General features: G+C 65.1%; 52 protein-coding genes and 1 pseudogene. 27 read left to right on the top strand and 26 right to left on the bottom strand.

Features of this window, described 5'->3' with window-relative positions:
• Positions 1–85: 85 nt before the first annotated feature.
• The 3 genes from rpoD to rpsU all read right to left on the bottom strand — a co-directional run bounded on the left by rpoD (position 86) and on the right by rpsU (position 4,379).
• On the bottom strand, positions 86–1,933 hold the full coding sequence (gene rpoD / locus AB5S05_RS07250; RefSeq protein ID WP_369286831.1) for an RNA polymerase sigma factor RpoD: 1,848 nt from the start codon (positions 1,931–1,933) through the stop codon (positions 86–88).
• 67 nt (positions 1,934–2,000) lie between these two features.
• On the bottom strand, positions 2,001–3,986 hold the full coding sequence (gene dnaG / locus AB5S05_RS07245) for a DNA primase (protein WP_369286830.1): 1,986 nt from the start codon (positions 3,984–3,986) through the stop codon (positions 2,001–2,003).
• A 177-nt stretch (positions 3,987–4,163) separates the two neighbouring features.
• Positions 4,164–4,379 (bottom strand): 30S ribosomal protein S21, encoded by a 216-nt coding sequence (gene rpsU, locus AB5S05_RS07240; RefSeq protein ID WP_058068915.1) that lies wholly within the window; start codon positions 4,377–4,379, stop codon positions 4,164–4,166.
• 209 nt (positions 4,380–4,588) lie between these two features.
• Between rpsU and tsaD the strand changes: the two genes are divergently transcribed.
• Complete coding sequence (gene tsaD, locus AB5S05_RS07235) at positions 4,589–5,620, top strand: tRNA (adenosine(37)-N6)-threonylcarbamoyltransferase complex transferase subunit TsaD (protein WP_369286829.1); 1,032 nt, start codon at positions 4,589–4,591, stop codon at positions 5,618–5,620.
• A gap of 30 nt (positions 5,621–5,650) precedes the next feature.
• Here the strand turns inward: tsaD and plsY are convergent, their stop codons facing one another.
• Positions 5,651–6,220, bottom strand: coding sequence for a glycerol-3-phosphate 1-O-acyltransferase PlsY (gene plsY / locus AB5S05_RS07230; protein ID WP_369286828.1), 570 nt, complete (start codon positions 6,218–6,220; stop codon positions 5,651–5,653).
• A 75-nt stretch (positions 6,221–6,295) separates the two neighbouring features.
• On the opposite strand from plsY, the gene folB reads away from it, so the two are divergent.
• Positions 6,296–6,652: a dihydroneopterin aldolase gene (gene folB, locus AB5S05_RS07225; RefSeq protein ID WP_369286827.1), complete on the top strand. Its 357-nt coding sequence runs from the start codon at positions 6,296–6,298 to the stop codon at positions 6,650–6,652.
• Positions 6,643–7,182: a 2-amino-4-hydroxy-6-hydroxymethyldihydropteridine diphosphokinase gene (gene folK, locus AB5S05_RS07220; protein WP_369286826.1), complete on the top strand. Its 540-nt coding sequence runs from the start codon at positions 6,643–6,645 to the stop codon at positions 7,180–7,182. Before folB ends, folK begins: the two co-directional genes overlap by 10 nt.
• On the opposite strand, the gene AB5S05_RS07215 is transcribed toward folK, so the two are convergent.
• The 11 genes from AB5S05_RS07215 to AB5S05_RS07165 form a co-directional block, all read right to left on the bottom strand.
• A complete protein-coding gene (locus AB5S05_RS07215) occupies positions 7,176–8,423 on the bottom strand; it encodes a multifunctional CCA addition/repair protein (protein WP_369286825.1) in 1,248 nt (415 codons plus the stop codon). The genes folK and AB5S05_RS07215 overlap by 7 nt on opposite strands.
• A 145-nt stretch (positions 8,424–8,568) precedes the next feature.
• The gene (locus AB5S05_RS07210; RefSeq protein ID WP_369286824.1) at positions 8,569–10,149 is read right to left on the bottom strand and encodes a SpoVR family protein; all 1,581 of its coding nucleotides are present in this window, start codon (positions 10,147–10,149) and stop codon (positions 8,569–8,571) included.
• Complete coding sequence (locus AB5S05_RS07205; RefSeq protein WP_369286823.1) at positions 10,146–11,417, bottom strand: YeaH/YhbH family protein; 1,272 nt, start codon at positions 11,415–11,417, stop codon at positions 10,146–10,148. The genes AB5S05_RS07210 and AB5S05_RS07205 overlap by 4 nt, the downstream gene beginning before the upstream one ends.
• 74 nt (positions 11,418–11,491) lie before the next feature.
• A complete protein-coding gene (locus tag AB5S05_RS07200) occupies positions 11,492–13,414 on the bottom strand; it encodes a PrkA family serine protein kinase (RefSeq protein ID WP_369286822.1) in 1,923 nt (640 codons plus the stop codon).
• A 285-nt stretch (positions 13,415–13,699) separates the two neighbouring features.
• A complete protein-coding gene (gene glpE / locus AB5S05_RS07195) occupies positions 13,700–14,029 on the bottom strand; it encodes a thiosulfate sulfurtransferase GlpE (protein ID WP_369286821.1) in 330 nt (109 codons plus the stop codon).
• On the bottom strand, positions 14,026–14,850 hold the full coding sequence (locus AB5S05_RS07190; RefSeq protein WP_369286820.1) for a symmetrical bis(5'-nucleosyl)-tetraphosphatase: 825 nt from the start codon (positions 14,848–14,850) through the stop codon (positions 14,026–14,028). Before AB5S05_RS07190 ends, glpE begins: the two co-directional genes overlap by 4 nt.
• Positions 14,850–15,230 carry a Co2+/Mg2+ efflux facilitator ApaG/CorD gene (apaG, locus tag AB5S05_RS07185; protein ID WP_369286819.1) on the bottom strand — a complete coding sequence of 127 codons (381 nt, stop codon included), beginning with the start codon at positions 15,228–15,230 and terminating at the stop codon, positions 14,850–14,852. Before apaG ends, AB5S05_RS07190 begins: the two co-directional genes overlap by 1 nt.
• 31 nt (positions 15,231–15,261) lie before the next feature.
• Complete coding sequence (gene rsmA / locus AB5S05_RS07180; protein WP_369286818.1) at positions 15,262–16,077, bottom strand: 16S rRNA (adenine(1518)-N(6)/adenine(1519)-N(6))-dimethyltransferase RsmA; 816 nt, start codon at positions 16,075–16,077, stop codon at positions 15,262–15,264.
• A 126-nt stretch (positions 16,078–16,203) separates the two neighbouring features.
• Positions 16,204–17,196, bottom strand: coding sequence for a 4-hydroxythreonine-4-phosphate dehydrogenase PdxA (pdxA, locus tag AB5S05_RS07175; protein ID WP_369286817.1), 993 nt, complete (start codon positions 17,194–17,196; stop codon positions 16,204–16,206).
• 137 nt (positions 17,197–17,333) lie between these two features.
• Positions 17,334–18,626 (bottom strand): peptidylprolyl isomerase, encoded by a 1,293-nt coding sequence (locus AB5S05_RS07170; RefSeq protein WP_369286816.1) that lies wholly within the window; start codon positions 18,624–18,626, stop codon positions 17,334–17,336.
• Positions 18,607–21,375 carry an LPS-assembly protein LptD gene (locus tag AB5S05_RS07165; RefSeq protein WP_369286815.1) on the bottom strand — a complete coding sequence of 923 codons (2,769 nt, stop codon included), beginning with the start codon at positions 21,373–21,375 and terminating at the stop codon, positions 18,607–18,609. Before AB5S05_RS07165 ends, AB5S05_RS07170 begins: the two co-directional genes overlap by 20 nt.
• Positions 21,376–21,500: 125 nt before the next feature.
• On the opposite strand from AB5S05_RS07165, the gene AB5S05_RS07160 reads away from it, so the two are divergent.
• Genes AB5S05_RS07160 through AB5S05_RS07150 form a run of 3 tightly spaced genes read left to right on the top strand, consistent with a single transcriptional unit; the run spans position 21,501 to position 23,957 of the window.
• On the top strand, positions 21,501–22,526 hold the full coding sequence (locus AB5S05_RS07160; protein ID WP_369286814.1) for an aminoglycoside phosphotransferase family protein: 1,026 nt from the start codon (positions 21,501–21,503) through the stop codon (positions 22,524–22,526).
• A complete protein-coding gene (gene murU, locus AB5S05_RS07155; protein ID WP_369286813.1) occupies positions 22,523–23,194 on the top strand; it encodes an N-acetylmuramate alpha-1-phosphate uridylyltransferase MurU in 672 nt (223 codons plus the stop codon). The genes AB5S05_RS07160 and murU overlap by 4 nt, the downstream gene beginning before the upstream one ends.
• Before the next feature lies 1 nt (position 23,195).
• Entirely contained in the window at positions 23,196–23,957 is a 762-nt protein-coding gene (locus tag AB5S05_RS07150) for a TerB family tellurite resistance protein (RefSeq protein WP_369286812.1), read from the top strand.
• Positions 23,958–23,976: 19 nt separating this feature from the next.
• On the opposite strand, the gene AB5S05_RS07145 is transcribed toward AB5S05_RS07150, so the two are convergent.
• Positions 23,977–24,972, bottom strand: a complete 996-nt coding sequence (locus AB5S05_RS07145; protein WP_369286811.1) for a DUF3530 family protein — start codon at positions 24,970–24,972, stop codon at positions 23,977–23,979.
• Positions 24,973–25,136: 164 nt separating this feature from the next.
• Between AB5S05_RS07145 and AB5S05_RS07140 the strand changes: the two genes are divergently transcribed.
• From AB5S05_RS07140 to trpC, 14 genes are all read left to right on the top strand, one after another.
• Entirely contained in the window at positions 25,137–27,545 is a 2,409-nt protein-coding gene (locus AB5S05_RS07140) for a PAS domain-containing sensor histidine kinase (RefSeq protein ID WP_369286810.1), read from the top strand.
• 8 nt (positions 27,546–27,553) lie between these two features.
• The gene (locus tag AB5S05_RS07135; protein ID WP_369287026.1) at positions 27,554–28,171 is read left to right on the top strand and encodes a response regulator; all 618 of its coding nucleotides are present in this window, start codon (positions 27,554–27,556) and stop codon (positions 28,169–28,171) included.
• 163 nt (positions 28,172–28,334) lie between these two features.
• Entirely contained in the window at positions 28,335–29,447 is a 1,113-nt protein-coding gene (locus AB5S05_RS07130; protein WP_369286809.1) for an ABC transporter ATP-binding protein, read from the top strand.
• Between the two features lie 40 nt (positions 29,448–29,487).
• Positions 29,488–30,522, top strand: coding sequence for an ABC transporter substrate-binding protein (locus tag AB5S05_RS07125; RefSeq protein WP_369286808.1), 1,035 nt, complete (start codon positions 29,488–29,490; stop codon positions 30,520–30,522).
• A 69-nt stretch (positions 30,523–30,591) separates the two neighbouring features.
• On the top strand, positions 30,592–31,839 hold the full coding sequence (locus AB5S05_RS07120) for an ABC transporter permease (protein WP_369286807.1): 1,248 nt from the start codon (positions 30,592–30,594) through the stop codon (positions 31,837–31,839).
• A 15-nt stretch (positions 31,840–31,854) separates the two neighbouring features.
• Positions 31,855–32,682 (top strand): ABC transporter permease, encoded by an 828-nt coding sequence (locus AB5S05_RS07115; RefSeq protein ID WP_369286806.1) that lies wholly within the window; start codon positions 31,855–31,857, stop codon positions 32,680–32,682.
• 29 nt (positions 32,683–32,711) lie between these two features.
• Complete coding sequence (gabD, locus tag AB5S05_RS07110) at positions 32,712–34,163, top strand: NADP-dependent succinate-semialdehyde dehydrogenase (protein WP_369287025.1); 1,452 nt, start codon at positions 32,712–32,714, stop codon at positions 34,161–34,163.
• A gap of 120 nt (positions 34,164–34,283) precedes the next feature.
• Positions 34,284–35,564, top strand: coding sequence for a 4-aminobutyrate--2-oxoglutarate transaminase (gene gabT / locus AB5S05_RS07105; protein WP_369286805.1), 1,281 nt, complete (start codon positions 34,284–34,286; stop codon positions 35,562–35,564).
• 140 nt (positions 35,565–35,704) lie between these two features.
• Entirely contained in the window at positions 35,705–36,379 is a 675-nt protein-coding gene (gene rpe, locus AB5S05_RS07100) for a ribulose-phosphate 3-epimerase (RefSeq protein ID WP_369286804.1), read from the top strand.
• Positions 36,376–37,068, top strand: coding sequence for a phosphoglycolate phosphatase (locus AB5S05_RS07095; RefSeq protein WP_369286803.1), 693 nt, complete (start codon positions 36,376–36,378; stop codon positions 37,066–37,068). Before rpe ends, AB5S05_RS07095 begins: the two co-directional genes overlap by 4 nt.
• 241 nt (positions 37,069–37,309) lie before the next feature.
• A complete protein-coding gene (trpE, locus tag AB5S05_RS07090) occupies positions 37,310–38,788 on the top strand; it encodes an anthranilate synthase component I (RefSeq protein ID WP_369286802.1) in 1,479 nt (492 codons plus the stop codon).
• Positions 38,789–38,800: 12 nt separating this feature from the next.
• Positions 38,801–39,397: an aminodeoxychorismate/anthranilate synthase component II gene (locus AB5S05_RS07085; RefSeq protein WP_369286801.1), complete on the top strand. Its 597-nt coding sequence runs from the start codon at positions 38,801–38,803 to the stop codon at positions 39,395–39,397.
• Positions 39,394–40,440, top strand: coding sequence for an anthranilate phosphoribosyltransferase (gene trpD, locus AB5S05_RS07080; protein ID WP_369286800.1), 1,047 nt, complete (start codon positions 39,394–39,396; stop codon positions 40,438–40,440). Before AB5S05_RS07085 ends, trpD begins: the two co-directional genes overlap by 4 nt.
• Positions 40,437–41,273: an indole-3-glycerol phosphate synthase TrpC gene (gene trpC / locus AB5S05_RS07075; protein ID WP_369286799.1), complete on the top strand. Its 837-nt coding sequence runs from the start codon at positions 40,437–40,439 to the stop codon at positions 41,271–41,273. The genes trpD and trpC overlap by 4 nt, the downstream gene beginning before the upstream one ends.
• Before the next feature lie 56 nt (positions 41,274–41,329).
• Here the strand turns inward: trpC and crp are convergent, their stop codons facing one another.
• The gene (crp, locus tag AB5S05_RS07070; protein ID WP_369286798.1) at positions 41,330–41,974 is read right to left on the bottom strand and encodes a cAMP-activated global transcriptional regulator CRP; all 645 of its coding nucleotides are present in this window, start codon (positions 41,972–41,974) and stop codon (positions 41,330–41,332) included.
• Between the two features lie 235 nt (positions 41,975–42,209).
• Here crp and AB5S05_RS07065 point away from each other — a divergent pair, with 235 nt between their 5' ends.
• Positions 42,210–42,632, top strand: coding sequence for an OsmC family protein (locus tag AB5S05_RS07065; RefSeq protein WP_369286797.1), 423 nt, complete (start codon positions 42,210–42,212; stop codon positions 42,630–42,632).
• A 70-nt stretch (positions 42,633–42,702) separates the two neighbouring features.
• Here AB5S05_RS07065 and coq7 read toward each other — a convergent pair whose 3' ends face one another.
• Both coq7 and AB5S05_RS07055 read right to left on the bottom strand, forming a co-directional pair.
• The gene (gene coq7, locus AB5S05_RS07060; RefSeq protein ID WP_369286796.1) at positions 42,703–43,350 is read right to left on the bottom strand and encodes a 2-polyprenyl-3-methyl-6-methoxy-1,4-benzoquinone monooxygenase; all 648 of its coding nucleotides are present in this window, start codon (positions 43,348–43,350) and stop codon (positions 42,703–42,705) included.
• Between the two features lie 89 nt (positions 43,351–43,439).
• Complete coding sequence (locus AB5S05_RS07055) at positions 43,440–43,778, bottom strand: histidine triad nucleotide-binding protein (protein WP_369286795.1); 339 nt, start codon at positions 43,776–43,778, stop codon at positions 43,440–43,442.
• 79 nt (positions 43,779–43,857) lie between these two features.
• Here AB5S05_RS07055 and AB5S05_RS07050 point away from each other — a divergent pair, with 79 nt between their 5' ends.
• Entirely contained in the window at positions 43,858–45,339 is a 1,482-nt protein-coding gene (locus tag AB5S05_RS07050) for an AAA family ATPase (RefSeq protein ID WP_369286794.1), read from the top strand.
• Between the two features lie 12 nt (positions 45,340–45,351).
• Here the strand turns inward: AB5S05_RS07050 and AB5S05_RS07045 are convergent, their stop codons facing one another.
• From AB5S05_RS07045 to hemJ, 4 genes are all read right to left on the bottom strand, one after another.
• Positions 45,352–46,143, bottom strand: a complete 792-nt coding sequence (locus tag AB5S05_RS07045) for an SDR family NAD(P)-dependent oxidoreductase (protein WP_369286793.1) — start codon at positions 46,141–46,143, stop codon at positions 45,352–45,354.
• 57 nt (positions 46,144–46,200) lie between these two features.
• The gene (locus AB5S05_RS07040) at positions 46,201–47,169 is read right to left on the bottom strand and encodes a DUF805 domain-containing protein (protein ID WP_369286792.1); all 969 of its coding nucleotides are present in this window, start codon (positions 47,167–47,169) and stop codon (positions 46,201–46,203) included.
• Between the two features lie 163 nt (positions 47,170–47,332).
• Entirely contained in the window at positions 47,333–48,295 is a 963-nt protein-coding gene (locus AB5S05_RS07035) for an NAD(P)H-dependent flavin oxidoreductase (protein ID WP_369286791.1), read from the bottom strand.
• 26 nt (positions 48,296–48,321) lie between these two features.
• Positions 48,322–48,750, bottom strand: coding sequence for a protoporphyrinogen oxidase HemJ (gene hemJ / locus AB5S05_RS07030; protein WP_369286790.1), 429 nt, complete (start codon positions 48,748–48,750; stop codon positions 48,322–48,324).
• Positions 48,751–48,884: 134 nt separating this feature from the next.
• Here hemJ and argC point away from each other — a divergent pair, with 134 nt between their 5' ends.
• The 4 genes from argC (at position 48,885) to erpA (ending at position 51,506) form a co-directional block, all read left to right on the top strand.
• The gene (argC, locus tag AB5S05_RS07025) at positions 48,885–49,919 is read left to right on the top strand and encodes an N-acetyl-gamma-glutamyl-phosphate reductase (protein ID WP_369286789.1); all 1,035 of its coding nucleotides are present in this window, start codon (positions 48,885–48,887) and stop codon (positions 49,917–49,919) included.
• 167 nt (positions 49,920–50,086) lie between these two features.
• Positions 50,087–50,650, top strand: a complete 564-nt coding sequence (locus tag AB5S05_RS07020) for a DUF6776 family protein (RefSeq protein ID WP_369286788.1) — start codon at positions 50,087–50,089, stop codon at positions 50,648–50,650.
• Positions 50,651–50,659: 9 nt separating this feature from the next.
• A complete protein-coding gene (locus AB5S05_RS07015) occupies positions 50,660–51,082 on the top strand; it encodes a bactofilin family protein (protein WP_369286787.1) in 423 nt (140 codons plus the stop codon).
• Between the two features lie 73 nt (positions 51,083–51,155).
• Complete coding sequence (erpA, locus tag AB5S05_RS07010) at positions 51,156–51,506, top strand: iron-sulfur cluster insertion protein ErpA (protein ID WP_369286786.1); 351 nt, start codon at positions 51,156–51,158, stop codon at positions 51,504–51,506.
• A gap of 75 nt (positions 51,507–51,581) precedes the next feature.
• On the opposite strand, the gene AB5S05_RS07005 is transcribed toward erpA, so the two are convergent.
• Together AB5S05_RS07005 and AB5S05_RS07000 are read right to left on the bottom strand one after the other, a co-directional pair.
• A complete protein-coding gene (locus tag AB5S05_RS07005) occupies positions 51,582–52,673 on the bottom strand; it encodes an anhydro-N-acetylmuramic acid kinase (RefSeq protein WP_369286785.1) in 1,092 nt (363 codons plus the stop codon).
• A gap of 5 nt (positions 52,674–52,678) precedes the next feature.
• Positions 52,679–54,103, bottom strand: coding sequence for a peptidoglycan DD-metalloendopeptidase family protein (locus AB5S05_RS07000; protein WP_369286784.1), 1,425 nt, complete (start codon positions 54,101–54,103; stop codon positions 52,679–52,681).
• A 199-nt stretch (positions 54,104–54,302) separates the two neighbouring features.
• Between AB5S05_RS07000 and tyrS the strand changes: the two genes are divergently transcribed.
• Positions 54,303–55,502, top strand: a complete 1,200-nt coding sequence (gene tyrS / locus AB5S05_RS06995; RefSeq protein WP_369286783.1) for a tyrosine--tRNA ligase — start codon at positions 54,303–54,305, stop codon at positions 55,500–55,502.
• Here the strand turns inward: tyrS and AB5S05_RS06990 are convergent.
• A pseudogene (locus AB5S05_RS06990) lies at positions 55,483–55,756 on the bottom strand (hypothetical protein); the annotation flags it as partial. The gene tyrS and the pseudogene AB5S05_RS06990 sit on opposite strands and share 20 nt — an antisense overlap.

The raw sequence follows: 55,756 nt of genomic DNA, 5'->3' as shown, positions 1-55,756 counted from the left end.
CGGGGGCACAGTCCGAGTGTAGCCGGCGTTTATCGCTTCGATGGTGGCAAAGCAAAACCCCCGGTTTGGGCCGGGGGTTGTGTTGTCATTCGTCGAGGAATGAGCGCATGTGCTCGCTTCGCGTCGGGTGGCGCAGCTTGCGCAGCGCCTTGGCTTCGATCTGGCGAATCCGCTCGCGCGTCACATCGAACTGCTTGCCGACCTCCTCGAGGGTATGGTCGGTATTCATGTCGATGCCGAAGCGCATCCGCAGTACCTTGGCTTCACGTGCGGTGAGGCCTGCGAGTACTTCGCGGGTGGCTTCCTTGAGGCTTTCCACGGTCGCCACGTCGATCGGCGATTGCATGGTGGAGTCCTCGATGAAGTCGCCCAGGTGCGAGTCTTCGTCGTCGCCGATCGGCGTTTCCATGGAGATCGGCTCTTTGGCGATCTTCAATACCTTGCGGATCTTGTCCTCGGGCATTTCCATGCGCTCGCCCAGCTCTTCCGGGGTCGGTTCGCGACCCATTTCCTGGAGCATCTGCCGGGAAATGCGGTTGAGCTTGTTGATCGTCTCGATCATGTGCACCGGAATCCGGATGGTGCGCGCCTGGTCGGCGATCGAGCGGGTGATCGCCTGGCGAATCCACCAGGTGGCGTAGGTCGAGAACTTGTAGCCGCGGCGGTATTCGAACTTGTCCACCGCCTTCATCAGGCCGATGTTGCCTTCCTGGATCAGGTCGAGGAACTGCAGGCCGCGGTTGGTGTACTTCTTGGCGATGGAGATCACCAGGCGCAGGTTGGCCTCGACCATTTCCTTCTTCGCCCGACGTGCCTTGGCTTCGCCGATCGACATGCGCCGGTTGATGTCCTTGATCTCGGCCAGGGTCAGGTCGCACTCGGCTTCCAGGTCGGCCAGTTTCTGCTGGCAACGCTGGATCTCCGCCTGCAGGTTGCCGATGGCTTCGGCATACTTGGCCTTGCCCTTGGCCAGATCCACGGCCCAGTTGGGGTCGATCTCATTGCCGGGGAACAGGCGCAGGAAGTCGGCACGCGGCATGCGCGCATCCCGTACGCACAGCTGCATGATGGCCCGTTCCTGGGCGCGCAGGCGCTCCAGCGCGGCGCGTACATGCACCACCAGGGCGTCATACTGCTTGGGCACCAGCTTGATGGGCATGAACAGCACGGCCAGGTCGTTCAGTTCGGCGATGGCCTGTTTGCTGGAGCGGCCGTGCTTCTTCAGGGCCTTCTTGGCGGCTTCAAGTTGTTCGGCGATGGCGGTGAAGCGGCGCAGCGCTTCTTCCGGGTCGGGACCGCCGTCGCCTTCTTCCTCTTCGTCGTCGCTGTCGTCCTCGTCCTCGTCGTCGCTGTCGTCAGCGGCGGCGGCGCCATCCTTGGTCGGGACCGGCGCGGCGGCCTCGGCGGGCACGCTGCCGTCGTCCGGGTCGATATAGCCGTTGAGGACTTCGACCAGGCGGCCACCTTCGGTGGTGACGCGGTTGTATTCGGCGAGGATGCTGTCGACGGTACCGGGGAAGTGGGCGATGGCGCCCATGACTTCACGAATGCCTTCCTCGATGCGCTTGGCGATTTCGATCTCGCCTTCGCGGGTCAGCAGTTCCACCGTGCCCATTTCGCGCATGTACATGCGCACCGGGTCAGTGGTGCGGCCGATATCGGTTTCAACGGCGGCGAGTGCAGCGGCAGCTTCTTCGGCGGCGGCTTCGTCGGTGTCGGCTTCGGCCAACAACAGGGCGTCCGCATCCGGAGCACTCTCGAATACGTTGATCCCCATGTCGTTGATCATGCGGATGATGTCTTCCACCTGTTCCGGGTCGGAAATATCCTCCGGCAGGTGGTCATTGACCTCCGCGTAAGTCAGGTAACCCTGCTCACGACCACGGCTGATCAATTCTTTCAAACGAGACTGCTGTTGCGCTTTTCCGGACATAACACCCTATCCACTGAAGGTCTTGGCGGGCTAAAAACAAGCCGAGGATTATACCTCAGGTTAGCTTTCAGGCGCCAGTTGAGCTCTTGTCGCTCGGGGAGGAGGGGAGGCTGTAGTGCTCTCTCAATAGAGCCTTTTCCTCGGCGGTTAGTTCGCTTGGGCTCTTGTGCAGGATGCTACGCAGTGCCTGTTCACGTCGCCTTTGTGACTGGTTGTCTGCAAGTGTAGTAATGGTGTCGAAAAACTGCCGTTCAAGGTTGGTTTGATCGATCAGCCATTCCTTTTCCGCCAGGGCCCGCAGCAGGCGCCCCTGTTCGGTGCCGTGCCAGCGTGCGATCAGCTGCAGGGAGCGCAGTTTGGGATTCTTCTGCAGGGCGCCGAGCAGGGCGACCAGCAGCTGTGCGTAGGTATCGTCTTCGGCGGCGAAGTGACTGACGTCTTCGACTTTCTGTGCCAGTTCCGGGTGATGCAGCAGGCTGCGCAAGGCGCTCAGGTGCGGCGATTCGACGCTGACGGCGGTGCGAGGCGGGAAGTCGTCGCGATCGCGCTTGCTCCATTTGCCGCCTTCTTTCTTCCAGGCGCCCTTGCCCTTCGCCTTGTGCTTGCCGCTCGCCTCGAAGTGCTGTGGTGGGGCGGGCTGCGGGTAAACCTCGTAATGGGGGGCGGCTTCATAGTAGGCGCTGTCGGGAATGTCGTGATAATCCGGCAGTTCGCTCGCCGTGCTGGCGGATGGCGGTGCGCTGGGTCTGCTGGCGGCGGCCTGGGCTGGTGTTTCGCTGTTGAGGCCGGTGATTTCGCCGAGGCGCTGGTGCATCAGGGTGCGCAAGTTGGTGCCGGGGATCTTGTCGATCAAGGGAGCGGCCAGGGTCATCAAGTGGGCCTTGCCTTCCAGTGAGCGCGGGTCGGCTTCCTCGCTGAGTTGCTGGAAGAAATAGTCGGCCAATGGCTGTGCCTGCTGAACGATACGGGCGCGGAAGGCCTCGGTGCCTTCGCTGCGCACCAGGCTGTCCGGGTCTTCGCCGTCCGGCAGGAACAGGAAGCGGGCGCGGCGTCCGTCCTGCAGGCTGGGCAGGGTTGCCTCCAGTGCGCGCCAAGCGGCGTTGCGCCCGGCGGCATCGCCATCGAAGCAGAACAGTACGCTGGGCACGATGCGAAACAGGCGCTTGAGGTGTTCTTCGCTGGTGGCGGTGCCGAGGGTGGCGACAGCATTGCGCAGGCCCTGCTGGGCCAGGGCGATAACGTCCATGTAGCCCTCGACCACCATGATTTCTTCGAGGTCGCGGTTGTGCTTGCGGGCCTCGAACAGGCCATAAAGCTCCTGGCCCTTGTGGAAAACCGGGGTCTCCGGGGAGTTCAGGTATTTCGGCTTGTCGTCGCCGAGTACTCGGCCGCCGAAGGCGATTACCCGGCCGCGGCTGTCGCGGATCGGGAAGATCACCCGGTCGCGGAAGCGGTCATAGCGCTTGCCGCTGTCGGTATTCTCGACCAGCAATCCGGCGTCGATCATCGCTTTCAGTTGCAGGCTGTCACCGGCCAGGTGCTTGAGCAGGTTATCCCAGCCTGGCGGGGCGAAGCCGAGGCCGAAGTCGCGGGCGATTTCCCCGGACAGGCCGCGGCCTTTCAGGTAGTCCACCGCGGCTCTGCGTTGCGGGTGGCTCTTCAGGGCCTGGCGGTAGAACTCGGCGGCGGCGCTCAGCAGTGGGTACAGCGGCGAGTCCGTGGGCTGGCGCGGTTTGCTGCTGCGGCCACCCTCTTCGCGTGGCACCTCCATGCCGGCGCGCTTGGCCAGGTCTTCGACCGCCTGGGGGAAATCCAGTTGGTCGTGGTCCATGACGAAGCCCAGGGCGTTGCCGCCGGCGCCGCAGCCGAAGCAGTAATAGAACTGCTTGTCGGGGCTGACGCTGAAGGAGGGGGTCTTTTCTTTGTGGAAGGGGCAGCAGGCGGTGTAGTTCTTGCCGGCCTTTTTCAGCTGGATGCGCGAGGCGACCACGTCGACGATGTCGGTGCGGTTGAGCAGGTCATCGATAAAGGACTGCGGGATCAGGCCGGCCATAGGCGTTCACAATACTGCCGTGCGGAGCGGCTTGGTAGCGGCGCGCGGAAACGAGAGAACTCCGAACATTCGCCGAGCGAGCGAAGCGGAGTGGTGGTGGTTGCCGAGAGCGGGCTGTAACAACAACGCCCGGCGAGGGCCGGGCGCTGTTTGCTGCGGCGAAGCAGTCGGTACTTGTTAGTACAGACGCACGCTGCGGCGCTGTTCGCGCTGAACTTTCTTGGCGTGGCGCTTAACTGCAGCTGCTGCTTTGCGCTTGCGCTCGGCAGTCGGCTTTTCGTAGAACTCACGGCTACGAACTTCGGCCAGAATACCGGCCTTTTCACAGGAGCGCTTGAAGCGACGCAGGGCTACGTCGAAGGGTTCGTTCTCTTTAACTTTGACGGCTGGCATCCAGGGCGTACCTTCGTTTAATACGGGGTGGTAACGTACTCCCGGCAAATGGCGCTGGAGAACGTAGGTTTTTAAGGGTTGCGGATGTTACCGTTTCGCCGCGCGGAATGCAAAGCCTCTGATCGAAAAGCGCTGGTCTGTGCATGTCGGCGCCTATTATCATGCGCGCCTTCGAGACACGCCCCCCCCTTTGATCAAGGCGCTACCCCATGTTGGTACTGGGACTGGAAACCTCCTGCGACGAAACCGGCGTCGCACTCTACCACAGCGAGCGCGGCCTGCTGGCCGATGCGCTGTTCAGCCAGATCGATCTGCACTGGGTCTACGGCGGGGTGGTGCCCGAGTTGGCCTCGCGTGATCACGTCAAGCGCATGCTGCCACTGATTCGCCAGGTGCTGGCACAGGCCGGCTGCGTGCCCACCGATATCGAGGCGATTGCCTATACCGCCGGTCCCGGGCTGGTCGGTGCGCTGCTGGTCGGTGCGTCCTGCGCCCAGGCGCTGGCCTTTGCCTGGGGGATTCCGGCCCTGGGCGTGCACCATATGGAAGGTCACTTACTGGCGCCGATGTTGGAGGCGCAGCCGCCGTCTTTTCCTTTCGTCGCCCTGCTGGTCTCCGGTGGCCATACCCAGTTGGTTCGGGTCGATGGCATCGGCCGCTATCAGCTGCTCGGCGAGTCGCTCGACGATGCTGCGGGCGAGGCCTTCGACAAGACCGCCAAGCTGATGGGGCTGAGATACCCGGGCGGCCCGGAAATCGCCCGCCTGGCAGAAAAGGGTGTCCCGGGGCGCTTCACCTTCCCGCGGCCAATGACCGATCGTCCGGGCCTGGATTTCAGTTTCAGCGGGCTGAAGACCTTCACCCTCAATACCTGGCAGCAATGCCAGGCCGCTGGCGATGACAGCGAGCAGACAAAATGCGACATCGCCCTGGCATTTCAGCAGGCGGTGGTCGATACCCTGACGATAAAGTGCCGCCGGGCGCTCAAGCAGACCGGCTTGAACAGCCTGGTGATCGCCGGTGGGGTCAGTGCCAACAAGGCCTTGCGCGAGTCGCTGGAGCACATGCTCGGCAGCGTGCAGGGGCGAGTGTTCTATGCGCGTCCGGCCTTCTGCACCGACAATGGCGCAATGATCGCCTACGCTGGTTGCCAGCGGTTGCTGGCGGGCCAGCACGAGGGCTTGAGCATTGCCGTGCAGGCGCGCTGGTCCATGGAGACCTTGCCGGCGTTGCGGGGCTGAGCCTCGGGACCTGGCGTCTGCAAGATTTAGTTAGAAGTGACGTTCACGACCAGCGGAAAGATCGCGTAAATTGCCGCGATGGCGCCAGGCGATGAGACCTGTCAGCACGCTCATCGGTAGCAGGGCGGCAGGTTGTTGCCAGGCCAGCAGCGGCAGGGTCAGGGGCGTGGCGATCAGCGCTGCCAGGGAGCTGGTGCGGGTCATGCTGAAGGTCAGCAGCCAAGCGCCGAGTGCCAGCAGTGCCGCTGGCGGATAGACGCCCAGGAGCATGCCGGCGGCGGTGGCGACACCCTTGCCGCCGCGCAGGCGGAAGTATAGTGGGTAGAGGTGGCCGACGACGGCGGCCAGGCCGACCCAGGCTTGCTCTTGCAGGCTGAGGCCGCTCAGCTGGGCGATCAGCACCGGCAGCAGGCCCTTGAGTAGGTCGCCGAGCAGGGTGAGTATGGCCAGGCGCCTGCCGGCGACCCGCAGCATATTGGTTGCCCCCGGGTTGCCCGAGCCGCTGATGCGTGGATCGGGGCCTCCGGCCAGGCGGCTAAGCAGGATGGCGAAGGACAACGAGCCGAGCAGGTAAGCGAGGAGCGCCAGCAGCCAAAACATGGTATCCATTCCTGGACGGGGGATGCCTCGATTCTAACTAGGTGCGGCAGCCTTGTCGTGCCGTGGAGAGCGTGCTTGGACACAGTCTTTATCGAAGGTCTGGAAGTCGATACGGTAATTGGCGCCTACGACTGGGAGCGCACCATTCGTCAGTGCTTGCGCCTGGACCTTTGGCTGGGCTGGGACATTCGCCCGGCCGCGGCGGGCGACGACCTGAGCAAGGCGCTCGACTACGCCGCGGTAGCGGCCCGGGTCCAGAACTTCGCTGGCGAGTCGCAATTCATCCTGGTGGAGACCTTTGCCGAGCGCCTGGCCGAGGTGTTGATGGGCGAGTTCCAGATTCCCTGGCTGCGCCTCAAGCTGACCAAGCCCGGCGCAGTGCCGGCCGCCATCGGTGGCGTCGGTGTGGAGATCGAGCGCGGATGTCGCTAACGCCGGTTGTGCTGGGGCTGGGCAGCAATGTCGAGCGTGAGGACCATTTGCGCGCCGGGCTCGAGGCGTTGGCCGCGATCCTCCAGGATATGCGCTGCTCGCCGGTGGTGGAGAGCCGGGCAGTGGGTATCAAGAGTGGTCCCTTTCTCAATCTGGTGGTGGCCGGGTTTACCGCGCTGCCGCTGGGCGAGCTGGATCGCCGGCTGAAGTTCATCGAAGCGGACAACGGCCGCTATGCACCTGACCGCAAGGGGCTGCCGCTGGATATCGACGTGCTGCTGTTCGATGACTTGGTAGGTAACTTCGACGGGCTGGTGCTGCCACGCGCCGAAATCCTGAAAAATGCCTTCGTCCTGTGGCCATTGGCTCAGCTGCTGCCGGACAGTCTGCACCCGCTCGAGCGCCGTCGCTTCGCCGAACTCTGGCACGATGCGCGGATCGACCAGCAGTTGTGGCCGGTGGCTTTCCAGTGGCGTGGCGTCGAGCTGACCCCGGTCGAGTTGATCCAGCGCTCGCCGGATCTTCAGTGACCGGGTGACACCGCTGCTGCGGCGTTGGCCTTGTAGGCCTTGAGCGCTGCGAGGCGTTCTCGCTTGAGTGCTTCGCCCAGTTCTGCCCCGCTGAACCCCTGCTCCAGCAACGGCTGCACCGCGACTGCGCGGGCTGCCGCGAGGGCGCCGCGCAGGTAGTCGGCCTGGGGGTAGGTGCGTTGCTCCAGGCCCTCGCGGCCGCGGGCATCCATTTCGCAGGCCGCGATGAATTCCTCGAAGCGCTGTGGGCGCCGGTAGGCGTCGAGGCTTTGCAGCAGGTCGAGCAGGGTGGAGGCCTTCAGTTCCAGGGCGCGATGCCCGTGGGTGTGGTACTCGCCGACCAGCAGAGCCAGCTCCTGGCAATCCCGGGGGGGCTTGCAGCGCTGGTTCACCGCGCGTATCAGTTTCAGACCACGACGTTCGTGAGCGATATGTCTGGGCCAATCACCCGGGTCGGTCAGGCCTTTGCCAAGGTCATGCAGCAGGCAGGCCCAGCGTACCGGCAGCGGCTGCCGATGTTCGGCGCATTGGCGCAACACGCCGAGGATGTGCGCACCGGTATCGATTTCCGGGTGGTGGGCTGGCGGTTGCGGTACGCCGAACAAGGCATCGACTTCCGGCAGCAGGGCGGCAAGCGCGCCGCAGTCGCGCAGCACCTGGATGAAAACGTCGGGACGTGGCTCCAGCAGCGCCCTGGAAATTTCCTTCCAGCTGCGTTCGGGGCTCAGAGCGTCCAGCTCGCCAGACGCACTGAGCTGGCTCATCAGCGCCAGGGTCTCGCTGGCCACGCTAAAGCCCAGCGGCGCATAACGGGCTGCGAAGCGGGCGACCCGCAGCACCCGCAGCGGGTCTTCGGCGAAGGCCGGGGAAATGTGGCGCAGGATCCTGGCCTGCAAGTCACGCTGGCCGCCATAGGGATCGATCAGCTGGCCCTCGGCGTCTTCGGCCATGGCATTGACCGTCAGGTCGCGACGGATCAGGTCCTGCTCGAGGGTGACGTCCGGGCTGGCGTAGAAGGTAAAGCCGCCGTAGCCGCGGCCGCTCTTGCGCTCCGTGCGCGCCAGGGCATACTCCTCGCCGGTCTGCGGGTGGAGAAAGACCGGGAAGTCTGCCCCCACCGGACGATAGCCCAGCGCTTGCATCTGTTCGGCCGTGGCCCCGACCACGACCCAGTCGACTTCATTGACCGGTTGCCCCAACAAGCGGTCGCGCACGGCGCCGCCCACTTTGAAAATCTGCATGACTACCTCCGTTGCCGCAGAGGATAGCGGTTGCGGGGCGCGGGGGGAAAAGCCTTGTCGTGGAAATGAGCCGGTGCGCCGCAATGGGCGTGCAGCCGCCGCCCGTTGCTCCGGGCGGTGGCGCTGTACCTAGGGCGTCAGTCGCTCAGATGGGCGGAATCACCAGGTCGAGTCGAGGGTAGTCGCCGTCGGGGTCGGTATCGCTCCTGGGCGGTACGTGCTGGGTATCGATCAGCTTGTCGCCCTGCATGGTCTCGAGGTGGATGTCGAAACCCCAGAGCCGATGCAGGTGTTTCATCACCTCTTCGGTAGAACTGCCCAGCGGTTTGCGGTCATGCTGCTGGTGGCGCAGGGTCAGCGAGCGGTCGCCGCGACGGTCGATGCTCCAGATCTGCACATTGGGCTCGCGGTTGCCGAGGTTGTACTGTGCGGCGAGGTTCTCGCGGATCACGCGGTAGCCTGCTTCGTCGTGGATGGCGGGCACCAGCAGCTCGTCCTTCTGATCGTCGTCGAGGATGCTGAACAGCTTGAGGTCGCGGATCACCTTGGGCGAGAGGTACTGCAGGATGAAGCTCTCGTCCTTGAAGCTGTTCATCGCGAACTTCAGCGTACTCAACCAGTCGCTGCCGGCGATATCGGGGAACCAGCGTCGGTCCTCCTCGGTGGGCTCCTCGCAGATCCGGCGGATATCGCGGTACATGGCGAACCCCAGGGTGTAGGGGTTGATACCGCTGTAGTAGGGGCTGTCGAAGGGCGGTTGGTAGATCACGCTGGTGTGGGACTGGAGAAACTCCATCATGAAGCCGTCGGTGACCAGGCCCTCGTCGTAGAGGTCGTTCATCAGCGTGTAGTGCCAGAAACAGGCCCAGCCCTCGTTCATCACCTGGGTCTGGCGCTGCGGGTAGAAGTACTGGGCGATCTTGCGCACGATGCGGATCACCTCGCGCTGCCAGGGCTCGAGCAGCGGCGCGTGTTTTTCCAGAAAGTACAGGATGTTCTCCTGGGGCTCCGACGGGAAGCGCTTGTCGTCCTGGTCGCCGCGTTTGCCGCTGCTCTTGGGGATGGTTCGCCAGAGATCGTTGATCTGCCGCTGCAGGTGTTCTTCGCGCTCCTTCTGCCGGCGCCGCTCTTCCTCCGCGGAGATCGGATAGGGGCGCTTGTAGCGGTCTACCCCGTAGTTCATCAGCGCATGGCAGGAGTCCAGCAGATCCTCCACGGCATCGATACCGTGACGCTCCTCGCACTGGGTGATGTACTGCTTGGCGAATACCAGGTAGTCGATGATCGAGCTGGCATCGGTCCAGGTGCGGAACAGGTAGTTGCCCTTGAAGAAGCTGTTGTGGCCGTAGCAGGCGTGGGCCACCACCAATGCCTGCATGCACATGGTGTTCTCTTCCATCAGGTAGGCGATGCAGGGATCGGAGTTGATCACGATCTCGTAGGCCAGGCCCATCTGTCCGCGCTTGTAGCCCTTCTCGGTACTGAGGAAGTGCTTACCATAGGACCAGTGGTGATAGCCCAGGGGCATGCCGACCGAGGCATAGGCGTCCATCATCTGCTCGGCGGTGATCACCTCGATCTGGTTCGGGTAGGTATCCAGGGCATAGCGCTCGGCAATCCGGGCGATCTCGCGGTCGTAGGCGCGGATCAGCTCGAAGGTCCATTCCGAGCCGGTGGACAGCGGTTGGCGCTTCTTCTCGCTGCTGGCGTCGTCATAAGGCGTCATGTCGATAGCCTCCGCTGGAACAGTTCGCGGAATACCGGGTAGATGTCCGCCGCCGAGACCAGCTGTTGCTGGGCGAAGGTGTCGGCGAACGTCTCGCAGACCTGCTCATACTCGTACCACAGTGCCTGATGTTCGCGCGGGGTAATCTCCACGTAGGTGAAGTACTGCACGTAGGGCATGATCTGCTTGATCAATATATCCCGGCAGATCGGCGAATCGTCATTCCAGTTGTCGCCATCCGACGCCTGGGCGGCATAGATATTCCATTCGTTGATCGGGTAGCGCTCGGCCATGATCTCCTGCATCAGCTTGAGCGCGCTGGAGACGATGGTGCCGCCGGTCTCGCGGGAATAGAAGAACTCTTCCTCGTCCACCTCCTTGGCGCTGGTATGGTGGCGGATGAATACCACGTCGATCTTGTCGTAGTTCCGCTTGAGGAACAGGTACAGGAGGATGAAGAAGCGCTTGGCGATATCCTTGGTGGCCTGGGTCATGGACCCCGAGACGTCCATCAGGCAGAACATCACCGCCTTGGAGCTGGGGTTGGGTTGCTTGACCAGCAGGTTGTACTTGAGATCGAAGGTGTCGAGGAAGGGCACCCGGTGAATGCGCGCATGCAGCTTGTCGATTTCCTCCTCCAGCCGCTGTATGTCTCCGAAATTATCCGGCTCCTCGCGCTTGAGACGCTCCAGTTCGAGCTTCGCCTCTTTCAGCTTGGCCCGGCTGCTGCCGGACAGGGCGATGCGCCGTGCGTGGGCCGAACGCAGGGTGCGAACGATATTGATGCGTGACGGGTTGCCTTCGTTGCTGATCCCGGCGCGTACCGTCTTGAAGGTGTCGGCGCCGGTCAGGTGACGCTTGACCAGGTTCGGCAGTTCGAGGTCCTCGAACATGAAGTCGAGAAATTCTTCCTGGGTGATCTGGAAGACGAACTCGTCCATGCCCTCGCCGGTATTGCTGGCCTTGCCAGCGCCGCGACCGGCTCCGCCGCCCTGGGGGCGCGGGATGCGCTCGCCGGCGGTGAATTCCTTGTTGCCTGGGTGGACGATGGTCTGCCGACCGCCGCGGCCGTGATGAAGAACCGGCTCGTCGATGTCGCGGCCGGGGATGCTGATCTGTTCGCCATGCTCCATGTCGGTGATGGAGCGCCGGCTCACGGCTTCCTCCACCGCCTTCTTGATGTGCTCACGGTAACGCCGCAAGAAGCGCTGGCGGTTGACCGTGCTCTTGTTCTTGCCATTCAGACGTCGATCGATCACATAACTCATACGCGCCCTCCGGGCTCGGCGGGAGACCTCGGCGGGCGGCGGCGCCGCCCACTGCATGCCTCGGCCTGCTCAGCTTACTGCGACTTCCTGACCCGCAGATACCACTCGGACAGCAGGCGTACCTGCTTCTCGGTATAACCACGCTCGACCATGCGCTTGACGAAGTCGTTGTGCTTCTGCTGATCCTCCTTGCTGCCTTTGGCGTTGAAACTGATGACCGGAAGCAGGTCTTCGGTGTTGGAGAACATCTTCTTCTCGATCACCACGCGCAGCTTCTCGTAGCTGAGCCAGGTCGGATTCTTGCCGTTGTTGTTGGCCCGGGCGCGCAGGACGAAGTTGACGATCTCGTTGCGGAAATCCTTCGGGTTGCTGATCCCGGCCGGTTTCTCGATCTTCTCCAGTTCCTCGTTGAGGGCCACGCGGTTGAGGATCTCGCCGGTTTCCGGGTCGCGGTATTCCTGATCCTGAATCCAGAAGTCGGCGTACAGCACATAGCGGTCGAAGATGTTCTGGCCGTACTCGCTGTAGGACTCCAGGTAGGCGGTCTGGATTTCCTTGCCGATGAACTCGATGTAGCGCGGCGCCAGGTATTCCTTGATGAAGCGCAGGTAGCGCTCGCGCGCTTCGCTGGGGAATTGTTCCTGCTCGATCTGCTGCTCCAGCACATAGAGCAGGTGAACCGGGTTGGCGGCGACTTCGTGGGGGTCGAAGTTGAACACCTTGGAGAGGATCTTGAAGGCGAAGCGCGTCGATAGGCCGTTCATGCCTTCGTCCACCCCGGCGTTGTCGCGGTATTCCTGAATCGACTTGGCCTTGGGGTCGGTGTCCTTGAGGTTCTCGCCATCGTAGACCCGCATCTTCGAGTAGATGTTCGAGTTTTCCGGCTCCTTCAGGCGGCTGAGCACGGAGAACTGGGCCAGCATCTTCAGCGTGTCTGGTGCGCAATGGGCGTTGGCGAGCGAGCTGTTGGCGAGGAGCTTCTCGTAGATCTTGATCTCGTCGGTGACGCGCACGCAGTAAGGCACCTTGACGATATAGATGCGGTCGATGAACGCCTCGTTGTTCTTGTTGTTGCGGAAGTTGTGCCATTCCGACTCGTTGGAGTGGGCCAGCAGAATGCCGCTGTAGGGAATCGCGCCGAGTCCCTCGGTGCTGTTGTAGTTGCCTTCTTGGGTCGCGGTCAGCAACGGGTGCAGCACCTTGATGGGGGCCTTGAACATCTCGACGAATTCCATCAGACCCTGGTTGGCGCGGCACAGGGCGCCGGAGTAGCTGTAGGCGTCGGCGTCGTTCTGCGGAAACTCCTCCAGCTTGCGAATATCGACCTTGCCGACCAGGGAGGAAATGTCCTGGTTGTTCTCATCGCCCGGTTCGGTCTTGGCGATACCGATCTGATTGAGGATCGAGGGGTAGAGCTTGACCACGCGGAACTGGCTGATATCGCCGCCGAATTCGGCCAGGCGCTTGGTCGCCCAGGGCGACATGATGCTGTTCAGGTAGCGCAGCGGGATGCCGTATTCCTCCTCGAGGATCGCGCCGTCCTCGGCGGCGTTGAACAGGCCGAGCGGCGACTCGAAGACCGGCGAGCCCTTGATGGCATAGAAGGGGACCTTTTCCATCAGTTGCTTGAGCTTTTCCGCCAGTGACGACTTGCCGCCACCGACCGGGCCCAGCAGGTAGAGGATCTGCTTTTTCTCTTCCAGGCCCTGGGCGGCGTGGCGGAAGTAGGAGACGATCTGGTCGATGCACTCTTCCATGCCGTGGAAGTCGGCAAAGGCCGGATAGCGACGAATCACCTTGTTGGAGAAGATTCGCGACAGCCGAGGGTTGGTCGAGGTGTCGAGCAGTTCCGGTTCACCGATCGCCAACAGCAGGCGCTCTGAGGCGCTGGCATAGGCGCTACGATCCTGCTTGCACAGCTCAAGGTACTCCTGGAGGGAGAGTTCCTCCTGGCGGGTCGCCTCGAACCTTTGTTGGAAGTGACTGAAAATACTCATTGGCTGCACCTCGCTCGCTGCTTGGAGCCGGCAGGGCATCGGTCGTGCGGGTGCTGGTGATCGGCTGACATGTCAGCCAAGGAAACGTCCCCCAGAACACCTAAAGGTCTTACCGATGGCCCGGACGCCGGCTGGCCGGCTTTACCCTTAATTTTGGATGGCCTGAGCTAAAGGATAGTTCGGAATCGGCAACGTCAAGGAGCGGTGAACGATAACAGGATATTACCGCTCACTAGGGCAGGCTGGCAGGCCAGGCCTGCTGCGGCCTGGCAACCAATCGAAATTTTATTCGGCCGGCGTTTGCGCGGTTTCGTCCGGGAAGGTGGTGCGCCACAGCTCGAAACCGCCGTTCAGGCTGTAGACCTCGGAAAAGCCCTGGCCGACCAGGTAGGCGGCCGCGCCCTGGCTGGAATTGCCATGGTAGCAGGTGACGATCAGTGGCTGGTCGAGGTCGGCACGGGCGATGAAATCATGCAGCGAGTGGTTGTCCAGGTGCTGCGAGCCGCTGATATGGCCGGCGGCGAAGCTCTGCGGGTCGCGGATATCGACCACGACGGCGCCGCGAGTGCGCAGTGTCTGTGCCTGTTCGGGGGAAATGCGTTGGAAGTCGCTCATGCGGGGGCCTCGTTGCAGTCGCAGCGGTGGTACTCGCCACTGTCGATGTTCAATAGGGTCATTTCGCCGCCCCACACGCAGCCGGTATCCAGGGCGTGCAGTCCGGGCTCTTCACAGTGGCCCTGCAGCGCCGCCCAATGGCCGAAAATGATCTTCTGCCCGCGGGTCTTGCGCTGACTGTGGCTGAACCAGGGCGCATAACCGGGGGGAGCGCTGCCCAGGCCTTCCTTGCTTTTCAGGTCGAGCGTGCCGTCGGCAGTGCAAAAGCGCAGGCGGGTGAGGTAGTTGGTGATCACGCGCAGGCGCGGGATGCCGTGCAGGTTTTCGTCCCACCTAGCCGGTTCGTTGCCGTACATGCCGTCGAGGAACAGCGGCAGGCGCGTGTCGTCGAGCAGTACTTGCTCGACCTCGGCAGCGTAGCCGAGCGCCTTGTCCAGCGACCACTGCGGTGGGATGCCCGCGTGCACCATGGCGATGTCGCGCTCGGCGTCATGGTGCAGCAGCTTTTGCCGGCGCAGCCAGTCGAGCAGCTCGTCGCGGTCCGGAGCCTGAAGAATCTCCATCAGGGTATCGGATTTCTTCAGGCGCTCGATGTTGTGGGCAACGGCCAGCAGGTGCAGGTCATGGTTGCCCAGCACGCAGGTCACCGCATCGCGCATGCCATAGAGCAGGCGCAGGGTGCCCAGGGAGTCGGGTCCTCGGTTGACCAGGTCGCCGACCAGCCACAGGCGGTCCCTGCTCGGGTCGAAAGCGACCCGCCGCAGCAGGCACTGCAGGGGCGCCAGGCAGCCTTGCAGGTCGCCAACAGCATAGGTGGCCATCAGTGCAAGGCGCCAGGAACGGCCAGGCGAAAGGGCGCGATGACGGCATCGAAGTGCTCGCCGTCATCGGCCAGCATCTCGTAGCTGCCTTGCATGGTGCCGACCTGGGTGGCCATGAGGGTGCCGCTGCTGTAGGTGTGACTGGCACCGGGTTCGATCAGTGGCTGCTGGCCGACCACGCCGGCGCCGCGGACCTCCTGGACGCGGCCGTTGCCGTCGGTGATCAACCAGTGCCGCGAGAGCAGCTTGGCCGGCAACTGGCCGTTGTTGACGATGGTCACGGTGTAGGCGAAGGCGAAGCGGTCCTGCTCCGGCTGCGACTGCTCCGGTAGGTAGCGGGTGGCGACGCTGACGTCGACCTGGTAGCGAGAATCGGACATGCACACACACTCGGTAAGCTGAGGAACCAGTCTAGCTGGTGGCCGTTGCGCTGGCTTGCTCGGCGAGCCGATCGGCCAGGCGGACGAATGCCGCGAGGTCCAGCTGTTCGGGGCGCAGGCTGCCGTCGACCCCGGCGGCCTCGATGGCCGCAGCCGGCAGCAGGGCCTTGAGGGTGTTGCGCAGGGTCTTGCGTCGCTGGTTGAAGGCCTCGCGAACCACTTGCTCCAGCAGCCGATGATCCTTGGCCGGGTGGGGCAGCACCTCGTGCGGCACCAGGCGCACGATGGCCGAGTCGACCTTGGGTGGCGGATTGAACGCGCCGGGACCGACATTGAACAGGTGCTCCACCCGGCAGTGGTACTGCACCATGATCGACAGTCGGCCCCAGTCGCCGCCCCCGGGGCCGGCCGCCAGGCGCTCGACCACTTCCTTCTGCAGCATGAAGTGCATGTCGCGGATCAGCGCCGCGTTGTCCAGCAGGTGGAATATCAGTGGCGTGGAGATGTTGTAGGGCAGGTTGCCCACCACCCGCAGGCTGTGGGGCGCGGCGTCCAGGCGCTTGAAGTCGAACTTCAGGGCATCGCCCTGATTCAGGCGGAACTGTGCTCGGCTGCCGAATTTGGCCTGCAGGATGGGGATCAGGTCGTGATCGAGCTCAATCACGTCAAGGCGTGCGCCGCTGTCGAGCAAGCCCTCGGTCAGGGCGCCCTGGCCCGGGCCGATTTCCAGCAGGTGCTCGCCTTCGCGGGGGTGGATGGCGCGCAGGATGCGGTGGATGACCCCGGCGTCGTGCAGGAAGTTCTGGCCGAAACGCTTGCGCGCGCGGTGCTGATAATGGTCGGACATGCTGACGGCTCCAGGCTTCAAGCCGCAAGCTTAAAGCGAATACAAAGAACGCCAGTTTAACAGCGAAGCAGCCTCGGCCCTCAAGACTTGGCTGCCGAATGCCGCTGTGCCGGCGGTCGGGTTGCTTCAGCGGCGGCTGTCCGCCATCTGGTAGGCGGTCACCAGCGCCACTTGCAGGCTGCCGCAGTCGATCCTGCCGCTGCCGGCGAGGTCCAGGGCGGTGCCGTGATCCACCGAGGTGCGGATGATCGGCAGGCCCAGGGTGACGTTGACGGCGGCGCCGAAGCCCTTGAACTTGAGCACCGGCAGGCCCTGGTCGTGGTACATGGCCAGTACCGCATCGCAGTGCTCGAGGTATTTGGGCGTGAACAGGGTGTCGGCCGGCAGCGGCCCGATCAGCTCGAGGCCTTCGCCGCGCAGCTGTTCGAGTGTCGGTTCGATCACCTCGATCTCCTCGCGGCCGAGGTGGCCGCCCTCGCCGGCGTGCGGGTTGAGGCCGCAGACCAGGATGCGCGGCCGGGCGATGCCGAACTTGCTGCGTAGGTCATGATCGAGGATGCGGGTGACGCGGGCCAGGCGCTCGGCGGTGATGGCGGTGGCGACGTCCTTGAGTGGCAGGTGGGTGGTCACCAGGGCGACGCGCAGGCCGTGGGTGGCGAGCATCATCACCACCTGCTCGGTGTGCGTCAGGTCGGCGAGAAATTCGGTGTGCCCGGAGAACGCGATACCGGCCTGGTTGATCACGCCCTTGTGCACCGGGGCGGTGATCATCCCGGCGAAATGGCCGTCGAGGCAGCCCTGGCCGGCGCGTTTCAGGGTTTCCAGGACGTAGCCGGCGTTGGCCGGATCGAGCTGGCCGCTGACGACCGGCGCGGCCAGCGGCGTATCCCAGACGTACAGGCTGCCGGCCGGGGCGGGGGCGCTTGGCCACAGGTCTGGCTCCGCGTCGATCAGCTGGATATCCAGGCTCAGTTGCCGGGCGCGCTCGGCCAGCAGCGCGCGGCTGGCGATGGCGATCAGCGGGTACGGCTGGGCCTGGCGGGCGAGCAGCAGGCACAGGTCCGGGCCGATGCCGGCGGGCTCTCCGGCAGTGAGGGCGAAAAGCGGTTGTGCGGTCATGGGCGGATTCTCGGTTGGGCCCGGCGGGCGGTTAGCGAGACCAGGGCAGGGCGCCATCTTACGCTGCCCCCGGCCCTGAACGGAAAAGCCCGGCGCTACGAGTCGCAGCGCCGGGCTTTGGCGTTGAGGCGGTTGCCTTACAGCTTGATTTCGACGTAGGCCTCGTCGCGGATCTGACGCAGCCAGGCCTGCAGCTCTTCGTCGTACTTGCGGTTGCGCAGCAGGTTCAGCGCCTGTTGTTCGCGGAACTCGGCGCTGCTGTCGGTGGCGCGGCGGCCCATGACCTGCAGTACGTGCCAGCCATAGGGGCTCTTGAACGGCTTGGACACTTCGCCACTGGCGGTATTGGCCATCACCTCGCGGAACTCCGGCACCAGCACGCCCGGGTCGATCCAGTCGAGGCTGCCGCCATTGAGCGCCGAGCCCGGGTCTTCCGAGAAGCTCTTGGCCAGTTCGGCGAAATCCTCGCCGGCCTGGATGCGCTGGTAGAGGCGTTCGGCCAGTCGCTTGCTGTCGGCTTCGCTGCGAATTTCGCTGGGCTTGATCAGGATATGGCGGACGTTCACCTCTTCGCGTACCTGGCTGCCACCGCCCCGCTTGTCCAGCAGCTTGAGCATGATGAAGCCGCCAGGGGTGCGCATGGGCTCGGTGATCTCACCGACGGACAGGGCGCCGACCATGGCGTCGAACGGCGGCGGCAGCTGGGCCGCCTTGCGCCAGCCCATCTCGCCGCCTTCCAGGGCGGTTTCGCTGGCCGAGCGGGCGATCGCCATCTCGGCGAAGTCGGCGCCCTGCTGCAGCTTCTGGTACAGCGCCTGCACTTCGCGGTCTGCCGCCTGGATGGCCTCGGGGGAGGCGCCCTCGGGCAGCGGGATGAGGATGTTGGCCAGGCGGAACTCTTCCGACAGCTGCAGTTTGCCCAGGTCGGAGGCGAGGAAGTTCTGGACCTCCTGGTCGCTGACCTGGATGCGCTCGGCCACACGGCGCTGGCGCACGCGGCTGATGATCATCTCGCGGCGCACCTGGTCCCGTGCATCGGCATAGGACAGGCCGTCCTGCTTCAACGCCGCGCGGAACTGCTCGAGGCTCATGCCGTTGCGCTGGGCAATGCTGGTCAGCGCCTGGTTGAGTTCTTCGTCGGTAATGCGGATGCCGGAGCGCTCGCCGATCTGCAGCTGGATGTTCTCGACGATCAGGCGTTCGAGCACCTGCTGGCTGAGCACATTCTGCGGCGGCAGCGCGGAGCCGCGCTTGGCGATGGTTTGCTGCACCTCGCGCAGGCGCGCGTCCAGCTGGCTCTGCATGATCACGTCGTTGTCGACGATCGCCACCACGCGGTTGAGTGGTTTTACCTCGGCCTGTGCCGCGGCGCCCAGAAACAGCGCGCCCAGCAGCAGCGGGCGCACGTAATCAGAAAGCTTGATCTTCACGTTCTCGATAACCTTGAATGCCTTGGTCGAGGAAAGTCTCTACCTTGTTGCCGACGACGCCACCGAGGCCCTTCAGCACGATTTGCAGGAAGATGCCGCGGTCGGCCTCATCGTTTTGCGACGGGGTGAGGCTGACTTCGTCGTAGTCGATCCAGTAGCGATTGACCAGGCGCAGCTTCCAGCAGCAGCTGTCGTACTCGAAGCCGCCGAACGCCTCCAGGGTGCGATTGCGGCCGTAATCGTACTGCCAGCGGGAAATGACGCTCCACTGCGGCACGATCGGCCAGATCACCGAGAAGTCGTGCTGGCTGATCTTGTAGTAGTCCTTGATGTAGTTGGCACTGCCGGGGGTGCCATAGTCGCCACCGCCGACCACCCAGTTACCGGAGGCCTGGTCGTAGCGCACGCTGTCGTTGCGGTAGCGATAGCCGGCGTTGACCACCTTGTTCGGGTTGTCTTCGGGCTGGTAGTGGAACATCGCGCTACCCGAGCGGGTGCGGTGGGTGTCCGGGTCCCAGTTGAAGTCCGAGGACAGGCGCCAGTCGCGGTTGAAACGGTACAGGTACTCCAGCGCGTAGGGCGACTGCGAGGCCTGAGCATCGCTGCGGGTGCGGTAGTCGATGCCCGGCATCTGCACCTTGCGGTCTTCGAAGTAGAAGGCCTGGCCGATGCTGAAGCGCTGGCGCTCGAAGCCGTTGCTCTCGATCCAGCGGTTGGTCAGGCCCAGCGACAGCTTGTTCTCGTCGCCGATGCGGTCCTTGCCGGAGAAGCGATTCTCGCGGAACAGCGACGAATAGCTGAAGCTGCTCTCGCCCGTGTCGAAGACCGGGATATCGGTCTGGTCTTCCTCGGGCACGTAGAGATAGAACAGGCGCGGTTCCAGGGTCTGCCGGTAGTCCTTGCCGAACCACTGGCTGTCGCGGTCGAAGTACAGGCCGCTGTCGACACTGAACAGGCCGATTCCGCGACTCTGGCTGCTGCTGAACTGCTGTTCGGCGAGCAGGCTGGCCTTGCCCTGCTGGTCGAGGTCCAGATCGTAGTTGGTCTGCAGGTACTTGACCTTGGGCGTGAGGAAGCCCCAGCTCCAGTTCAGCGGCAGGCTGACGGCCGGCTCCAGGTGCAGGCGGGTGCCGTCGGCACGGGCCAGGCCCTTGAGGCGGTCGTCGTACCAACGCTGTTCGTTGGTGCCGGTATTGCCGTTCTCGTCGGTGAAGTAGCCGCTGCGCAGGTCGCGGTCGAAACGCACCAGCTCGCTGCCGTAGCTGAGCTTCAGGCCGCCGGGCTGGAACGGCAGTACGCCATCGAGGGTGATCTGCGGCAGACGATCGTAGGGCGTGATGTCGGTGATATTGGCCCGCTCGTAGGCATGCAGGTTCAGCTTGGCGCTGTAGCCGTTGCCCCGGTAGGTCAGGGTGCCGCGCTGGTTGACGTAGCTGGTGCTGCCGATGCCCAGGTCGCTGCTCAGGTCCTGGAAGTAGTAGGGGTCGCTGATGTCGGTGTAGTCGACTTCGGTGAGCAGGCGCGAATCCAGGCCGCCCTTGTGCTGCCAGCTGTACAGCCAGCGCTGGTCTTCATATTCGGACTGCAGCTTGCGATCGTCGTTGCTGTCGTCCAGGTAGGCGGCGCCGATCTGGCCTTCGCTGGACTTGGTCAGGTAGCGCCCTTCTCCCTCGAGGAGCAGGCCACGGTCGGCCATGTAGCTCGGGTAGAGGGTGGCGTCGTAGTTTGGCGCCAGGTTGAAGTAGTAGGGCGTCTGCAGGGTCAGGCCGTTGTCGCTGGAGCTGCTCAGGCTCGGTGCGAGGAAGCCCGACTGGCGGCGATCGTCGATCGGGAAATAGATATAGGGCGTATAGAACACCGGGATGTCCTTGACCCGCAGCGTCACGTTGGTCGCGCTGCCGAAGCCGGTGACCGGGTTCAGGGTGACGTTGTTGCCCTTCAGGTGCCAGGCGTTGCTGCCCGGTTCGCAGCGAGTGTAGGTGCCGTCCTTGAGGCGGATCAGCGAGGTTTCCTCGCGCTTGGCGTAGAGCGCGCTGCCGCGCACGTGACCCTTGTGCAGGACGTATTCGGCGTTGTCGACCTGGGCCTCGCCATTGTCCAGCTGCAGCTCGGCGCGGTCACCGACCACCAGCATGCCCTGGTCGCGCAGGCGCACGTGCCCGACCAGTTCGCCGCGGCTCTCGGCCTGGTACAGGTTGGCCTCGTCGGCCTCGACCTGCAGGCCGGCCTGGCGCAGCACCACGTCGCCGGCGAGGGTGGCGAGCTGCTCCTGCTGTTCATAGCGCGAGGCCTTGGCCGAGACGAACAGCGGTGCTTCGCTCATCGGCGTCTTGTCGCCCATGCCCGGACGCTCGGGTTCTACGTAGGCGCCGGCGCAGTAAGGGCCGGTTTCCGCCAGTTGGGCCGCGCTGAGCTGCTCGCGGGGTACCCAGTCCAGATGGCTGTAGTCGGCGCTGCGCGAAGTCAGGCCTTTGCCCGCGCTCTCGGTCACCAGGGTGGCGCCGGCTGTTGGCCGCACGGCGGCCTCGCCGGAGCCCGAACTGACGGCCGAGCCGCTGTGCACGGGGCGTGCCGGCAGCGCCGCGCTGCTGGCCTTGGACGCGCAGGCCCAGCCCCCCGAGGGGCCCACCTGGCAGTCGAACTGCTCGGCGGCGATGGCGAATTGACCGGCCATGGGCTGAAGTGCCAGGAGGCCGCCAGTAACCAGGAGGGGGAATTTTTTGCGAAACGTGGGGTATTTTACTGCCATCTTATTTTTCCGGGCTTCCTGCGCGCCATTGGCCCAGAGGCCGCACGCCTCTCGATGGGCTGAAAAAGATGCTGGATAATAAAGCATGACCCGCACAACGGCCAGCGCCGTCGGAGACCCTAGCAATGCCTGATCAAGATCTACGCCTGCAACAGCTCAGCGATTGGCTCGACCGGCAATTGCCGGTTTTGTTTGCCGAGCGCGATTGGGGCGCAGTGCCCGCCGCGACCCTGACGCCGGCCAGCAGCGATGCCAGTTTTCGTCGCTATTTCCGCTGGCAAGGCGGCGAGCGCAGCCTGATCCTGATGGATGCGCCGCCTCCGCAGGAGGACTGCGGGCCTTTCGTCAAGGTCGCCGGCCTGTTGGCGCGTGCCGGGGTGAACGTGCCGCAGATCCTTGCCGCCGACCTGGAGCGCGGTTTTCTGCTGCTCAGCGATCTCGGCCGGCAGACCTTCTTGGATGTGATCGATGCAGGCAATGCCGATCGGCTGTTCGCCGATGCGTTGCAGGCATTGCTGGCATTCCAGCGCTTGCCGATGGACGCGCCGCTGCCGAGCTATGACCAGGCGCTGCTGCGCCGCGAGCTGCAGCTGTTTCCCGAGTGGTACCTGCAGCGCCACCTGGGCATGGAGCTGAGCGCGGCCCAGCTGGCCGCCTGGGAGCGGGTCTGTGGCCTGTTGATCGACAGCGCCCTGGCCCAGCCCCGGGTGCTGGTGCACCGCGACTACATGCCGCGCAACCTGATGCTCAGCGAGCCCAATCCCGGGGTGCTGGACTTTCAGGATGCGGTCTACGGCCCGGTCACCTATGACGTCACCTGCCTGTTCAAGGATGCCTTTCTCAGCTGGCCCGAGTCGCGGGTACGCGCCTGGCTCGAGGACTACTGGCACCAGGCCCGGGCCGCCGGCATTCCGGTGCAGAGCGAGCTGGAGGCGTTCCTGCGCGCCAGCGACCTGATGGGCGTGCAGCGCCACCTCAAGGTGGTCGGGATCTTCGCGCGCATCTGTCACCGTGACGGCAAGCCGAGGTATCTGGCCGATGTGCCGCGCTTCTTCGCCTATATCGACGCGGTGCTGGGCCGCCGCCCGGAACTGGCCGAGCTGGGCGAGCTGCTCGCCAGCCTGCCGCAAGTCGCGGCGGTACCGGCATGAAGGCGATGATCCTGGCCGCCGGCAAGGGCGAGCGGCTGCGTCCCCTGACCCTGCACACGCCCAAGCCGCTGGTGCGGGCCGCCGGCGTGCCGCTGATCGAGTACCACGTGCGCGCGCTGGCCGCGGCGGGGTTTCGCGAGTTGCTGATCAACCATGCCTGGCTGGGCCAGCAGATCGAGGACTACCTCGGCGACGGCGCACGCTTCGGTCTGAGCATTCAATACTCGGCCGAGGGCGAGCCGCTGGAAACCGGGGGCGGCATCTTCCGCGCCTTGCCCCGGCTGGGTGACCAGCCGTTTCTGGTGGTCAATGGCGACATCTTCACCGATTACCCCTTCGCCGAGCTGCGTCGCCCCCTGGCTGGCCTGGCCCACCTGGTGCTGGTGGACAATCCGGCGCATCACCCACAGGGCGATTTCTGCCTGCAGCAGGGGCGGCTCGGTGACCCCCTGGACGGCCAGGCGAGCCTCACCTACAGCGGTATCGCGGTGTTGTCGCCGCGCCTGTTCGATGGCTGCCAGGCCGGGGCGTTCAAGTTGGCGCCGCTGCTGCGCCGGGCCATGGCTTCCGGCCGGGTGAGTGGCGAGCGCTTCGCCGGGCGCTGGGTCGACGTCGGCACCCATGAGCGCCTGGCCGACGTCGAGCAACTGCTCGCCGGGGAGCGCTGAGATGCTCTGGCCGGCGACATTGCTCGGCGCCGTGGCCGGTCTTGCGGTGGCCAGCATTCCCGGCGCTTTGCTCGGAGGGTTGCTCGGTCAGGTGCTGGACCGGCGCTGGCGGCTGCATAACTGGACGGTGCTGCGTGAGCGCCTGGGTGGCAAGCCGGCGCAGGCTGACGAGATGTTACTGTTCGTGCTGCTCGGGCGCCTGGCCAAGTGCGATGGCCATGTGCAACAGGTGCATATCCAGCAGGCGCGCTCGGAAATGCAGCGTCTGGGTCTGGATGCGGCGCAGCAGCGGCGGGCGATCGAGGCGTTTGCCCGCGGCAAGGTGGGCCGCGACAGCCTGCGCGCGCCCCTGCGCCGGCAGCAGGCGCAGGCCGAAGCGCTGTTGAGGGCCTGCTGGCGCATGGCCTGGGTCGACGGCCGGGTCAGCCAGCCCGAGCGCGAACTGATCGTGCTCTGGGGCAAGTGGCTGAACGTGTCAGCCGCCACCCAGGAGGCGCTCAGCAGCGCCTACGCACCCAGACCGGGCGGTCTGGCCGCCGCAGGCGGCGGAAGCTATCGGGAGGCCCTGCGTTTGCTCGGAGTGGCGGCGGACAGCGAACCGATGCAGATCAAGCGCGCCTATCGGCGGCTGCTAAGCCGCCATCATCCAGACAAGATCGCCGGCAGCGGCGCCAGCGCGGAGCGGGTGCGCGAGGCCACGGAGAAGACCCGCGAACTGCACCAGGCCTATGGCCTGATCCGCGAGCGCCACGGCTTTCGCTAGGGCGCCGGCGAAGCCCGAGTTAGTGCGCCTTCAGCTGTCGCTCGAGCCAGCCGCGCAGCCTGCGGAACGACTGCTCCTGGGTCTGCGCCGGGTTGCCCGGCACGGCCTTCAGTGCCACCTGGCTATAGGCCGCTTCGCCCCGGCGTCTGCTGGCCTGGGCGCGGCGCTTGGCGGCGTCGCGGGCCGCGGGGCGGTCGCCGTAGTAGAAGTCGCCGGTGGCCAGGTCGAGCCTGGCCAGCACCTCATCCAGGCTTGGTACCAGATCCGTCGGCTGCTCCACGGCGACCATCAACAAGTACTGCACATCGCCGGGGCTGTTCTCGTCGAGGTAACGTGCGGCCCAGTAGGCGCCGCTGCCATGGCCGAGCAGAGCGATACGTTTGGCTTGCTGCTGGCGGGCCAGCGCCAGGGCCGCGCCGATGCGCTGGTCGATGCGGCGGGCGTGCCGCGCGGCGGGATCCGTCGGCGCTTCTTGCTCGGTCGCCGCCATTTCTGCAGTGGCGGCTGCCACCTCGGCGCCTTCCGCCGGCGTGGCGGGCTCGTCCGTCGCCGGTGTCTCGCCAGGTGTATCTGTGCTGGCAAGCGGGCGCGCTTGTGCCAGGCTGTCCAGCGGGTCGGGCAGGCCAAGCGCCAGGCTGTGCCAGCCGATATCCGGTAGCTTGCGTCGCAGCGGTCCCAGGCTGGTTGGCCAGTCGGGCGTTTCGCCGTCACCGCCCACCAGTACCACCACCCCGTGGGCCTGGGCGGTGTTGGCCGGCAGCCACAGGGCCAGGAAGGATTCCTCATCGGTCTGCAGCTGTTGTTGCTCCTGAGCCGGCAGGAACTCGGCCAGGGCCGCGGCGGCGGCCGCGCTGCGCTCCGGTTGCGCCGGTCGCGTGGGGGCAGCGGCCGGAGCGTCCGTGCCGGCAGTGTTCTCGCCCGCGGCATCCGCCTCGCCGGACGCCGCCACGGGTAGCGGCGCGCCGAGCGGCAGCAGGCTCAGGGCAAGCAGCAAGAGGCTTAGGGGGTGGCGCATGGGGGCTCCTGGCAAGGGCTCTGGAGTGGCGAGCCTACTGCTTGCGCCGGGCTTTGTCAGGTCGTTCCCTGCGACCAATGGTCAGTGGCCATGGGCTCCTTGCATGGCCCGGACTGGAGTAAGGTAGCGGCCCATCAGCCGCACACGACTCAGTAGCCCCTGCCATGAATCCGGTGTTCTCGCGCCTCCTCGTTGTGATCCTGGCCTGGCCATTGCTGGTATGGGGCGAGGAAAACGCGCCGCGGTTGAGGCCTTCCTTCGATGCATCCCAGCGCGCCTGGCTCGAGGACCACCGGCAGCTGCGCGTGGGTCTGCTGATGCAGGCGCCCTGGGCGTTGTATGACCGGCGCCTGCAACGCCTGTCCGGGGCCAATGTCGAGTTGATGGGCCGCTTGCTGCAGGGCATGGGGGTCGAGCCGGTGTGGGTGCGCTTTGCCGACCAGGCCGAACTGGATGGCGCGGTGCGCCGCGGCGAGGTCGACCTCGCTCCCGGGTTGGTGCAGACGCCTCGCGGCCTGCGCCTGTGGCTTTACTCGGGCCCCTATATGCGTGTGCCGCATTTGGTCGTGGGCGAGCGACGCGACACCAGCGTGGTCGACCTCGAGCGCCTGGAGCGCAGCGACGTCCTGGCGGTGCGCGAGTCGAGTCCGGCCTTCGATTACCTGCGTAAGAACTACGGCAACCTGCAGCTGCAGCCGGTGACCTCGGAGCGTTCGGCACTCACGCGCCTGCTGCGTCAGGAGGTCGGCTATGCGGTGCTCGATGAGGCGCGCCTCAGTCTGCTGTTGCGCGAGCCGCAGTTCTCCGCCCTGAGCATCGTTGGCGACATCGGCCTGCCGCAGCTGCTGCGCATCGCCAGTCGCCGCGACCAGCCGCTGCTGGCGCAGATCGTCGAGCAGACCCTGCAGACGTTGCCCGCCGGTGAGATCGAGCGGCTGCGGGCGCGCTGGCTGCCCCTGAAGTACCCGCAGGTGAGCGACTCGCTGGCCTTCTGGCGCAGTGTCAGCCTGATGCTGCTGGTGGTCGTTATGGCGGTGGTGGCGATCATGCTGCACCTGCGCCAGCAGCGCCGTAGCCTCGAGCGCCAGCTGCTGGAAGCGCGCCTGGCCCTGAGCCGGCGCGAGGCCGCCGAACAGGCCCTGCGCCTGGCCCAGTTCTCCATCGATCACAGCACCGTGGGCATCCTCTGGGTCAACTGGGACAGCCATGTGCGCTACGCCAACCAGGCAGCGGAGGCCATGCTCGGCTATGCCAGCGGCGCCCTGGTCGAACGTCCCTTACAGGCGCTCGAACCGAGCCTGAGCATGGACCGCTGGTTGAGTCTGTGGAAGTTGGCGCGGGCGGGCGAGCAGGCCCTGCCCGGCTTCGAGAGCGACTGCCGGCGCGCCGACGGCGGCAGCCTGCCGGTGGACGTGTCGCTGAGCTTCCTGCGCTTCGACCAGGCCGAGTACCTGGTGGTGTTTCTCAGCGACGTCACCGAGCGCCGCCGTGCCCGGGCGGCCTTGCAGGAGAGCGAAGCGCGACTCAAGGGCATCGCCGGCAACGTCCCCGGCCTGGTGTTCCGCCTGGAGCGCGCCGCCGTCGAGCAACCGGTGGTGTTCGCCTACATCAGCGAGGCCAGCGCCGAGCTGGTCGGCTACCCGGCCGCCGAGCTGCAGCGCGCCGACCGCGGCATCCGCAGTCTGGTCCATCCGGACGACCAGCTCAGCTACCGCAAGAGCCAGGACGCCGCCCTGGCCGGCGACAGTGATTGGCAGTGGCAGGGGCGCATCCTCACCCGTCACGGCCAGCTGCGCTGGGCCGATATCAAGGCCACCGCGCGCCGCCTGGGCGAAGGCCGGGTGGTGTGGGACGGGATCGTCTGGGACATCACCGAGAACAAGCAGGTGGAGCTGGAACTGGGCGAGTCGCGGGCCCGCCTGCGCGAGCTTTCGGCGCATCTGGAGAGCGTGCGCGAGGAGGAGAAGGCGCGCATCGCCCGCGAGGTGCACGACGAGCTGGGCCAGGTGCTCACCGTGCTCAAGCTGGAGACCGCCATGTGCGAGCTGGCCTGCGCCGGCCAGGTGGCGGAACTGGATCAGCGCCTGCAGAGCATCAAGCGCCTGATCGCCCAGCTGTTCCAGCTGGTGCGCGACGTCGCCACCGCGCTGCGTCCGCCGATCCTCGATGCCGGCATCGCCTCGGCGATCGAGTGGCAGGTACGCCGCTTCGAGGCGCGCACCCAGATTCCCTGCCTGGTCGAGGTGCCCGAGCAGGTGCCGAAGCTGAGCGACGGCAAGGCCATCGGCCTGTTCCGCATCCTCCAGGAGGCGCTGACCAACGTCATGCGCCATGCCGGCGCGCACAGCGTGCAGGTGCGCCTGAGCCTGGAGGGCGACGAGTTGTGCCTGTGGGTGAGCGACGACGGCAAGGGCTTCGCCGTCGAGCAGCGCAAGCCGGGGCAGTCGTTCGGTCTGGTCGGCATGCAGGAGCGGGTGCTCATGCTCGGCGGCCAGTTGAGCATTGACAGCCGGCCGGGCGAGGGCACTACGCTGTGCGTCCGAGTGGTGGTGAGTGAGGAGGAAGTGGCGTGATCAAGGTAATGGTGGCCGAAGACCACACCATCGTCCGCGAGGGCATCAAGCAGCTGATCGGCATGGCCCGCGACCTCGAGGTGGTGGGCGAGGCGAGCAACGGCGAGCAACTGCTCGAGGGGCTGCGCCGTACTCCCTGCGACGTCATCCTGTTGGATATCAGCATGCCCGGGGTCAATGGCCTGGAGGCCATCCCGCGGATTCGCGCCCTGGCCGCCGCGCCGGCGATCCTGGTGCTGTCGATGCACAACGAGGCGCAGATGGCCGCCCGTGCGCTCAAGGTCGGCGCCGCCGGCTATGCGACCAAGGACAGCGATCCGGCTCTGCTGATCACCGCGATCCGCCGGGTGGCGGGCGGCGGCCGCTACATCGACCCGGACCTGGCCGACCGCATGGTCTTCGAGGTCGGCCTGACCGACTCGCGGCCACCCCATGCCCAGCTCTCGGAGCGCGAGTTCTCGGTGTTCGAGCGCCTGGTGCGCGGCGAGGGGGTCAACGACATCGCCCTGCACTTGGCGGTCAGCAACAAGACCGTGAGCACCCACAAGGCGCGCCTGATGCAGAAGCTCGGCGTGCATTCGGTGGCCGACCTGGTGCGCTACGCCATGGAGCACAAGCTGGTCTGACGCGCCGCCGGCCGCACGGCATGTCCCCACGCCTTGTAGGGCAATCCCTACAGCGATCTCTCCTAAGTTCCGATGACAGGTCGTCATCCCGCCCGATTTTGCCGCTTGTCCGCCCCTCGTAGTCTGTGCTCAACGGCGTACAGACAACTACAAGGGTGCGGTGATGTCCGAGTCTCAGGCAAACGATGTATTGGTGAGCTTCCGCGGCGTGCAGAAGAGCTATGACGGCGAGTCGCTGATCGTCAAGGATCTCAATCTGGATATCCGCAAGGGTGAGTTCCTCACCCTGCTCGGCCCCTCGGGCTCGGGCAAGACCACCAGCTTGATGATGCTGGCCGGATTCGAGACCCCCACGGCCGGCGAGATCCTCCTCGACGGCCGCTCACTGAACAAGCTGCCACCGCACAAGCGCGACATCGGCATGGTGTTCCAGAACTACGCCTTGTTCCCGCACATGACGGTGGCCGAGAACCTGGCCTTCCCCCTGTCGGTGCGCGGGATGTCGCGCACCGACAGCAGCGAGCGGGTCAAGCGCGCCCTGTCCATGGTCCAGCTCGATGCCTTCCGCAACCGCTATCCCGGCCAGCTTTCCGGTGGCCAGCAGCAGCGGGTGGCGCTGGCCCGGGCGCTGGTGTTCGAGCCGCAGCTGGTGCTGATGGACGAGCCCCTGGGCGCCCTGGACAAGCAGTTGCGCGAACACATGCAGATGGAGATCAAGCACCTGCACCAGCGCCTGGGCGTGACCGTGGTCTACGTGACCCACGACCAGGGCGAGGCACTGACCATGTCCGACCGGGTGGCGGTGTTCCACCAGGGCGAGATCCAGCAGATCGCCGACCCGCGCACCCTCTACGAGGCGCCGCGCAACACCTTCGTCGCCAACTTCATCGGCGAGAACAACCGTCTCAGTGGTCGCCTGCTCAGCCAGAACGGCGAGCGTTGCCTGGTCGGACTACCCCGTGGTGAAGAGGTCGAGGCCCTGGCGATCAACGTCGGCCGTACCGGCGAGCCGGTGACCCTGTCGGTACGTCCCGAGCGGGTGCGTTTGAACGGCTCCAGCGAGAACTGCCGCAACCGCTTCTCCGGGCGCGTGGCCGAGTTCGTCTACCTCGGCGACCACGTGCGGGTGCGCCTGGAGGTCTGCGGCATGAGCGATTTCTTCGTGAAACAGCCGATCGCCGAACTCGACCCCGCCCTGGCGGTGGGCGACGTGGTGCCCCTCGGCTGGCACGTGGAGCATGTGCGCGCGCTGGATCCGCTGCTCGACAGTCATTGAAAACCTGACACCAACCCTAGCCACACTGGAGACAACAACAATGAGCAAAACCCTCTCGTTCTCGGCACTCACCCTGGCCATGGCCTGCGCCATGCCCGCGCTGGCGGCCGACCTGACGGTGATTTCCTTCGGCGGTGCGAACAAGGCGGCGCAGACCAAGGCCTACTACCAGCCGTGGGAGGCCAGTGGCAACGGCAAGATCATCGCCGGCGAGTACAACGGCGAAATGGCCAAGGTCAAGGCCATGGTCGACACCAACAGCGTGTCCTGGAACCTGGTCGAGGTGGAGTCGCCGGAACTGTCCCGCGGCTGCGACGAGGGCATGTTCGAGGAGCTCGACCCGGCCTTGTTCGGTGATGCCGCCGACTACGTCGACGGCGCCATCCAGCCCTGCGGCGTCGGCTTCTTCGTCTGGTCCACGGTGTTGGCCTACAACGCCGACAAGCTGAGCAGTGCACCGAGCGGCTGGGCGGACTTCTGGGATACCGAGAAATTCCCGGGTAAGCGCGGCCTGCGCAAGGGGGCCAAGTACACCCTGGAATTCGCCCTGATGGCCGATGGCGTGCCGGCCAAGGACGTCTATGGCGTGCTGGCCACCAAGGAGGGCCAGGACCGTGCCTTCGCCAAGCTCGACCAGATCAAGCCGAGCATCCAGTGGTGGGAAGCCGGCGCGCAGCCGCCGCAGTTCCTCGCCTCCGGCGACGTGGTGATGAGCTCGGCCTACAACGGCCGGATCGCCGCGGTGCAGAACGAGAGCAACCTCAAGGTGGTGTGGAACGGCGGTATCTACGACTTCGACGCCTGGGCCATCCCGAGCGGGGCCAAGGACAAGGAAGCCGCGGAGAAATTCATCGCCTTCTCGGTCAGCCCCGAGCAGCAGAAGATCTACTCGGAAAACATCGCCTACGGTCCGGCCAACAAGAAGGCCGTCGCGCTGCTCGACCCCAAGCTGCTCAAGGACATGCCGACCACCCCGGAGAACATCGCCGGCCAGGTGGCGATGGACGTGACCTTCTGGGCTGACTTCGGCGAGCAACTGGAGCAGCGCTTCAACGCCTGGGCCGCGCGCAACTGAGTCAGCCGCTGGCAAGGCCCCTCCCCATAGCGGGGAGGGGATGTTTTCCCCCGTTTTCCGGAGTTCGCTATGGCCATCGCAGTGCCCCTGACCGAGGTCGCCGGCCCCACCCTGAAACAACGCCTGGCCCGTGCCGAACGCGTCAACCGCTGGAAGTCCCAGGCGCTGATCCTGCCGCTGCTGGTGTTCCTCCTGCTGGTCTTCCTGGTTCCCATCGTCGCCTTGCTCGACCGCAGCGTGGACAACCCCGAGGTGGTCAGCGCCATGCCGCGCACCGTCGAGGCGATCACCGCCTGGGACGGCAAGGGCCTGCCCGCCGAACCGGCCTATCGGGCCCTGGCCCTGGACCTGGCCGAGGCGCGCCGCGCGCAGACCATCGGCGACCTGTCCAAGCGGATGAACATGGAACTGGCCGGCTACCGCAGCCTGATCGCCAGGACCGGCCGCGCGCTGCCGTTCAAGAGCGAACCCGCTTCCTACAAGGACGCCCTCGAAGGCCTCGACGAGCGCTGGGGCGACCCGGCCTACTGGCAGGTGATCCGCCGCAATACCAGCGCGGTCACCCCCTACTACCTGCTGGCCGCCGTCGACCACCGGATCGACGACCTCGGCGAACTGGCCCCGGCCACGCCGGACCAGGCCATCTACCTGGACATCTTCGCCCGTACCTTCTGGATGGGCCTGGTGATCACCGCCATCTGCCTGGTGCTGGCCTACCCGCTGGCCTACCTGCTGGCCAACCTGCCGACCCGGCAGAGCAACCTGCTGATGATCCTGGTGCTGCTGCCGTTCTGGACCTCGATCCTGGTGCGGGTGGCGGCCTGGATCGTGCTGCTGCAGTCGAGCGGCCTGATCAACGGTGCGCTGCTCAGCCTGGGCATCATCGACAAGCCGCTGCAGCTGGTATTCAACCGCAGCGGCGTGTACATCTCCATGGTCCACATCATGCTGCCGTTCATGATCCTGCCGATCTACAGCGTGATGAAGGGAATCTCGCCGACCTACATGCGCGCGGCGATCTCCCTCGGCTGCCACCCCTTCGCCAGCTTCTGGCGGGTGTATTTCCCGCAGACCCTGGCCGGCGTCAGCGCCGGTGGCCTGCTGGTGTTCATCCTGTCGATCGGCTACTACATCACCCCGGCCCTGCTCGGCAGCCCGGGCGACCAGATGGTCAGCTACTTCGTCGCGTTCTACACCAACACCTCGATCAACTGGGGCATGGCCACGGCCCTCGGCGGCCTACTGCTGCTCGCCACCCTGGTGCTCTACGTGGTCTACAGCTGGCTGGTGGGCGCGAGCCGCCTGCGCCTGGCCTGACAGGAGAAAGACAAGATGCTGAGTCCTTACATGTCCCCGATCGAGCGCGTCTGGTACTACAGCCTGCGCACCCTCTGTGCGCTGGTGCTGCTGTTCCTGATCCTGCCGGTGCTGGTGATCATCCCGCTGTCGTTTAACGCCGGGACCTTCCTGGTCTACCCGATCGAGCACTTCTCGCTGCGCTGGTACCAGGACTTCTTCGAGTCGGCCAGCTGGATGCGCGCGCTGAAGAACAGCCTGATCGTCGCCCCGGCGGCCACGGTGCTGGCCATGGTGCTCGGCACCCTGGCCTCGATCGGCCTGACCCGCGGCGAGTTCCGTGGCAAGGCCCTGGTGATGAGCCTGCTGATCTCGCCAATGGTGGTGCCGGTGGTGATCGTCGGCGTGGCCAGCTACCTGTTCTTCGCCCCGCTGGGCCTGGGCAACAGCTATATCTCGCTGATCCTGGTGCATGCGGTGCTCGGCGTGCCCTTCGTCATCATCACCGTGTCGGCGACCCTGCAGGGCTTCAACCAGAATCTGGTGCGCGCCGCCGCCAGCCTGGGTGCCACGCCGCTGACCGCGTTCCGCCGGGTGACCCTGCCGCTGATCGCCCCGGGAGTGATCTCCGGCGCGCTGTTCGCCTTCGCCACCTCGTTCGACGAAGTGGTGGTGACCCTGTTCCTCGCCGGCCCCGAGCAGGCCACCCTGCCGCGGCAGATGTTCAGCGGCATCCGCGAGAACCTGTCGCCGACCATCGCCGCGGCGGCGACCCTGCTGATCGGCTTTTCCGTCCTGCTGTTGCTGACCCTGGAATGGCTGCGCGGGCGCAGTGAAAAACTGCGCACCCAGCAACCTACTTGAACCTCCCAGCACAAGAGAGTGTCATGACCCTGCAACTCCAAGATCCCGGCCTGCTGCGTCAGCAGGCCTATGTCAACGGCCAGTGGTGCGAAGCCGACAGCGGCGCGCGCACCGAGATACTGAACCCGGCCACCGGCGAGCTGATTGGCTGCGTGCCGAACCTCGGCCGCGGCGAGACCCGCCGCGCCATCGAGGCGGCCCGGGCGGCCCAGCCGGCCTGGCGGGCGCTGACCGCCAAAGAGCGGGCGCAGCGGCTGCGTGCCTGGTACGAGCTGATCCTGGCCAACCAGGATGACCTGGCGCGGATCATGACCGCCGAGCAGGGCAAGCCCCTGGCCGAGGCCCGTGGCGAGATCGGCTACGCCGCCTCCTTCATCGAGTGGTTCGCCGAGGAAGCCAAGCGCGCCTACGGCGACGTGATCCCGGGCCATGCCGCTGACAAGCGCATCCTGGTGCAGAAGGAAGCCGTCGGCGTCACCGCCGCCATCACCCCGTGGAACTTCCCCAGCGCCATGATCACCCGCAAGGCCGGCCCGGCCCTGGCGGCCGGTTGCGCCATGGTCCTCAAGCCTGCGCCGCAGACCCCGTTCTCGGCCCTGGCCCTGGTCGCCCTGGCCGAGCGCGCGGGTATTCCGGCCGGCCTGCTCAGCGTGCTGCCGGCCGACGTCGCCAGCAGCCGCGAGGTGGGCGGCGAACTGTGCGAGAACCCCATCGTGCGCAAGCTGTCGTTCACCGGCTCCACCGGCGTCGGCATCCAACTGATGCAGCAGTGCGCGCCGACCCTAAAGAAGCTGTCGCTGGAACTGGGCGGCAACGCGCCCTTCATCGTCTTCGACGACGCCGACCTGGATGCGGCAGTGGAAGGGGCGATCATCTCCAAGTACCGCAATGCCGGGCAGACCTGCGTCTGCGCCAACCGCCTGTACGTGCAGGACGGGGTCTACGACGCCTTCGCCGCGAAGCTGCAGGTGGCGGTGGCCAGGCTCAAGGTCGGCAACGGCACGGAGCCTGGGGTGACCACCGGCCCGCTGATCAATGCCGACGCCGTGGCCAAGGTCCAGCGCCATCTGCGCGACGCCCTGGACAAGGGCGCGACCCTGGTCGCCGGCGGCAACAGCCTGGGCGGCAACTTCTTCGAGCCGACCATCGTCACCGGGGTGACCGCCGAGATGGCCGTGGCCCGCGAGGAAACCTTCGGCCCGCTGGCGCCGCTGTTCCGCTTCAGCGACGAGGCCGAGGTGATCCGCCAGGCCAACGATACCGAGTTCGGCCTGGCCGCCTACTTCTACGCCCGCGACCTGGGCCGGGTGTTCCGTGTGGCCGAGGCGCTGGAGTACGGCATGGTCGGCATCAACACCGGGGTGATTTCCACCGAAGTGGCGCCGTTCGGCGGCATGAAGGCCTCCGGCCTGGGCCGCGAAGGCTCCAAGTACGGCCTGGATGAGTACCTGGAGATCAAATACCTGTGCCTGGGCCTGTAGTCGCTACTGCGCTTCGCTGATGCTGCGTGAGAGCGGCGTATGGGTAAGGCAGCCCGTAGGGTGGAAGACCGTGAAGCGTCTTTCACCACAAGAACACCCTGTATCCCCGATGAGGACCGCATGAGCAAGACCAACGAATCCCTGATGCAACGCCGCACCGCCGCCGTCCCGCGCGGCGTGGGCCAGATCCACCCGATCTTCGCCGACAAGGCCGAGAACGCCACCGTCATCGACGTCGAGGGTCGCGAGTTCATCGACTTCGCCGGCGGCATCGCCGTGCTCAACACCGGTCACCTGCACCCCAAGGTGGTGGCCGCGGTGCAAGCGCAGCTGAGCAAGCTGACCCACACCTGCTTCCAGGTGCTGGCCTACGAGCCCTACGTCGAGCTGTGCGAGAAGATCAACGCCAAGGTCCCGGGCGACTTCGCCAAGAAGACCCTGCTGGTCACCACCGGCTCCGAGGCGGTGGAGAACTCGATCAAGATCGCCCGCGCCGCCACCGGACGCGCCGGGGTGCTCGCCTTCACCGGCGGCTACCACGGCCGCACCATGATGACCCTGTCGCTGACCGGCAAGGTCGTGCCCTATTCGGCCGGCATGGGCCTGATGCCGGGCGGCGTCTACCGCGCCCAGTACCCCTGCGAACTGCACGGCGTCAGCGTCGACGACGCCATGGCCAGCATCGAGCGGGTGTTCAAGAACGATGCCGAGCCGCGCGACATCGCCGCCATCATCATCGAGCCGGTGCAGGGCGAGGGCGGCTTCTACGTCGCGCCCAAGGCCTTTATGCAGCGCCTGCGTGCCCTGTGTGACCAGCACGGCATCCTGCTGATCGCCGACGAAGTGCAGACCGGCGCCGGTCGTACCGGCACCTTCTTCGCCATGGAACAGATGGGCGTGGCCGCGGACCTGACCACCTTCGCCAAGTCGATCGCCGGTGGCTTCCCGGTGGCCGGCGTGTGCGGCAAGGCCGAGTACATGGACGCCATCGCCCCCGGCGGCCTCGGTGGCACCTATGCCGGCAGCCCGATCGCCTGCGCGGCGGCCCTGGCGGTGATGGAGGTGTTCGAGGAAGAGCAGCTGCTGGAGCGCTGCCAGGCGGTGGGCGAGCGCCTGGTCAGTGGCCTCAAGGCGATCCAGAGCAAGCACAAGGTGATCGGTGACGTGCGTGCCCTCGGCGCGTTGATCGCGGTCGAGTTGTTCGAGGACGGCGACCAGCACAAGCCGGCCGCCGCCTTGGTCGGCCAGGTGGTGGCCAAGGCGCGCGACAAGGGCCTGATCCTGCTGTCCTGCGGCACCTACGGCAACGTCCTGCGCGTGCTGGTGCCACTGACCGCCCCGGACGCCCAGCTGGACAAGGGCCTGGCGATCATCGCCGAGTGCTTCGACGAACTGGCCTGAGTCACTCGGCCCCGAGAGACCCTCCACGGCGGGTCTTTTGCTGTGCGCCATCGGTGACGGGGCCGGTCGCAGCCAGGGCGGCGTGGCCGGTCGCGCTCGGGTACAATGCGCGGCATTCCGCTCAAGCCCTGAGGTGCGCCATGCAACCCTTCGCCATCGCCCCGTCGATCCTCTCCGCCGATTTCGCCCGCCTGGGCGAGGAAGTGGACAAGGTCCTCGCCGCCGGCGCCGACATCGTCCACTTCGACGTGATGGACAACCACTACGTGCCCAACCTGACCATCGGCCCGATGGTCTGCGCGGCGCTGCGCAAGTACGGCATCACCGCGCCGATCGACGCGCACCTGATGGTCAAGCCGGTCGACCGCATCATCGGCGACTTCATCGAGGCGGGCGCCAGCTACATCACCTTCCACCCCGAGGCCAGCGAGCACATCGACCGCTCGCTGCAGCTGATCAAGGCGGGCGGCGCCAAGGCCGGCCTGGTGTTCAACCCGGCCACGCCGCTGGACTGCCTCAAGCACGTGCTGGACAAGGTCGACATGATCCTGCTGATGAGCGTCAACCCGGGCTTCGGCGGGCAGAAGTTCATCCCCGGCACCCTCGACAAGCTGCGCGAGGCGCGCGCGCTGATCGACGCCAGCGGCCGCGAGATTCGCCTGGAGATCGACGGCGGGGTCAACGTGCAGAACATTCGCGAGATCGCCGCGGCCGGGGCCGACACCTTCGTCGCCGGCTCGGCGATCTTCAACCAGCCGGACTACAAGGCGGTGATCGACGCCATGCGCGCGGAACTGGCCCTGGCCCGCGGATGAACCTGCTGAGCGAGCTGTTCGGTGGACGCTTGCCGCGCCTGGTGATGTTCGACCTGGACGGCACCCTGGTGGACTCGGTGCCGGACCTGGCGGCGGCGGTGGACAAGACCCTGCTCGCCCTCGGCCGCGCCCCGGCAGGCATCGAGCGGGTGCGCGACTGGGTCGGCAACGGCGCCCGGGTGCTGGTGCGCCGCGCCCTGGCTGGCAGCCTGGAGCACGCGCATATCGCCGAAGCCGAGGGGGAGCGGGCGCTGGCGCTGTTCATGGATGCCTACGCCGAGAGTCATGGGCTGACCCGGGTCTATCCCGGCGTCACCGCGACCCTCGACTGGCTGCGCGAGCAGGCCGTGCCGATGGCCGTCGTCACCAACAAGCCCGAGCGCTTCGTCGCTCCCCTGCTGGCGGAGAAGGGCCTGGGGGGCTATTTCCGCTGGGTTGTCGGCGGCGACAGCCTGCCCCAGCAGAAGCCCGATCCGGCGGCGCTGCTGCATGTGCTGGGACAGGCCGAAGTGGTCAGCGAGCAGGCGCTGTTCATCGGCGACTCGCGCAACGACGTGCTGGCGGCCCGGGCCGCGGGGGTACCCTGCGTGGCGCTGAGTTATGGCTACAACCACGGCCGGCCGATCGCTGAGGAGGGGCCGGCCCGGGTGCTGGACGATCTGCGCCAACTGCTCGCGGCGGCGCCTTGAAGCCACTGAATCCCGCGGCTGCCGGGTTGATTCGGCCAGGCGCCTGCGCTAGTGTGGCCGGACTTCGATCCCCGCCCAAGAGATCCCCCGTGGTGGTTACCTGCGAACTCTGGCTCGCCCGAGCCGGGATGAAAATCATCAAGGCCCTGGCCCGTTGGCGCTGGCGCCTCTGACCTGATTCTGGCCGCTCAGCCGGCACGTTTGCATACGACCGTTTTACCCTCCGACCACGAGGCTGTTCATGACCCGCGAAGAATTCCTGTGTTTGGCCGCTGCCGGCTATAACCGCATTCCTGTTGCCTGCGAAACCCTGGTCGACTTCGACACGCCGCTGTCGATCTACCTGAAACTGGCCGACGAGGCCAACACCTACCTGCTCGAGTCGGTCCAGGGCGGCGAGAAGTGGGGCCGCTACTCGATCATCGGCCTGCCGGCGCGCACCGTGCTGCGTGCCTATGGTCATCAGGTCAGCATCAGCGTCGACGGCGTCGAGGTCGAGCGCCACGAGTGCGTCGACCCGCTGGCCTTCGTCGAGCAGTTCAAGGAACGCTACCAGGTGCCGACCCTGGCCGGACTGCCGCGCTTCAACGGCGGCCTGGTCGGCTATTTCGGCTACGACAGCGTGCGTTACGTCGAGCCCAAACTGGCCGCCGGGGTCAACCCCGATCCGCTGGGCACCCCGGATATCCTGCTGATGGTCTCCGACGCCGTGGTGGTGTTCGACAACCTGGCCGGCAAGATGCACGCCATCGTTCTGGCCGATCCGGCCGAGGCCGATGCCTTCGATCAGGGCCAGGCGCGCCTGCAGGAAATCCTGCGCAAGCTGCGCCAGCCGATCACCCCGCGCCTGGGCGTCGATCTCAACGCGCCGCCCGGCGAGGAGCCGGCCTTCCGCTCCAGCTTCAGTCGTGACGACTACGAGCAGGCGGTGGCGGCGATCAAGGAATACATCCTGGCCGGCGACTGCATGCAGGTGGTGATTTCCCAGCGCATGTCGATCCCGTTCCAGGCCGCGCCCATCGATCTGTACCGGGCGTTGCGCTGCATCAACCCGACGCCTTACATGTACTTCTTCAACTTCGGCGACTTCCATGTGGTGGGCAGCTCGCCGGAGGTGCTGGTGCGGGTCGAGGACAACCTGGTGACGGTGCGACCGATCGCCGGCACCCGCCCGCGCGGCGCCAACGAGGAGGCCGACCTGGCTTTGGAAGAGGACCTGCTGTCCGACGCCAAGGAGTTGGCCGAGCACCTGATGCTGATCGACCTGGGGCGCAACGACGTCGGCCGGGTCTCCAGCACCGGCAGCGTCAAGCTCACCGAGAAGATGGTGATCGAGCGCTACTCCAACGTCATGCACATCGTTTCCAACGTCACCGGCCATCTGCACGAGGGGCTCAGTGCCATGGACGCGCTGCGCGCCATCCTGCCGGCCGGCACCCTGTCCGGCGCGCCGAAGATCCGCGCCATGGAGATCATCGACGAGCTGGAACCGGTCAAGCGCGGGGTCTACGGCGGCGCCGTCGGTTACCTGGCGTGGAACGGCAACATGGACACGGCGATCGCCATCCGCACCGCGGTGATCAAGGACGGTGAGCTGCACGTGCAGGCCGGCGCCGGCATCGTCGCCGACTCGGTGCCCGCGCTGGAGTGGGAAGAGACGCTTAACAAGCGCCGCGCCATGTTCCGGGCCGTGGCCCTCGCCGAACAGACTACAGAATAAGGGAGTCCCGCCATGCTGCTGATGATCGATAACTACGACTCCTTTACCTACAACGTGGTGCAGTACCTGGGCGAGCTGGGTGCCGATGTCCACGTGATTCGCAACGACGAACTGAGCGTCGCCGAGATCGCCGCGCTGAATCCCGAGCGCATCGTGGTCTCGCCCGGCCCCTGCACGCCGACCGAGGCCGGGGTGTCTCTCGAGGTGATCAAGCACTTTGCCGGCAAGCTGCCGATCCTCGGCGTCTGCCTGGGGCATCAGAGCATCGGCCAGGCCTTCGGCGGCGACGTGGTGCGCGCGCGCCAGGTGATGCACGGCAAGACCAGCCCGGTGTTCCATGCGGACAAGGGCGTGTTCGCCGGCCTCAACATGCCCCTGACCGTAACCCGCTATCATTCCCTGGTGGTCAAGCGCGAAACCCTGCCGGACTGCCTGGAGATCACCGCCTGGACCCAGCTGGAAGACGGCACGGTCGACGAGATCATGGGCCTGCGGCACAAGACCCTGAACATCGAGGGCGTGCAGTTCCACCCCGAATCCATTCTCACCGAGCAGGGCCACGAGCTCTTTGCCAACTTCCTCAAACAACACGGAGGCGTGCGCGGATGAACATCAAGGAAGCGCTTAACCGGATCGTCGGCCAGCTCGACCTGTCCACCGAGGAAATGCAGGACGTGATGCGCGAGATCATGACCGGCCAGTGCAGCGACGCGCAGATCGGCGCCTTCCTCATGGGCCTGCGCATGAAGAGCGAAACCATCGACGAGATCGTCGGCGCGGCGCAGATCATGCGTGAGCTGGCCTCTCCAGTGCGGATCAACGCCGAGCGTCTGGTCGACACCTGCGGTACCGGCGGCGATGGCATGAACATCTTCAATGTCTCCACCGCGGCGGCCTTCGTGGTCGCGGCGGCCGGCGGCAGGGTGGCCAAGCACGGTAACCGCGCGGTCTCCGGCAAGAGCGGCAGTGCCGACCTGCTGGAAGCCGCCGGCGTCTACCTCAACCTGACTCCCGAGCAGGTGGCGCGCTGTGTCGAGAGCGTCGGTGTCGGCTTCATGTTCGCCCCCTCCCACCATGGTGCGATGAAATACGCCATCGGCCCCCGTCGCGAGCTGGGCCTGCGCACCATCTTCAACATGCTCGGCCCGATGACCAACCCGGCCGGGGTCAAGCACCAGGTGATCGGCGTGTTCAGCCAGGCGCTGTGCCGGCCGATGGCCGAGGTGCTGCAGCGTCTGGGCAGCCAGCACGTGCTGGTGGTTCATGCCCAGGACGGCCTGGACGAAATCAGCCTGGCCGCGCCGACCCATGTCGCCGAACTCAAGGACGGCGTGGTCAGCGAGTACCGCATCCAGCCGGAAGACTTCGGCATCAAGAGCCAGAGCCTGATCGGTCTGACCGTCGAGGGCGCGGCGCAGTCGCTGGAGCTGATCCGCGATGCCCTCGGCAGGCGCCAGACCGAAGCTGGCCTTAAGGCGGTCGACATGATCGTGCTCAACGCCGGCGCCGCGCTCTATGCCGCCGATCAGGCCAGCAGCCTCAGGCAAGGCATGGAGCTGGCCCACGACGCCCTGCATACCGGCCTGGCCTGGGAGAAGCTGCAGGATCTGGTGTCCTTCACCGCCGTATTCAAGCAGGAGAATGAAGGGTGAGCATTCCTACCGTTCTGGAGAAGATTCTCGCCCGCAAAGCCGAGGAGGTTGCGACTCGTCGTGCCCAGGTCAGCCTGGACGAGGTCGAGCGCCAGGCGCGCAACGCCGATGCAACCCGCGGCTTCGCCGAGGCGCTGCTGGCCCAGGCCAAGTGCAAGCAGCCGGCGGTGATCGCCGAGATCAAGAAGGCCTCGCCGAGCAAGGGCGTGCTGCGCGAGGACTTCGTCCCGGCCGACATTGCCCGCAGCTATCAGGCCGGCGGCGCCACCTGCCTGTCGGTGCTGACCGACGTGGACTTCTTCCAGGGCAGCGACGCCTATCTGCAGGAGGCCCGCAGTGCCTGTTCGCTGCCGGTGATCCGCAAGGATTTCATGATCGATCCTTACCAGATCGTCGAGGCGCGTGCCCTGGGCGCCGACTGCGTGTTGCTGATCGTCTCGGCGCTGAGCGACGCGCAGATGGCCGAGCTGGCGGCAACCGCCAAGGCCTTCGACCTGGATGTGCTGGTGGAGGTGCACGATGGCGATGAGCTGGAGCGCGCGCTGAAGACCCTGGATACGCCGCTGGTCGGGATCAACAATCGCAACCTGCACACTTTCGAGGTCAGCCTGGAAACCACCCTGGACCTGTTGCCGCGGATTCCCCGCGACCGCCTGGTGGTGACCGAGAGCGGCATTCTCAACCGTGCCGATGTCGAGCTGATGGAGATCAGCGAGGTCTACGCCTTCCTGGTCGGCGAGGCCTTCATGCGCGCGGAAAATCCCGGCGTGGAGCTGGAGCGGCTGTTCTTTCCCGAGCGCAAGCGACCGGTCAGTCGGGCGGATGTGGACTGAGGCCGTCCAGGCATAAAAAAGCCGGCGCATGCGCCGGCTTTTTTATGCCTATCGGCTCAGCGGGTGCCGAACACCACCATGGTCTTGCCCTTGACGTGGACCAGGCCCTGCTCTTCCAGGGCCTTGAGCACGCGGCCGACCATCTCCCGCGAGCAGCCGACGATGCGGCCGATTTCCTGGCGGGTGATCTTGATCTGCATGCCGTCCGGGTGGGTCATGGCGTCCGGTTGTTTGCACAGGTCGAGCAGGGTGCGGGCGACCCGCCCGGTGACGTCGAGGAACGCGAGGTCGCCGACCTTGCGTGTGGTATTGCGCAGACGCTCGGCCATCTGGCTGCCGAGGGCGTAGAGGATGTCCGGGTCCTGCTGGGTCAGCTCGCGGAACTTGGCATAGCTGAGTTCGGCCACTTCGCATTCGGTCTTCGCCCGGACCCAGGCGCTGCGCTCCTTCTCGGTGCCGTCCTTTTCGAACAGGCCCATCTCGCCGAAGAAGTCGCCGGGGTTGAGGTAGGCGATGATCATCTCGCGACCGTCGTCGTCTTCGATCAGGATGGTGACCGAGCCCTTGACGATGAAGAACAGGCTTTCGCAGCGGTCCCCGGCATAGATGATGGTGCTTTTCGCCGTATAACGGCGGCGGTGACAGTGTGCGAGGAGTTTGTCGAGATTCTTGATTTTAGGTGTAAGGGTAATTGCGACCATGCCCGAGTCCCGAAGATAAAAAGGTAAGCCTTTGTCTGACAGGCAATTTCTTATTAGTTATCTGGCGCAAGTGTGCCAGTAATCCGGCGCCAGCTTAACAAACGTGACCGGGTCTGGGCGGATTTTGCGACCTACCTAACATCTGGCCAGGGAACTCTTGCGTCCATGGCCGTATGGCGGGCGGGCAAACCCCCTGTGCTAAGCTGCGTCCCTTTTTAACAGCGGAGGCTTGGTAATGAAAGCGCGCATTCAGTGGGCCGGCGAAGCCCTGTTTCTCGGCGAGTCGGGCAGCGGCCATGCGGTGGTGATGGATGGCCCGCCGGAGAGCGGCGGACGCAACCTGGGTGTGCGCCCCATGGAGATGGTGTTGATCGGTCTGGGCGGCTGCAGCAACTTCGACGTGGTCAGCATCCTGAAGAAATCCCGACAGGCGGTAGAGAGCTGCGAGGCGTTCCTCGAAGCCGAACGCGCCAGCGAGGAGCCCAAGGTGTTCACCAAGATCCACCTGCATTTCGTGGTCAAGGGACGCGGCCTGAAGGAGGCCCAGGTCAAGCGCGCGGTTGAGCTGTCGGCGGAGAAATACTGCTCGGCCTCGATCATGCTCGGCCGTGGCGGCGTGGAGATCAGCCACGATTACGAGATCGTCGAGCTGGGCTGATGGCAGGCGGCGATCGCCGGCGTACAACGAACAAGGGCGCCGCTGGCGCCCTTGTTCGTTGCGTGTGCGCTCACAGGCGATAGGCGCTCTTGGTCATGACCTTGGACAGCAGGTTCATGCCGAACTTCACCGGCGCCGGGAAGCGCAGGCCGCCTGCTTCCAGGGCGCTGGTGGCGTGCTGCTGTTCGTCGATGCGCATCTGCTCGAGGATCGCCCGCGACTTCTCGTCCTTCGCCGGGATCTGTTGCAGGTGGTCGTCGAGGTGCTTGACCACCTGATCCTCGGTGGCGGCGACGAAGCCGAGGCTGACCTTGTCGCTGATCAGGCCGGCTACCGCGCCAACGCCGAACGACAGGCCGTAGAACAGCGGATTGAGCACGCTGGGATGGCTGCCGAGCTGACGGATGCGCTGTTCGCACCAGGCCAGGTGGTCGACTTCCTCGTCGGCGGCGTGTTCCATGGCGGCGCGCACATCCGGCAGCCGGGCGGTCAGGGCCTGGCCCTGGTACAGCGCCTGAGCGCAGACTTCGCCGGTGTGATTGATGCGCATCAGGCCGGCGACATGCCGGGCGTCCTGCTCGTCCAGTTCCGCCTCGGCCTGGACGATGGCTGGCGATGGCCGACCAGGCTGACCACTGAAGGGCAGCAGGGTGCGCAGCGCCGCATCTGCCTGCAGGAACAGGCGGTCGACGGGTGAATAATGGCGTCCACTGGCCATGGGGTACCTCCGGCGAAAACAATGCGCGCCAGTCTAGCGCAATCCTCGTTCAGGGGCTTGATCGGGGTCAGCTCGCTGCAGCGCTGCACTCAGCCCGGCGGCCAGTGCATCTGGCGCTGACCGAGCACATGCATGTGAATGTGGTAGACCGTCTGGCCACCCTGCTCGTTGCAGTTCATCACCAGGCGAAAGCCCTCTTCGCAGCCCAGCTCCCTGGCCAGGCGCTGGGCGGTGAAGGCGATATGGCCGACCAGGTTCTTGTCCTCCTCGCCCAGGTCGTTCAGGGTGCGGATATGCCGTTTCGGAATCACCAGGAAATGCACCGGGGCCTGGGGGCCGATATCGTGAAAGGCGACTACCTGGTCGTCCTCATAAAGCTTGCGCGCGGGTATTTCACCGGCGACGATCTTGCAAAACAGACAGTCCATGGACAGTCTCCCGGCCTGTTGAGTGAGGCCTCGAGTTTAGCGGCGGCCATGTGCCCCGACCAGTACACAAGGAGCAGGTGTGAAGAACGACATCCATGATCTGGGCCTGGTGCTCGACTCCAGGGTCAAGCTGATCCTGATCGAGTCCTGGGACGAGCCGCGTGTGCTGGAGACCCTCAGCGGTCTGGCGGTCAAGCGTGGCCTCGGCCTGTATACCTGGGCCGTGACCGAGGGCCTGCAGCGCCTGGGCTTTGGCGGCGAACCGGAGCAGGGCGCCAGCTGCGAGCCGGAGGCGGCGCTGCGCCTGATCAAGGCCGATGTGCAGCCGAATCTCTATGTGCTCTGTGACCTGCATCCGTACCTCGACGACAACCCGACCCTGGTGCGCCTGCTCAAGGAGATCGCCATGGGGGCCGGCTCGCACAAGCCGACCCTGGTCCTGGTTTCCCACGCCTGCCGACTGCCGCCCGAGGTGCAGCGTTACGCGGCCCGTTTCAGCCTGGCCTTGCCGTCCGAGGACGAACTGCTGGCGATCGTTCGCGAGGAAGCCGCGCGCTGGAGCGAGCGCAATCGCAACGCTCGAGTGCGCACCGATAACCGCACCCTGCAGCAGGTGGTGAAGAACCTGCGCGGCCTGAGCCATGGCGAAGCGCGAATCCTGGCGCGCAATGTGATCTGCGATGATGGCGCGATCACCCAGGAAGACCTGCCCGAACTGAACAAGACCAAGTTCCAGTTGCTCGACCTGGAGGGCGTGCTGAGCTTCGAGTACGACACGGCGCGTTTCGCCGAAGTCGGCGGCCTGGCCAACCTCAAGCGCTGGCTGGGCGAGCGCCAAGGCGTATTCCTCGAAGCCAAGGGCGGCGACCTGCCCAAGGGCGTGCTGCTGGTCGGCGTGCAGGGCGGCGGCAAGAGCCTGGCGGCCAAGGCGGTGGCCGGGCTGTGGGGCTTGCCGCTGCTGCGCCTGGATTTTGCCAGTCTGTACAACAAGTTTTTCGGCGAGACCGAACGCAACCTGCGCGAAGCCCTGCGGCTCGCCGAACAGATGGCGCCCTGCGTGCTGTGGATGGACGAGATCGAGAAGGGCCTGGCCAGCGGCGAGCACGACGGCGGGGTCAGCCAGCGCGTGCTCGGCACCCTGCTGACCTGGATGGCCGAGCGCAAGGCGCCGGTATTCATGGTGGCGACCGCCAATGTGATTGAGCGCCTGCCGCCCGAGCTGGTGCGCAAGGGGCGGTTCGACGAACTGTTCTTCGTTGACCTGCCGGACGCCGCCGTTCGAGCGGAGATCTTTCGCATTCACCTGGCGCGCCGCGAACTGCAGCCGGAGGGCTTCGACCTGGCGCTGCTGGCGGCGGCCAGCGGCGGTTTCTCCGGGGCGGAAATCGAGCAGGTGGTGGTCAGCGCGCTCTATGCCGGCCAGGCGCAGCAGCAGGCGGTCGATCAGGGCTTGCTGGTGCGGGCCATCCAGAGCACCGCGCCGCTGTCGGTGGTGATGGCCGAACAGGTCAATGCCCTGCGGGCCTGGGCCAGCGGCCGCGCGGTCGATGCCAACGGCTGAGGCAGGGGCGCGCTAGCCGTTGGCCATGACGCGCCGATTGAGCCGCCCGGCCAGTCGTCGCGTCAGCCAGCGTGGGAGCAGCCGTGGCACCAGTGCGATCAGTCGATTGCGCCAGCCGGGGATGATCAGTGCGCACTTGCTCTCCAGCGCGCGCACGGTAATCAGGGCGACTTCCTCGGCGCTCATCATCCTCTTGCCACCTTGCAGCGGGCCGTCGTCCATCTGCGCGGCGCGGAAGAAGGCGCTGCGGGTCGGGCCGGGGCAGAGCACCGAGACGCTGACCCCATGCTCCCTGAGCTCTTCGCGCAGCCCCTCGGAGAAGTGCAGCACATAAGCCTTGCTGGCGTAGTAGCTGCTCATCCAGGGTCCCGGCAGGAACGCGGCCAGCGAGGCGACGTTGAGGATATGACCGTTGCCCTGGCCGGCCATGACGTTGCCGATGGCGTGGCAGAGGCGGGCGAGGGCGAGGATGTTCAGCTCGATCAGCTGCTGCTCGCGACGCCAGTCCTGGGCGACGAAGGCGCCGCAGGTGCCGACGCCGGCATTGTTCACCAGCAGGTCGATCGGCCACTCGTTCTGCTCCAGTTCATGCAGCAAGCCCGACACCTGTAGCGGTTGGCTGAGGTCGCAGACGCGGAACAGCACCTCCACGCCGAAGCGCTGGCTCAGCTCGCAGGCAATGCTTTCCAGGGCCTGGCGGCGCCGGGCCACCAGAATCAGTGGGCGTCCGCGCCGCGCCAGGGCCTCGGCCAGAGCCAGGCCGATGCCGCTGGAAGCGCCGGTTATCAAGGCATAGTGGGGCATGGGGTTCTCCGTGATGGGGGCGGTTGGACCTCATGCGCTGGAGAAGGTTGCGCCGGCTCAGAGGCCGGCGCGGGTCATGTAGTCCTGATAGGCCGGAATGGTGATGGCGGCGACGATGCCGAGCACCGGTACCAGTAGCCAGAGCCAGGCCAGCAGCTTGACCGCACGGCTGTTGGGCGGCGGCGGCGGACCGAAGCGGTTGGCACCGCTATCGCCGGGCACTACCAGCAGCAGCAGGGCGAATACCCCGCCAACCACCGGCACCAGGTTGAGCAGCCAGAGCCAGGCGGACCAGCCGATGTCGTGCAGGCGCTGGGCGGCTATCTGGACGCTGACCACGACCATGCCGATGACGACCAAGGCCAGCAAGATGCCGCCGACTATCTGGGAGATGGCCAAGCCCATGCTCGCTACGCCGAGCAGCGCCAGGCCCGCGAGCATCAGGACCAGCGACCAGGCCAGGTAGCGCAGGCGGCCGATCCGTCCCTCGATACTGAATACCTCCAGCTCGCCGAACTCAGGCAGCACTTCCCCGACCGCCGACTGGGGTGATGCATAGGGGCTGTTGGCCGCGCCGGCTGCCTGCGGTGTTGTTGTGCTGACGGTGAGCGACGGCTGCTGAGCCTGGCGGGCGAGAAACTTGTCGATAATGATCCCGCAGGCCACGCACTCCGGGCCCTTGGCCTGCGCGTGGTCGCACTTGGGACAGATCATCGTGGCTGGATCTGCCGTTGGCGCGGCGGTGTTGGCGGGGGGATGGTCCTCGCTGTCCACCAGGCTCAGGCCGGCACCGGCCTCGGGTTCCTTGCGCGCCTTGGCGCCGGCCCGCTGCAGTGCGGCCAGGTACTGATCGGCCTCGTGCTCGTGCAGGTCGCGCTTGATCGCGATGTTACTGCCGCTGAACAATTGGTCGATCCGGCTGGGGTCGCTCTTGAACAGGCGGGCGAGGTTGTCCTTGGCGGTCTCCAGTGCCACTTCGGGCATCAGTTCGCCAGCGAAGACGATCTTGAATCGGGCTTGGGTCATGCGAGCTTCCTTGTCGGCGCAATTGGAGGAGATCTGCACAGCCTAGCCGTCCTGCGGGCCGGTGAACAAGCCGCCGGGCAGACAAAACGGTTCTGGTTCACAGCCCGCGGTGCGCCGTCAGGCGGCAGGTGCAGGCAGGTGACGTCGCCAGGCCGGTGGTGTTTCAGCGCGCAAGCACAGACGGCAGCTGTTGCGCCCGCTGGTGGGCGGCACGGTATTCGCGGTCGAGGCGCGCCACCAGTTCGGCGACGGTCGGCAGGTCATCGATCTCGCCGACGCCCTGGCCGGCCGACCAGACGGTCTTCCAGGCCTTGGCCTCGTCGCTGACCGGCTTGAGCTTCTCGCCGTAGTTGATCTCGCCCTTGTTCTGCAACTGCTGCAGATCGTAGCCGGCCAGCTCCAGGCTCTGGCGCATGAAGCTGGCCGGCACTCCGGAAACCGCCGGGGTGTGGATGATATCGGCGGCGTGGGCGCCAACGATCATCTCCTTGTAGGGCTGCGGTGCGGCGCTTTCCCGGGTGGCGATGAAGCGGGTGCCGAGGTAGGCCAGGTCGGCGCCGAGCAACTGCGCGGCGAGAATCTCATGGCCGTGATTGAGGCAGCCGGAAAGCAGCAGGGTCTTGTCGAAGAACTGACGAATCTCTGCAATCAGAGCGAAGGGGCTCCAGGTCCCGGCATGACCGCCGGCACCGGCAGCCACCGCGATCAGCCCGTCGACGCCGGCCTCGGCGGCCTTTTCCGCATGGCGACGGGTGGTCACGTCGTGAAACACCAGGCCGCCGTAGCTGTGTACCGCATCGACCACCTCCTTGACCGCTCCCAGGCTGGTGATGACGATGGGCACGCGTCGCTCGACGCAGATCGCCAGGTCGGCCTGCAAGCGCGGATTGCTGCCATGCACGATCAGGTTGACCGCATGGGGCGCCGACTGCTCATCGAGCCCGGCCTCGATTTCCGCGAGCCAGTCTCGGAAGCCGCTGCTCTCGCGCTGGTTGAGCGCCGGGAAACTGCCGACGATGCCGTTACGGCAGCAGGCCAGCACCAGCTGCGGGTTGGAGACCAGGAACATGGGGGCGGCAACCACCGGCAGGCGCAGGCGTCGTTGGAGCAGGGCGGGCAGGGACATGGCGGTACCTTCGGGGGCTGGGGTAATCAGAACGGGCGCACGACCACCAGGATGACGATGGCCAGCAACAGCAGCACCGGTGCCTCGTTGAACCAGCGGTAGAACACATGGCTGCGTTGGTTCTCGCCACGGGCGAAGCGCTTGAGTTGGGCGCCGCACATGAGGTGGTAGCCGATCAGCAGGATGACCAGGGCGAGCTTGGCGTGCAGCCAGCCCTGGCTGAAGTAATAGCTCGGGTTGAGGCTGATCAACCCGATGCCGAATGCCAGGGTGGCGAGCATCGATGGCTGCATGATGCCGCGGTACAGCTTGCGCTCCATCACGCAGAAGCGATCGTGACTGACTTGGTCGCCACTCATGGCGTGGTAGACGAACAGGCGCGGCAGGTAGAACAGCCCGGCGAACCAGCAGACCATGGAAATGATGTGCAGGGCTTTGAGCCACGGATAGAGCATTGTCCGACCCCAAGGAAATTTAAGTGCCTCGATAGTAGTGGCCAGCCCCTCATTCGTCATCACTGGCGGTTGGCCCCTGGCCGATGCGGCTTTATCATCGGCAATTCTCCAATGGTTTCTGCAAGGGGCACGTGATGGTCAAGGTCGGTATTGTCGGTGGCACGGGCTACACCGGTGTCGAACTGCTGCGCCTGCTGGCGCAACATCCGCAAGCACAGGTGGCGGTCATCACTTCGCGCTCCGAGGCGGGGGTGCGCGTCGACGCCATGTACCCGAACCTGCGTGGCCATTATCCGGATCTCGCCTTCAGCGAGCCCGATGTCGCCACCCTGGGGGCGTGCGATGTGGTCTTCTTCGCCACGCCCCACGGTGTAGCCCATGCCCTGGCCGGCGACCTGCTGGCGGCCGGTACCAAGGTGATCGACCTGTCCGCCGACTTCCGCCTGCAGGACGCCACGGAGTGGGCCAAGTGGTATGGCCAGCCGCATGGTGCGCCCGATCTGCTGCCGGAGGCGGTATACGGCCTGCCGGAAGTCAACCGCGAGGCAATCAAGCAGGCGCGTTTGATCGCCGTGCCGGGCTGCTACCCGACGGCGGCGCAGCTGGGCCTGGTTCCGCTGCTGGAGGCGGGCCTGGCCGACGCCACGCAGCTGATCGCCGATTGCAAGTCGGGGGTCAGTGGCGCCGGCCGTGGCGCCAGTGTCGGTTCCTTGTTCAGCGAGGCCGGTGAAAGCATGAAGGCATACGGCGTTGCCGGTCACCGCCATTTGCCGGAGATTCGTCAGGGCTTGCGTCGTGCGGCCGGCGGTGAAGTGGGCTTGACCTTCGTGCCGCACCTGACGCCGATGATCCGCGGTATCCACGCGACCCTGTATGCGAACGTGGCGGACCAGTCAGTCGACCTGCAGGCTTTGTTCGAGCAGCGCTATGCCAGCGAGCCCTTCGTCGATGTGATGCCGGCCGGCAGTCATCCGGAAACGCGCAGCGTGCGTGGTGCCAACGTCTGCCGTATCGCCGTGCACCGGCCGCAGGGCGGGGACCTGGTGGTGGTGCTGTCGGTGATCGACAACCTGGTCAAGGGCGCCTCGGGCCAGGCGTTGCAGAACATGAATATCCTCTTCGGCCTCGACGAGCAGCTCGGCCTGTCGCACGCGGCCCTGTTGCCCTGATGAGTGGCTGGGAGGTCCGGCCGCGGGACTCTCGGCGGGCCGGACGGCTGCGTGCTGTCCTGCTGCTGCTGATTCTGGCCGTTCCCGCGGCATTCTATGCCGGCAGCTGGTGGCAGGCGCGCAGTAGCCAGGCCGATCTGGCGGAGTACCAGAGGCTGAGTGGTCTGGTGCTCGAGCAGGAACAGGAAATCGATCGACTGCGCCAGCGTCTGGCGGTGGTCAGTAGTGGTGAGACGGTTGCCCAGCAGGCCAATGAGCAGAACCGCCTGGCGATCAAACTGCTGGAAGAGCAGATATTCAAGCAGCAGCAGGATCTGGCCTTCTACAAGGGGGTGCTGGCCCCGGCCAGTCGTCGCGAGGGCTTGCGTATTCGTACCTTTGAGCTGCAGGCCACGGATATTAAAGGCGTTTTCCGCTACAAGATACTCCTCAGTCGGGTCGGCAAGGACGACCAGCCGTTGGCGGGCCAGTTGCGGGTAACGGTAGAGGGCCGTCAGGGAGGCAAGGAGGTCAGCCTGGAGTTGGCGAGCTTGGCCCAAGGCGATGCTGATGGGGCGCGCGAACAGGCAATCCCCTTCGCCTTCAAGCACTTCCAGGCGATTCCGGAAGCAGGACGCTTCGCCGAACTGATGTTGCCTGAGGGCTTTTCGCCTCGTCAGGTCAGGGTGCGTGCCGAGGTCAAAGGCGAGAAGCCGCTCGAGCGCACATTCAAATGGATCGACGCAGAGTGACGATTGCCCATGTGGAGTAAAGACAAAAGTAAAACCAACCTGCAGCGCTTCAGCGGCAAGACCAGCCTGATCGCGGCCGGGGGGGTGCTCAATGGTGACTTGCGTTTCCTCGGAGCCGTTCAAATCGATGGCCGGATCAATGGCAATGTGCTGACCAGCGACGGCATGGTCAGGGTCAGTATGGAAGGGCAGGTCGAGGGTGAGATCCGTGCCTCGCACGTGGTGATCGACGGCGAAGTGATAGGCGATGTGCATGCTGCCGAACACCTCGAGTTGGGCGCGCGGGCTCGTGTACGCGGCAATCTCTACTACGGGCTGATGGAAATGGCCATGGGCGCGCAGATCGAAGGGCGTTTGTGTCATTTGAAAGACGACGCGCGTCCCTTGGAACTGCCGGATGTTTTGAATGCCGCGCCGTCGGACAATAGTTGACCGCTTTTCTAGGGTAAGCGGATAATGCAGGGCCTCAACGCAGTATGGCGCTTGGCGCCGGGAGATAGTCAGCATGAGCGTCGAAACCTTCACCCCCACAGCTTTGCAGTTCACGCAGGGCGCGGCGAACAAGGTGAAGAGCCTGGTCGATGAAGAGGGTAACCCCCGTCTGAAGTTGCGTGTATTCGTGACCGGGGGCGGCTGCTCGGGGTTCCAGTATGGCTTCACCTTCGATGAAGAGGTCGCCGACGATGACACCATCGTCGAGCGCGAAGGGGTGAGCCTGGTTGTCGACCCCATGAGTTTCCAGTACCTGGCTGGCGCCGAGGTGGACTATCAGGAGGGGCTGGAAGGTTCGCGCTTCGTAATCAAGAACCCGAACGCCACGACTACCTGCGGCTGCGGCTCGTCGTTCTCGATCTGATTCCGCTTCAGTGACGCCAGTAGACGCCGCGCCAATGCGCGGCGTTGTCGTATCTGCACTTTGCGAGTTGGCGGGTCAGGCCGGGTAGATGGCCCCAAGCACCCGCGGGCCGCGGGCACCGGTCACGCTTGGGCGGTTGGCGGCGATGCCCTCCAGGCAGCAATGCGCCAGCCAGGCGAATGCCATGGCCTCGACCCAGTCGGCGGGAACGCCATAGGCTTGCGTGCTGCTGACCCGGCAGCCGGGCAAGAGTTCGCCCAGGCGCGTCATTAATGCCTGGTTGTGGGCGCCGCCACCACACACCAGCAACTCTTCGGTATCGCGCTGTGCCTGTTGCAGCGAGGCGACGATGCTGGTGGCGGTCAACTCCAGAAGAGTCGCCTGGACATCCGCTGGCGCATAGTCGGGGAGGTCGATCAGCTTTCGATCCAGCCACTCGAGATTGAACAGCTCGCGCCCAGTGCTCTTGGGCCCTTGATTGTGAAAGAAGGGGTCAATCATCAGCGTTCGAAGTAGCCGGGACTGGACCTGACCGCTGGCGGCCCATGCGCCGTCACGGTCATAGTCTTCTCCGCGCTGGCGCTGGATCCATGCGTCGAGCAGCACGTTGCCGGGTCCGCAATCGAAGCCATGGACGGGTTGCCCCGGTTGGAGCAGGCTGAGGTTGCTGAAGCCGCCGACGTTTAGCACTGCGCGCCGTCGGGGCGGGTTATTAAACAGGGCTTCATGAAAGGCCGGCACCAGAGGCGCACCTTGCCCGCCCGCCGCCATGTCGCGGCGGCGGAAGTCGCTGATCACGCTGATACCGGTCAATTCGGCGAGCAGGGCCGGATTGCCAATCTGGATGGTGAAGCCCTGTGTGGGCTCGTGGCGCACGGTCTGGCCGTGACTGCCAATCGCCCGGATCTGCGCGGGGCTCAGGCTCTGTTGCTGCAGCAGCGTGGCAATGCCTTGGGCTGCTAGTCGCACCCAGCGCTGCTCGGCCATGGCCGCCCGCGCTAGCTCGTCGGGGCCTGGGGCGCATAACCCCAGTAGTTCTGCGCGCAGGTCGGCGGGCATGGGCAGGTAATGGGTGGCGAGCAGCGTGGTGCTGCCGTTCTGCTCGATCAGGGCGATGTCCAGCCCATCCAGGCTGGTGCCAGACATCACGCCGAGGTAGTGCGGCATCTGGATCAGCGCTTGTTGAGGGCGAGCTGGGTCGAGCGTTCCTGGTCCATGCGGGCCATCAGCGGCTTGCTGAGCTGCAGGAAGCGAGCCTTCTCGCTGCTGGCGATGGGATCTGCCATCGGCAACTTCTGGCTCAAGGGGTCAACGTGAGTGCCGTTGACCTGGAACTCATAATGCAGGTGCGGTCCGGTGGACAGGCCGGTAGTGCCGATATAACCGATGATCTGTCCCTGTTTTACCGTGCCGCCGGTGCGGATGCCTTTGGCAAAGCCCTGCATATGAGCATAGAGGGTTCGATAGCGGCTGCCGTGTTGCAAAACCACGGTGTTGCCATAGCCGCCTTTGCGGCCTGCAAGGGCGATCTTGCCATCCCCTGCCGCCTTGATCGGTGTGCCGCGCGGGGCCGCGTAATCAACACCCTTGTGGGCCCGAATCTTGTTCAGGATCGGATGGCGGCGGCCATTGGAGAAGCGGGAACTGATACGGGCGAAATCGACCGGCGTGCGAATGAACGCCTTGCGCATGCTGGTCCCGTCGGCGCTGTAGTAGCTGCTACTGCCCTGCTTGTTGGTATAGCGGACAGCGGTGAAAGTCTTGCCGCGGTTGGTGAAGCGAGCGGAAAGGATATTGCCGGTTCCAACCGGTTTGCCGTTGACGACTTTTTCTTCGTAGATCAGCTCGAACTCGTCGCCTTCGCGAATATCCAGCGCAAAGTCGATGTCGTAGCCGAATATGTTGGCCAGGTCCATGGTCAGGCTATGCGAAAGCCCCGCACGCTTGGCGGACAAAAAGAGCGAGCTGTTGATGACGCCATGGGCATAGGCCGATCTGACTTCCGGTTTCACCAGGTCGCGCTTGAAGGTATAGCCCTTGTCGCTCTTGGTCAGGCTAACGCTCTCCAAGTCGCTGAGCTTGCTGCTCAAGCTTTCCAGCTGGCCGTCGCGGTCGAGGCGAAAGTGCAATTCCTGGCCAACTTTGAGGCGACCGAGCTGTTTGGCTTCCTTGCTGCTGTTAAGTGCCTCATGCAGGTCGTTGGCGGACAGGCCCACTTTGGCGAACACCGTCGACAGGGTGTCGCCGTTGGCCACTCTGACGACCTGCTCGGTTGGGGCGTCGACAGTTTGGGTGGTGTCCGAGCGCTCGAGCTTGGGTTGTGCGATACCGGTCTGGCTGGCGTCAGGTTGAGTCTCAATCTTGGCGAAGGGCGACGAGCTTTGATCTTGGGCCAGCGCTAGTGGGTCCGCTTCACCCGGCTGTGCCTGCACCAGTTCGGCGTCGCCGTCGAGCTCGAGTGTCAGGTAGGTCTTCTTGGCTTCCACTTCCCGTGACGGGAACACCAGCAGGGCTAGGCTGAGGAGCGCAGCAATGCCGCTCGCCGCCAGGATGTGACTTTTAGGGTACGGAGGCGGCGATTTTCGTGTGCTGGTCATAGGCGGCTTTTGACTTTGAAGAGGTGAAAATGAAATGAAGGTAAATATGAATATAAGGCAATTGTATAAAATATAACCAAATGGTCTACGAGGCAACCCTTGAAGGCTTGCTAGGCGCTAGGGAAGGGCAAAACTTGTCATTTGTCCGCGATCTTGTATGGTTGGTTCCCTTTTGGTTCGAGTGGTCGTGAGTCCTGTCATGAAGTCGGTTGAAGAGCAGCTGGCGCTGATCAAGCGCGGTGCGGAAGAGGTACTGGTTGAGTCCGAGCTGGTTGAAAAGCTCAAGCGCGGTCAGCCATTGCGGATCAAGGCGGGCTTCGATCCGACGGCGCCGGACCTTCATCTTGGGCATACGGTGCTTATTAATAAGCTGCGCCAGTTTCAGGAGTTGGGGCATCAGGTTGTCTTTCTGATCGGTGACTTCACCGGGATGATCGGTGATCCGAGTGGCAAGACTGCCACGCGTCCGCCGCTGACTCGTGAGCAGGTGCTGGAGAATGCCGAGACCTACAAGGCTCAGGTGTTCAAGATTCTCGATCCGGCAAAAACCGAGGTCGCATTCAACTCAACCTGGATGGATAGGCTGACACCAGCTGATTTCATCCGTCTTGCCTCGCAGTACACAGTCGCGCGGATGCTTGAGCGTGACGACTTCAACAAGCGTTACTCGACCAATCAGCCGATTGCCATCCATGAGTTCCTCTACCCCTTGGTTCAGGGGTACGACTCGGTGGCCCTGCAGGCCGATGTCGAGCTGGGTGGAACCGATCAAAAATTCAACCTGCTGATGGGGCGAGAGCTTCAGCGCTCGTACGGCCAGGCGTCGCAGTGCATTGTCACCATGCCGCTGCTCGAGGGGTTGGATGGTGTCAAGAAGATGTCCAAGTCATTGGGCAATTATGTAGGCATCCAGGAGTCGCCGGGTGTCATGTATGGCAAGCTGGTCTCCATTCCTGATGTGTTGATGTGGCGCTATTTCGAATTGCTCAGCTTCCGCTCCATGGAAGAGATTGAGCAGTTCAAGGCTGACGTAGAGGCTGGCGCGAATCCGCGGGATATCAAGATAAAATTGGCTGAAGAGATCGTCGCCAGGTTCCATGGTGAAGAAGCGGCTGCCAGTGCGCATCGTTCGGCGGGCAATAGAATGAAAGAGGGCGAGTTGCCCGAGGATCTGCCGGAAGTGCAGCTGGAGGCTATCGAGGATATGCCTATTGCGGCACTGCTGAATCGGGCCGGACTGGTTAAGAATGCCGCAATGGCTCGTGATTTGCTGGGCTCCGGCGGTGTGCGTGTCGATGGCGCTGTGGTGGACCGTGCTTTCGTTTTCAAGCTTGGGGCTACCCATGTCTGTCAGGCTGGCAAGAAGGCTTTTGCAAAAATCACGCTAAAGCCGGAATAAAGCTTGACCGCTTCCTTGTGGTGCCTATAATGCGCACCACTTCCGGCGCAGGCCTTTCGGAAAACCTTTTGTAGATCAATTGGTTATGTTCGAAAAGAGCTGTTGAAGCAGCGAAAAGCTGTGTAGAATGCGCCGGGCTGACGGGGTGGTGGTTTGATCCTGTTGGCGCTTCGATCGAGGTGATCGAAAGCGGATGAAAAGGGCGGTTGACAGCGGATTGAAACGCTGTAGAATTCGCCTCCCGCTGACGAGGA

It is taken from the genome of Pseudomonas zhanjiangensis, from assembly GCF_041027545.1.
GTDB classification, from domain to species: Bacteria; Pseudomonadota; Gammaproteobacteria; order Pseudomonadales; family Pseudomonadaceae; genus Aquipseudomonas; species Aquipseudomonas zhanjiangensis.
The sequence above is the reverse complement of the archived record's forward strand: the minus strand, read 5'-3'. Positions and strand labels throughout refer to the sequence as shown.

Coding starts and splice junctions, on each gene's coding strand:
- rpoD (WP_369286831.1), bottom strand. CDS start 1,933: ATGTCCGGAAAAGCGCAACAGCAGTCTCGTTTGAAAGAATTGATCAGC.
- dnaG (WP_369286830.1), bottom strand. CDS start 3,986: ATGGCCGGCCTGATCCCGCAGTCCTTTATCGATGACCTGCTCAACCGC.
- rpsU (WP_058068915.1), bottom strand. CDS start 4,379: ATGCCAGCCGTCAAAGTTAAAGAGAACGAACCCTTCGACGTAGCCCTG.
- tsaD (WP_369286829.1), top strand. CDS start 4,589: ATGTTGGTACTGGGACTGGAAACCTCCTGCGACGAAACCGGCGTCGCA.
- plsY (WP_369286828.1), bottom strand. CDS start 6,220: ATGTTTTGGCTGCTGGCGCTCCTCGCTTACCTGCTCGGCTCGTTGTCC.
- folK (WP_369286826.1), top strand. CDS start 6,643: ATGTCGCTAACGCCGGTTGTGCTGGGGCTGGGCAGCAATGTCGAGCGT.
- AB5S05_RS07215 (WP_369286825.1), bottom strand. CDS start 8,423: ATGCAGATTTTCAAAGTGGGCGGCGCCGTGCGCGACCGCTTGTTGGGG.
- AB5S05_RS07210 (WP_369286824.1), bottom strand. CDS start 10,149: ATGACGCCTTATGACGACGCCAGCAGCGAGAAGAAGCGCCAACCGCTG.
- AB5S05_RS07205 (WP_369286823.1), bottom strand. CDS start 11,417: ATGAGTTATGTGATCGATCGACGTCTGAATGGCAAGAACAAGAGCACG.
- AB5S05_RS07200 (WP_369286822.1), bottom strand. CDS start 13,414: ATGAGTATTTTCAGTCACTTCCAACAAAGGTTCGAGGCGACCCGCCAG.
- glpE (WP_369286821.1), bottom strand. CDS start 14,029: ATGAGCGACTTCCAACGCATTTCCCCCGAACAGGCACAGACACTGCGC.
- AB5S05_RS07190 (WP_369286820.1), bottom strand. CDS start 14,850: ATGGCCACCTATGCTGTTGGCGACCTGCAAGGCTGCCTGGCGCCCCTG.
- apaG (WP_369286819.1), bottom strand. CDS start 15,230: ATGTCCGATTCTCGCTACCAGGTCGACGTCAGCGTCGCCACCCGCTAC.
- rsmA (WP_369286818.1), bottom strand. CDS start 16,077: ATGTCCGACCATTATCAGCACCGCGCGCGCAAGCGTTTCGGCCAGAAC.
- pdxA (WP_369286817.1), bottom strand. CDS start 17,196: ATGACCGCACAACCGCTTTTCGCCCTCACTGCCGGAGAGCCCGCCGGC.
- AB5S05_RS07165 (WP_369286815.1), bottom strand. CDS start 21,375: ATGGCAGTAAAATACCCCACGTTTCGCAAAAAATTCCCCCTCCTGGTT.
- AB5S05_RS07160 (WP_369286814.1), top strand. CDS start 21,501: ATGCCTGATCAAGATCTACGCCTGCAACAGCTCAGCGATTGGCTCGAC.
- murU (WP_369286813.1), top strand. CDS start 22,523: ATGAAGGCGATGATCCTGGCCGCCGGCAAGGGCGAGCGGCTGCGTCCC.
- AB5S05_RS07150 (WP_369286812.1), top strand. CDS start 23,196: ATGCTCTGGCCGGCGACATTGCTCGGCGCCGTGGCCGGTCTTGCGGTG.
- AB5S05_RS07145 (WP_369286811.1), bottom strand. CDS start 24,972: ATGCGCCACCCCCTAAGCCTCTTGCTGCTTGCCCTGAGCCTGCTGCCG.
- AB5S05_RS07140 (WP_369286810.1), top strand. CDS start 25,137: ATGAATCCGGTGTTCTCGCGCCTCCTCGTTGTGATCCTGGCCTGGCCA.
- AB5S05_RS07135 (WP_369287026.1), top strand. CDS start 27,554: ATGGTGGCCGAAGACCACACCATCGTCCGCGAGGGCATCAAGCAGCTG.
- AB5S05_RS07130 (WP_369286809.1), top strand. CDS start 28,335: ATGTCCGAGTCTCAGGCAAACGATGTATTGGTGAGCTTCCGCGGCGTG.
- AB5S05_RS07125 (WP_369286808.1), top strand. CDS start 29,488: ATGAGCAAAACCCTCTCGTTCTCGGCACTCACCCTGGCCATGGCCTGC.
- AB5S05_RS07120 (WP_369286807.1), top strand. CDS start 30,592: ATGGCCATCGCAGTGCCCCTGACCGAGGTCGCCGGCCCCACCCTGAAA.
- AB5S05_RS07115 (WP_369286806.1), top strand. CDS start 31,855: ATGCTGAGTCCTTACATGTCCCCGATCGAGCGCGTCTGGTACTACAGC.
- gabT (WP_369286805.1), top strand. CDS start 34,284: ATGAGCAAGACCAACGAATCCCTGATGCAACGCCGCACCGCCGCCGTC.
- rpe (WP_369286804.1), top strand. CDS start 35,705: ATGCAACCCTTCGCCATCGCCCCGTCGATCCTCTCCGCCGATTTCGCC.
- AB5S05_RS07095 (WP_369286803.1), top strand. CDS start 36,376: ATGAACCTGCTGAGCGAGCTGTTCGGTGGACGCTTGCCGCGCCTGGTG.
- trpE (WP_369286802.1), top strand. CDS start 37,310: ATGACCCGCGAAGAATTCCTGTGTTTGGCCGCTGCCGGCTATAACCGC.
- AB5S05_RS07085 (WP_369286801.1), top strand. CDS start 38,801: ATGCTGCTGATGATCGATAACTACGACTCCTTTACCTACAACGTGGTG.
- trpD (WP_369286800.1), top strand. CDS start 39,394: ATGAACATCAAGGAAGCGCTTAACCGGATCGTCGGCCAGCTCGACCTG.
- crp (WP_369286798.1), bottom strand. CDS start 41,974: ATGGTCGCAATTACCCTTACACCTAAAATCAAGAATCTCGACAAACTC.
- AB5S05_RS07065 (WP_369286797.1), top strand. CDS start 42,210: ATGAAAGCGCGCATTCAGTGGGCCGGCGAAGCCCTGTTTCTCGGCGAG.
- coq7 (WP_369286796.1), bottom strand. CDS start 43,350: ATGGCCAGTGGACGCCATTATTCACCCGTCGACCGCCTGTTCCTGCAG.
- AB5S05_RS07055 (WP_369286795.1), bottom strand. CDS start 43,778: ATGGACTGTCTGTTTTGCAAGATCGTCGCCGGTGAAATACCCGCGCGC.
- AB5S05_RS07045 (WP_369286793.1), bottom strand. CDS start 46,143: ATGCCCCACTATGCCTTGATAACCGGCGCTTCCAGCGGCATCGGCCTG.
- AB5S05_RS07040 (WP_369286792.1), bottom strand. CDS start 47,169: ATGACCCAAGCCCGATTCAAGATCGTCTTCGCTGGCGAACTGATGCCC.
- AB5S05_RS07035 (WP_369286791.1), bottom strand. CDS start 48,295: ATGTCCCTGCCCGCCCTGCTCCAACGACGCCTGCGCCTGCCGGTGGTT.
- hemJ (WP_369286790.1), bottom strand. CDS start 48,750: ATGCTCTATCCGTGGCTCAAAGCCCTGCACATCATTTCCATGGTCTGC.
- argC (WP_369286789.1), top strand. CDS start 48,885: ATGGTCAAGGTCGGTATTGTCGGTGGCACGGGCTACACCGGTGTCGAA.
- AB5S05_RS07015 (WP_369286787.1), top strand. CDS start 50,660: ATGTGGAGTAAAGACAAAAGTAAAACCAACCTGCAGCGCTTCAGCGGC.
- erpA (WP_369286786.1), top strand. CDS start 51,156: ATGAGCGTCGAAACCTTCACCCCCACAGCTTTGCAGTTCACGCAGGGC.
- AB5S05_RS07005 (WP_369286785.1), bottom strand. CDS start 52,673: ATGCCGCACTACCTCGGCGTGATGTCTGGCACCAGCCTGGATGGGCTG.
- AB5S05_RS07000 (WP_369286784.1), bottom strand. CDS start 54,103: ATGACCAGCACACGAAAATCGCCGCCTCCGTACCCTAAAAGTCACATC.
- tyrS (WP_369286783.1), top strand. CDS start 54,303: ATGAAGTCGGTTGAAGAGCAGCTGGCGCTGATCAAGCGCGGTGCGGAA.